Source organism: Cellulomonas wangleii (assembly GCF_018388445.1).
Lineage (GTDB): Bacteria > Actinomycetota > Actinomycetes > Actinomycetales > Cellulomonadaceae > Cellulomonas > Cellulomonas wangleii.
Genome location: NZ_CP074405.1, coordinates 3602717 through 3658340, shown reverse-complemented (window position 1 = coordinate 3658340; position 55624 = coordinate 3602717). Strand labels below are relative to the sequence as shown.

General features: G+C 74.7%; 52 protein-coding genes (2 of these 52 cut by a window edge). 22 read left to right on the top strand and 30 right to left on the bottom strand.

Going from position 1 to position 55624, the window contains the following annotated elements; all coding sequences use genetic code 11:
• Together KG103_RS16765 and KG103_RS16760 are read left to right on the top strand one after the other, a co-directional pair.
• On the top strand, window positions 1-94 hold the 3' portion of the coding sequence (locus tag KG103_RS16765) for an SDR family oxidoreductase (RefSeq protein ID WP_207339611.1). The gene continues 794 nt to the left of window position 1, outside the view; the window shows 94 of its 888 coding nt (coding positions 795-888); its start codon lies beyond the left edge, outside the window; its stop codon occupies window positions 92-94.
• Window positions 94-744 (top strand): NAD(P)H-binding protein, encoded by a 651-nt coding sequence (locus KG103_RS16760; protein WP_207339610.1) that lies wholly within the window; start codon window positions 94-96, stop codon window positions 742-744. Before KG103_RS16765 ends, KG103_RS16760 begins: the two co-directional genes overlap by 1 nt.
• Before the next feature lie 62 nt (window positions 745-806).
• Here KG103_RS16760 and KG103_RS16755 read toward each other — a convergent pair whose 3' ends face one another.
• Genes KG103_RS16755 through KG103_RS19030 form a run of 4 tightly spaced genes read right to left on the bottom strand, consistent with a single transcriptional unit; the run spans window position 807 to window position 2853 of the window.
• The gene (locus tag KG103_RS16755; RefSeq protein WP_207339609.1) at window positions 807-1532 is read right to left on the bottom strand and encodes a uracil-DNA glycosylase; all 726 of its coding nucleotides are present in this window, start codon (window positions 1530-1532) and stop codon (window positions 807-809) included.
• Between the two features lie 54 nt (window positions 1533-1586).
• Complete coding sequence (locus tag KG103_RS16750) at window positions 1587-2054, bottom strand: TIGR00725 family protein (protein WP_207339608.1); 468 nt, start codon at window positions 2052-2054, stop codon at window positions 1587-1589.
• A gap of 3 nt (window positions 2055-2057) precedes the next feature.
• A complete protein-coding gene (locus tag KG103_RS16745) occupies window positions 2058-2675 on the bottom strand; it encodes an L-threonylcarbamoyladenylate synthase (RefSeq protein ID WP_207339607.1) in 618 nt (205 codons plus the stop codon).
• 49 nt (window positions 2676-2724) lie between these two features.
• Window positions 2725-2853 carry a hypothetical protein gene (locus KG103_RS19030; RefSeq protein WP_256439588.1) on the bottom strand — a complete coding sequence of 43 codons (129 nt, stop codon included), beginning with the start codon at window positions 2851-2853 and terminating at the stop codon, window positions 2725-2727.
• A 287-nt stretch (window positions 2854-3140) separates the two neighbouring features.
• On the opposite strand from KG103_RS19030, the gene KG103_RS16740 reads away from it, so the two are divergent.
• From KG103_RS16740 to KG103_RS16725, 3 genes are all read left to right on the top strand, one after another.
• Window positions 3141-3944 (top strand): ABC transporter ATP-binding protein, encoded by an 804-nt coding sequence (locus tag KG103_RS16740; RefSeq protein WP_207339606.1) that lies wholly within the window; start codon window positions 3141-3143, stop codon window positions 3942-3944.
• Complete coding sequence (locus tag KG103_RS16735; RefSeq protein WP_207339605.1) at window positions 3944-6526, top strand: ABC transporter permease; 2583 nt, start codon at window positions 3944-3946, stop codon at window positions 6524-6526. Before KG103_RS16740 ends, KG103_RS16735 begins: the two co-directional genes overlap by 1 nt.
• 194 nt (window positions 6527-6720) lie before the next feature.
• On the top strand, window positions 6721-7758 hold the full coding sequence (locus KG103_RS16725) for a S41 family peptidase (RefSeq protein WP_207339604.1): 1038 nt from the start codon (window positions 6721-6723) through the stop codon (window positions 7756-7758).
• A 7-nt stretch (window positions 7759-7765) separates the two neighbouring features.
• On the opposite strand, the gene KG103_RS16720 is transcribed toward KG103_RS16725, so the two are convergent.
• The 8 genes from KG103_RS16720 to KG103_RS16685 form a co-directional block, all read right to left on the bottom strand.
• Window positions 7766-9823: an elongation factor G gene (locus KG103_RS16720; protein WP_207339603.1), complete on the bottom strand. Its 2058-nt coding sequence runs from the start codon at window positions 9821-9823 to the stop codon at window positions 7766-7768.
• A gap of 208 nt (window positions 9824-10031) precedes the next feature.
• Window positions 10032-11003: an FKBP-type peptidyl-prolyl cis-trans isomerase gene (locus tag KG103_RS16715; protein WP_207339602.1), complete on the bottom strand. Its 972-nt coding sequence runs from the start codon at window positions 11001-11003 to the stop codon at window positions 10032-10034.
• 121 nt (window positions 11004-11124) lie between these two features.
• Window positions 11125-11976 carry an NAD-dependent epimerase/dehydratase family protein gene (locus KG103_RS16710; protein WP_207339601.1) on the bottom strand — a complete coding sequence of 284 codons (852 nt, stop codon included), beginning with the start codon at window positions 11974-11976 and terminating at the stop codon, window positions 11125-11127.
• A gap of 122 nt (window positions 11977-12098) precedes the next feature.
• Window positions 12099-13793 carry an alpha-amylase family protein gene (locus KG103_RS16705; RefSeq protein ID WP_207339600.1) on the bottom strand — a complete coding sequence of 565 codons (1695 nt, stop codon included), beginning with the start codon at window positions 13791-13793 and terminating at the stop codon, window positions 12099-12101.
• Window positions 13790-14821 carry a TIGR03885 family FMN-dependent LLM class oxidoreductase gene (locus KG103_RS16700; protein ID WP_207339599.1) on the bottom strand — a complete coding sequence of 344 codons (1032 nt, stop codon included), beginning with the start codon at window positions 14819-14821 and terminating at the stop codon, window positions 13790-13792. The genes KG103_RS16705 and KG103_RS16700 overlap by 4 nt, the downstream gene beginning before the upstream one ends.
• 123 nt (window positions 14822-14944) lie before the next feature.
• Window positions 14945-17146, bottom strand: coding sequence for a hypothetical protein (locus KG103_RS16695; RefSeq protein ID WP_207339598.1), 2202 nt, complete (start codon window positions 17144-17146; stop codon window positions 14945-14947).
• A 216-nt stretch (window positions 17147-17362) separates the two neighbouring features.
• Window positions 17363-17968, bottom strand: a complete 606-nt coding sequence (locus tag KG103_RS16690; protein WP_242635363.1) for a response regulator — start codon at window positions 17966-17968, stop codon at window positions 17363-17365.
• A gap of 95 nt (window positions 17969-18063) precedes the next feature.
• Window positions 18064-19305: a sensor histidine kinase gene (locus KG103_RS16685; protein ID WP_207339597.1), complete on the bottom strand. Its 1242-nt coding sequence runs from the start codon at window positions 19303-19305 to the stop codon at window positions 18064-18066.
• A gap of 117 nt (window positions 19306-19422) precedes the next feature.
• On the opposite strand from KG103_RS16685, the gene KG103_RS16680 reads away from it, so the two are divergent.
• A complete protein-coding gene (locus KG103_RS16680; protein WP_243656174.1) occupies window positions 19423-20043 on the top strand; it encodes a hypothetical protein in 621 nt (206 codons plus the stop codon).
• 9 nt (window positions 20044-20052) lie between these two features.
• Here the strand turns inward: KG103_RS16680 and KG103_RS16675 are convergent, their stop codons facing one another.
• On the bottom strand, window positions 20053-21174 hold the full coding sequence (locus KG103_RS16675) for a Gfo/Idh/MocA family protein (protein WP_207339596.1): 1122 nt from the start codon (window positions 21172-21174) through the stop codon (window positions 20053-20055).
• Window positions 21175-21284: 110 nt separating this feature from the next.
• Here KG103_RS16675 and KG103_RS16670 point away from each other — a divergent pair, with 110 nt between their 5' ends.
• The gene (locus KG103_RS16670) at window positions 21285-22268 is read left to right on the top strand and encodes a TIGR03557 family F420-dependent LLM class oxidoreductase (protein WP_207339595.1); all 984 of its coding nucleotides are present in this window, start codon (window positions 21285-21287) and stop codon (window positions 22266-22268) included.
• Window positions 22269-22359: 91 nt separating this feature from the next.
• The gene (locus tag KG103_RS16665) at window positions 22360-22725 is read left to right on the top strand and encodes a hypothetical protein (RefSeq protein ID WP_207339594.1); all 366 of its coding nucleotides are present in this window, start codon (window positions 22360-22362) and stop codon (window positions 22723-22725) included.
• An 18-nt stretch (window positions 22726-22743) separates the two neighbouring features.
• Here KG103_RS16665 and KG103_RS16660 read toward each other — a convergent pair whose 3' ends face one another.
• Window positions 22744-25425, bottom strand: a complete 2682-nt coding sequence (locus tag KG103_RS16660; RefSeq protein WP_207339593.1) for a LuxR C-terminal-related transcriptional regulator — start codon at window positions 25423-25425, stop codon at window positions 22744-22746.
• 170 nt (window positions 25426-25595) lie between these two features.
• Here KG103_RS16660 and KG103_RS16655 point away from each other — a divergent pair, with 170 nt between their 5' ends.
• Both KG103_RS16655 and KG103_RS16650 read left to right on the top strand, forming a co-directional pair.
• Window positions 25596-26795, top strand: a complete 1200-nt coding sequence (locus KG103_RS16655) for a VIT1/CCC1 transporter family protein (RefSeq protein WP_207339592.1) — start codon at window positions 25596-25598, stop codon at window positions 26793-26795.
• Between the two features lie 139 nt (window positions 26796-26934).
• Complete coding sequence (locus tag KG103_RS16650; RefSeq protein WP_207339918.1) at window positions 26935-27840, top strand: siderophore-interacting protein; 906 nt, start codon at window positions 26935-26937, stop codon at window positions 27838-27840.
• A 43-nt stretch (window positions 27841-27883) separates the two neighbouring features.
• Here the strand turns inward: KG103_RS16650 and KG103_RS16645 are convergent, their stop codons facing one another.
• The 6 genes from KG103_RS16645 to KG103_RS16620 form a co-directional block, all read right to left on the bottom strand.
• Window positions 27884-29140, bottom strand: a complete 1257-nt coding sequence (locus tag KG103_RS16645; protein ID WP_207339591.1) for an ATP-grasp domain-containing protein — start codon at window positions 29138-29140, stop codon at window positions 27884-27886.
• Between the two features lie 485 nt (window positions 29141-29625).
• Window positions 29626-30324 (bottom strand): TetR/AcrR family transcriptional regulator, encoded by a 699-nt coding sequence (locus tag KG103_RS16640; protein WP_207339590.1) that lies wholly within the window; start codon window positions 30322-30324, stop codon window positions 29626-29628.
• Complete coding sequence (locus tag KG103_RS16635) at window positions 30314-31906, bottom strand: CotH kinase family protein (protein ID WP_207339589.1); 1593 nt, start codon at window positions 31904-31906, stop codon at window positions 30314-30316. Before KG103_RS16635 ends, KG103_RS16640 begins: the two co-directional genes overlap by 11 nt.
• A 12-nt stretch (window positions 31907-31918) precedes the next feature.
• A complete protein-coding gene (locus KG103_RS16630) occupies window positions 31919-32590 on the bottom strand; it encodes a DUF4956 domain-containing protein (protein ID WP_207339588.1) in 672 nt (223 codons plus the stop codon).
• Window positions 32587-33567 carry a polyphosphate polymerase domain-containing protein gene (locus KG103_RS16625; protein WP_213319936.1) on the bottom strand — a complete coding sequence of 327 codons (981 nt, stop codon included), beginning with the start codon at window positions 33565-33567 and terminating at the stop codon, window positions 32587-32589. Before KG103_RS16625 ends, KG103_RS16630 begins: the two co-directional genes overlap by 4 nt.
• Before the next feature lie 240 nt (window positions 33568-33807).
• Window positions 33808-35289: an MDR family MFS transporter gene (locus tag KG103_RS16620; protein WP_207339587.1), complete on the bottom strand. Its 1482-nt coding sequence runs from the start codon at window positions 35287-35289 to the stop codon at window positions 33808-33810.
• Window positions 35290-35406: 117 nt separating this feature from the next.
• On the opposite strand from KG103_RS16620, the gene KG103_RS16615 reads away from it, so the two are divergent.
• The gene (locus KG103_RS16615) at window positions 35407-36075 is read left to right on the top strand and encodes a TetR/AcrR family transcriptional regulator (RefSeq protein WP_207339586.1); all 669 of its coding nucleotides are present in this window, start codon (window positions 35407-35409) and stop codon (window positions 36073-36075) included.
• A gap of 41 nt (window positions 36076-36116) precedes the next feature.
• Here KG103_RS16615 and KG103_RS16610 read toward each other — a convergent pair whose 3' ends face one another.
• The 5 genes from KG103_RS16610 to KG103_RS16590 form a co-directional block, all read right to left on the bottom strand.
• Window positions 36117-36557 (bottom strand): TA system VapC family ribonuclease toxin, encoded by a 441-nt coding sequence (locus KG103_RS16610; RefSeq protein ID WP_207339585.1) that lies wholly within the window; start codon window positions 36555-36557, stop codon window positions 36117-36119.
• Entirely contained in the window at window positions 36547-36765 is a 219-nt protein-coding gene (locus tag KG103_RS16605; protein WP_207339584.1) for an antitoxin, read from the bottom strand. Before KG103_RS16605 ends, KG103_RS16610 begins: the two co-directional genes overlap by 11 nt.
• 104 nt (window positions 36766-36869) lie before the next feature.
• Window positions 36870-37805, bottom strand: coding sequence for an aldo/keto reductase (locus KG103_RS16600; RefSeq protein ID WP_207339583.1), 936 nt, complete (start codon window positions 37803-37805; stop codon window positions 36870-36872).
• 56 nt (window positions 37806-37861) lie between these two features.
• Entirely contained in the window at window positions 37862-38629 is a 768-nt protein-coding gene (locus KG103_RS16595; RefSeq protein WP_249670646.1) for an SDR family NAD(P)-dependent oxidoreductase, read from the bottom strand.
• Between the two features lie 105 nt (window positions 38630-38734).
• Entirely contained in the window at window positions 38735-40324 is a 1590-nt protein-coding gene (locus KG103_RS16590) for a fibronectin type III domain-containing protein (protein ID WP_207339582.1), read from the bottom strand.
• Between the two features lie 211 nt (window positions 40325-40535).
• Here KG103_RS16590 and KG103_RS16585 point away from each other — a divergent pair, with 211 nt between their 5' ends.
• A complete protein-coding gene (locus KG103_RS16585; protein ID WP_207339581.1) occupies window positions 40536-40910 on the top strand; it encodes a glyoxalase superfamily protein in 375 nt (124 codons plus the stop codon).
• A 12-nt stretch (window positions 40911-40922) separates the two neighbouring features.
• Here the strand turns inward: KG103_RS16585 and KG103_RS16580 are convergent, their stop codons facing one another.
• Window positions 40923-41975 carry a 5'-3' exonuclease gene (locus KG103_RS16580; RefSeq protein ID WP_207339580.1) on the bottom strand — a complete coding sequence of 351 codons (1053 nt, stop codon included), beginning with the start codon at window positions 41973-41975 and terminating at the stop codon, window positions 40923-40925.
• A gap of 309 nt (window positions 41976-42284) precedes the next feature.
• Between KG103_RS16580 and KG103_RS16575 the strand changes: the two genes are divergently transcribed.
• The 8 genes from KG103_RS16575 to KG103_RS16540 all read left to right on the top strand — a co-directional run bounded on the left by KG103_RS16575 (window position 42285) and on the right by KG103_RS16540 (window position 51664).
• Window positions 42285-42440, top strand: coding sequence for a hypothetical protein (locus tag KG103_RS16575; RefSeq protein ID WP_207339579.1), 156 nt, complete (start codon window positions 42285-42287; stop codon window positions 42438-42440).
• A 126-nt stretch (window positions 42441-42566) separates the two neighbouring features.
• Complete coding sequence (locus KG103_RS16570) at window positions 42567-43544, top strand: bile acid:sodium symporter family protein (RefSeq protein WP_207339578.1); 978 nt, start codon at window positions 42567-42569, stop codon at window positions 43542-43544.
• A gap of 256 nt (window positions 43545-43800) precedes the next feature.
• Entirely contained in the window at window positions 43801-43890 is a 90-nt protein-coding gene (locus KG103_RS18940; protein ID WP_207369955.1) for a potassium-transporting ATPase subunit F, read from the top strand.
• Window positions 43890-45563 (top strand): potassium-transporting ATPase subunit KdpA, encoded by a 1674-nt coding sequence (gene kdpA / locus KG103_RS16560; RefSeq protein WP_207339576.1) that lies wholly within the window; start codon window positions 43890-43892, stop codon window positions 45561-45563. The genes KG103_RS18940 and kdpA overlap by 1 nt, the downstream gene beginning before the upstream one ends.
• Entirely contained in the window at window positions 45563-47719 is a 2157-nt protein-coding gene (gene kdpB, locus KG103_RS16555; RefSeq protein ID WP_207339575.1) for a potassium-transporting ATPase subunit KdpB, read from the top strand. The genes kdpA and kdpB overlap by 1 nt, the downstream gene beginning before the upstream one ends.
• A 53-nt stretch (window positions 47720-47772) precedes the next feature.
• Complete coding sequence (gene kdpC / locus KG103_RS16550) at window positions 47773-48387, top strand: potassium-transporting ATPase subunit KdpC (RefSeq protein WP_207339574.1); 615 nt, start codon at window positions 47773-47775, stop codon at window positions 48385-48387.
• 2 nt (window positions 48388-48389) lie between these two features.
• On the top strand, window positions 48390-50945 hold the full coding sequence (locus tag KG103_RS16545; RefSeq protein WP_207339573.1) for an ATP-binding protein: 2556 nt from the start codon (window positions 48390-48392) through the stop codon (window positions 50943-50945).
• Entirely contained in the window at window positions 50942-51664 is a 723-nt protein-coding gene (locus KG103_RS16540) for a response regulator (protein WP_207339572.1), read from the top strand. Before KG103_RS16545 ends, KG103_RS16540 begins: the two co-directional genes overlap by 4 nt.
• Here KG103_RS16540 and nicT read toward each other — a convergent pair.
• Window positions 51610-52779 carry a Nickel transporter NicT gene (gene nicT / locus KG103_RS16535; RefSeq protein ID WP_243656173.1) on the bottom strand — a complete coding sequence of 390 codons (1170 nt, stop codon included), beginning with the start codon at window positions 52777-52779 and terminating at the stop codon, window positions 51610-51612. The two genes, KG103_RS16540 and nicT, sit on opposite strands and share 55 nt — an antisense overlap.
• Window positions 52780-52966: 187 nt before the next feature.
• Between nicT and KG103_RS16530 the strand changes: the two genes are divergently transcribed.
• Window positions 52967-53419: a Fur family transcriptional regulator gene (locus tag KG103_RS16530; RefSeq protein WP_207339571.1), complete on the top strand. Its 453-nt coding sequence runs from the start codon at window positions 52967-52969 to the stop codon at window positions 53417-53419.
• Window positions 53420-53422: 3 nt separating this feature from the next.
• Here KG103_RS16530 and KG103_RS16525 read toward each other — a convergent pair whose 3' ends face one another.
• Entirely contained in the window at window positions 53423-53845 is a 423-nt protein-coding gene (locus KG103_RS16525) for an organic hydroperoxide resistance protein (protein ID WP_207339570.1), read from the bottom strand.
• A 102-nt stretch (window positions 53846-53947) separates the two neighbouring features.
• On the opposite strand from KG103_RS16525, the gene KG103_RS16520 reads away from it, so the two are divergent.
• On the top strand, window positions 53948-54529 hold the full coding sequence (locus tag KG103_RS16520) for a TetR/AcrR family transcriptional regulator (protein ID WP_207339569.1): 582 nt from the start codon (window positions 53948-53950) through the stop codon (window positions 54527-54529).
• 49 nt (window positions 54530-54578) lie between these two features.
• On the opposite strand, the gene KG103_RS16515 is transcribed toward KG103_RS16520, so the two are convergent.
• Together KG103_RS16515 and KG103_RS16510 are read right to left on the bottom strand one after the other, a co-directional pair.
• On the bottom strand, window positions 54579-55508 hold the full coding sequence (locus KG103_RS16515; RefSeq protein ID WP_207339568.1) for a VOC family protein: 930 nt from the start codon (window positions 55506-55508) through the stop codon (window positions 54579-54581).
• A gap of 52 nt (window positions 55509-55560) precedes the next feature.
• Window positions 55561-55624, bottom strand: the 3' portion of a protein-coding gene (locus KG103_RS16510; protein WP_207339567.1) for a SpoIIE family protein phosphatase. The gene runs 2066 nt beyond the window's last position; 64 of the gene's 2130 nt are visible here — the last part of the coding sequence; the start codon falls outside the window, past its right edge — the gene reads right to left on this strand; it ends in the stop codon at window positions 55561-55563.

Here is a 55624-nt window from a genome sequence, read left to right as displayed (position 1 = left end):
GGCCGAGCTGGCGCCCGCCTACGTGTTCCTCGCGTCGCAGGAGTCGTCGTACGTCACCGGCGACCGCATCCTGGTGACCGGCGGGCGGTCCTGATGCGCGTCGTCGTCGTGGGCGGCCACGGCAAGGTGGCACGCCTGCTGGCACCGCTGCTGATCGCCCGCGGCGACGACGTCGTCCCCCTGGTGCGCCGTCCGGAGCACGCGGACGAGCTGGCCGCGCTGGGCGCGCAGCCCGCGCTGCTGGACATCGAGTCGGCCGACGCGGACGACTTCGCGGGCGTGCTGAGCGGCGCCGACGCCGTGGTGTTCGCGGCCGGTGCCGGCCCGGACGGGCGCGCGGACCGCAAGCGGACCGTCGACCTCGAGGGGTCCCTGAAGTCGCAGGACGGTGCCCGCCGTGCGGGCGTGCGACGCTTCGTGCAGGTGTCCGCGATCGGTGTCGACGAGCCGATCACCGACGAGATGCAGGCCGTGTGGGCGGCGTACGTGGTGGCCAAGCGCGACGCCGACGAGGCGCTGCGCGACTCCGGCCTGGACTGGACGATCCTGCGGCCCGGCGGTCTGACCGACGAGCCCGGCACCGGACGCGTACGGCTCGGTGACAGCGTGCCGCGTGGCGAGGTCCCGCGCGCGGACGTCGCGGCCGTCGTCGCGGCCGTGCTGGCGGACGACGCGAGCATCGGCCGGCAGTGGGAGCTCGTGTCCGGTGACACGCCGGTCGCGGAGGCCGTCGCCACCGCGTGAGCGGGTGCCGGCCGCCGGGCGTCGTCCGGCGGCTGCCCCGCGCCGCGTCGCCCTGGCGGCGGTCAGCCGGCCAGGTCCTTGGCGCGCTCCAGCACCGCGTCGAGCATCGCCGGGGTCAGGCGGCCGGTGAACGTGTTGTGCGGGCTCACGTGGAAGCAGCCGAGCAGGACGAGCCGCGCGTCACCCCGGCGCAGCGTGAGCTCGGTGCCGTGGCCGAAGCCGGGGCGGGGGCGCGGGACGTCCCAGCCCTGCTCGGCCAGCGTGGTGAGCAGCGCCTTCCAGCCGAACCCGCCCAGCACCACCGCGACGCGCGGCGCGACGAGCTCGATCTCGCGGGCGAGCCACGGCCCGCAGGTGCGCCGCTCGTCCGGGGTCGGGGCGTTGGCCGGCGGCGCGCACCGCACGGGGGCGGTCATCCGCAGGCCGGTGAGCACGAGCCCGTCGTCACGGGAGACCGAGGTCGGCTGCGACGCCAGCCCGACGCGGTGCAGCGACGCGACGAGGAAGTCGCCCGAGCGGTCCCCGGTGAACATCCGGCCGGTGCGGTTGCCGCCGTCCGCGGCGGGGGCCAGGCCGACCAGCGCGATCCCGGCGTGCTCGTCGCCGAAGCCCGGGACCGGCCGGGCCCAGTACGTCTGACCCCGGAACCGGGCGGGCGGGTCCGCCGCGGCGGCCTCCCGCCACGCGACGAGCCGCGGGCACGCCCGGCAGGTCGTGACGACGCGGTCCAGCTCGCCGACCGTGGTGGCCGCGGCCGCGGCGCGCACGACGTCGGCGTGGTCGTCCATGCCCGCCACGGTACGACGGACGCCCGCCTCCGGCCCGCGCAGGACCGCCGGCGGTCAGCCCGGCCGGCCCGGCCCCAGCAGCTCGTCGACCGCGGTGAGCGCCTCGTCCGCCGATCCGACGCGCCGCGGCCCGTCGTCCGGGAGCGCCCAGCCCCCGATCCCCACGACCGGCACCCGGGCGGAGACCGCGAGCGCGACCTCGCTGAGCGTCCCCCAGGACGACCCGACGGCGACCAGGACGTCGGACGCGCGCACGACGAGCGCGTTGCGCATCTCGCCCATCCCGGTCGGCACCGCGACCGTCACGTGCTCGTTCGCCTCCGCGCGGTCGTGGCCCGGCAGGATGCCGAGCACCGTGCCGCCGGCCCCGGCGGCGCCGCGCGAGACCGCGGCCATGACCCCGCCCCGCCCGCCGCACACCACGACGTGCCCCCGCCGCGCCAGCCCGGCTCCGACGCGCTCGGCGGCGGCCTCCTGCGCGGCCGTGGCCGCCGACGGCCCGACCACACCCACGTACGCCACGGGTCAGAACCGGTCCGGGTCGCCCGCACCCACCCGGACGACCTCCGGTGCCCCGGACGTCCAGTCGACGACCGTGGTGGGCTCGGTGCCGCGGTCACCCCCGTCGACGACGGCGTCGAGCACGTCGTCGAGCTCCTCCTTGATCTGCCAGCCCTCGGTCATCGGCCAGTCGTGGCCGGGCATCAGCAGGGACGACGAGAGCAGGGGCTCACCCAGCTCGCGCAGCAGGGCGTGCGTCACCGGGTCGTCGGGGATGCGGACGCCGACCGAGCGCTTCTTGTCGTGCGCGAGGCGCCGCGGCACCTCCGGCGTCGCGGGCAGGATGAACGTGTACGGGCCGGGCGTGGCGGCCTTGATGGCGCGGAACGCGCTGTTGTCCAGGTGCACCAGCTGCCCGAGCTGTGCGAAGTCGCAGCACACCAGCGTGAAGTGGTGGCGGTCGTCGAGGTGCCGGATGCGGCGGATGCGATCGGCGCCGTCGTGGTTGTCCATGCGGGTGCCCAGGGCGTACATGACGTCCGTCGGGTACGCGATCACAGCGTCGTCCCGCAGCATGGCCACCACCTGGGCGACCGACCGCGGCTGCGGGTCCGTGGGGTGGACGTCGAAGTACCGGGCCATGCGCCTCAGCGTAGGAGGCGCGCGCCCGGTCCGCGCGCGTGGGTGCGGCTCACGGCAGGCGGTCGGCCACGTGGGCCACGAGCTGGGAGAGCAGGGCCGGCTGGGCGGCGGCGGCCAGCAGTGCCCCGGCCGTGACGGCACCCACGACCGACCCGACCCGACGCAGCGTCGCCACCATGGTCCGCACCTCCGTCCTCGCGCCACCCCCGTGGCGGCGTGGTGCCAGCCTGTCGCCCGGCGTGCGCCCCGCACATCCGGGCGGACCCCCCTCCGTGCCCGGGGGACAGCCCCCGGTCGGCTCGGGGTCCGGTGCCGCGCGGCGCGTCGCGCCCACCCGGTCCACAGGCCGGTGACCAGGACCGACGTCCCGACGTCGACCCTGAGTGCCGGGGCGCGCGCGCTCAGGGTCGCGTCCGGGGCCAGCCCTGGTGCCGAGCGGTGGCCCGGGGGTGGACGATCGTCGGTGTGACCACCACCGACAGCACCCGGGCCGAGACGCCCATCGCCACCGCGCGCGGCCTCGTGCGCACCTACGGCTCCGGCCCCACCGCCGTGCACGCGCTCGCGGGCGTCGACCTCGACGTCCAGCGCGGCCGGCTCACCGCGACGATGGGGCCCTCGGGGTCCGGCAAGTCCACCCTCATGCACTGCCTCGCGGGCCTCGACCGGCCCACGTCGGGGACCGTCGTCGTCGACGGCGAGGAGGTGTCGGCCATGTCGGAGCGCCGCCTGACCCGGCTGCGGCGCGACCGGATCGGCTTCGTCTTCCAGGCGTTCAACCTGGTGCCCACGCTCACGGCGCTGGAGAACATCACGCTGCCGTTCGACATCGCCCGCCGGCCGGTCGACCGGGAGCACCTCGACGCCGTCGTGCAGGCCGTGGGGCTGTCCGACCGGTTGAGCCACAAGCCGGGCGAGCTGTCCGGCGGGCAGCAGCAGCGCGTCGCGTGCGCCCGGGCCCTGGTCACGCGCCCGGCGGTGGTGTTCGCCGACGAGCCCACCGGCAACCTCGACTCCGCGTCGGCGCACGAGGTGCTGTCGTTCCTGCGGCGCAGCGTCGACGAGCTCGGCCAGTCGGTGGTCATGGTGACGCACGACCCGACGGCCGCGTCGTACGCCGACCGCGTCCTGTTCCTCGCCGACGGGCGCATCGTCGACGAGATCTCCCAGCCGACCCCCGACACCGTGCTCGAGCGGCTCGGCGCCCTGTCGCGCCGCCCGTCCGGCGCCGGCGCGACCGGCGGCACCGCCCCCGCCGAGGTGCGCTGATGCTGCGCGTCACCCTGCGGGGCGTGCGCGCCCACGCCGTCCGGTTCGCGCTGTCGGTGCTGGCCGTGGCCCTCGGGGTCGCCTTCGTCGCCGGCACGTTCGCGCTGCGCACCATGCTGTCCGACACGTTCCACGGCATCGTCGACGCGCAGGCGCCGGCCGACGCGTACGTGCGGGGCGACGCACCCCTGGCCGGTGGCGGGGCCGCCGGGGCCGGGTTCTCGCTCGGTGAGCAGCGCGTGCCGGTGCCCGCCGCGCTGGCCGACGAGATCGCGGACGTCGACGGTGTGCGCGCCGCGCTGCCCGACCTGGCCGGACCGATCGTCCTGGTCGGTGCCGACGGGACGGCCGTGCAGTCGACGCAGGCGCCGTCGTTCGGGCTGGCCTTCCACGGCGACGACCCCGAGCTGCGGCTCGTCGAGGGGCGGGCCCCGACCGCGCCGGACGAGGTCGCGGTCGAGTCCGCGTCCCTCGAGTCGGCAGGCCTGGCCGTGGGGGACACCACCCGCGTGGTCCTGGCGGGCGAGGTCCGGGACGTCGCGGTCGTCGGCGAGGTCGACGCCGGCGGGCCGCTGGCCGGCGCCACGCTGGTCTACCTGCCCGTCGACGTCGCCACCGCCGTCTACGCCGCCGACGGGACCGTGGCGACGGTGTCGGTGTACGCCGAGGACGGCGTGGACGAGCGGACGCTCGTCGACCGCGTCACCGCCGCGCTCGACGACGCGGACGTCACCGGCGCCGAGGTCCTCACCGGGCAGTCGCAGCGCGATGACCTGCAGGCCGGCGTCGACCAGACCCTCGGGTTCGTCACGTCGTTCCTGCTGATCTTCGCGGTCATGTCGCTGTTCGTCGGCGGGTTCCTCATCGCCAACACGTTCGCGATGTCGGTGCGGCAGCGGGTGCGCGAGTTCGCGCTGCTGCGGGCCGTGGGCGCGTCGCCGGCGCAGGTGTTCGGTGTGGTCGTCGGCCAGGCGGCGGTCGTGGGCCTGGTCGGGTCCGCGCTGGGCGTCGTCGGCGGGCTGGGCCTGGTGAGCCTGCTGCGCGTCGTGTTCGAGGGGCTGGGCATGGACCTGGTGGGGGAGATCCCCCTGGACGCCACGACGGTCGTGACGTGCCTGGCGCTCGGCACCGTCGTGTCGGCCGTCGCCGCGGCGGTGCCCGGGCGGCGGGCCGCGCTCGTCGCACCCGTCGAGGCGATGCGGGGCGAGGTCACGGTGCCGGAGCGCTCGCTGCGCCGGCGCGGTCTGGCCGGTGCGCTGCTCGTCGCCGCGGGGGTCGCAGCCGTCACGTACGCGGCGCTGCGCCCCGAGGCGGACGCCGCCGAGCTCCTGCTCGGCGCCGGGGCGGTCGTCGTGCTCGTCGGAGTGCTCGTGGCGTCCCCGGCGATGGCACGCGCCGTGCTGCGCGTCCTGGCCGTCCCGTTCGTGCGCCTGCTGCCCCCGATGGGCCGCCTGGCCCGCGGCAACGTCGTGCGCAACCCGCGACGCACCGCGTCCACGGCGGGTGCGCTGGTCATCGGCATGGCGCTGGTCGGCGCGGTGTCGGTCATCGCGGCCACCGGGCAGGCGTCGCTCGTGCGCGTCGTGGAGAGCGCGACGAACGCCGACCTGGTGCTGCGGTCCGCGACGTCCGTGATCCCCACGGGTGCGATCACGGACGTGGCGGCGCTGCCGGAGGTCGGGCGGGCCGACGTGCTCGCGTTCACGCTCGGCGGCGTGTCGCCGGAGCCCGGCGCGACGCCGGGCGAGGGTGACGGCGCCGGCGTCATCGGCGTCGGGGACGGGGTCCTGGGCTCGTCCGTGGTCGTCGACGTGCTCCAGGGCGACGTCGACGACCTGGACACGACCCACGCGATCGTCAACGAGCGCATGGCCGCCGGCGAGGGCTGGTCGGTCGGCGACGAGGTCACGGTCGTGACCGAGGCCGGCGAGCGGACGCTCGACGTCGCCGCGGTCATCGACTCCCCGGTGCTCGGGGGTGCCGTGATCGTCCCGCAGGCGGTGCTCGACGAGCTCGCCCCCGGGCCGGCGCAGGTGACGGACACGGTGTTCGTCGACGCGGCCGCCGGGGTCGCGCCCGACGCGCTGCGGGCCGCCGTGACGGACGCGGTCGCACCGTACGTCGTGGTGTCCGTGCAGAACCGCGAGGAGTTCGTCGACCAGACCGCCGCGCAGGTCGACCAGCTGCTGGTGATCCTCTACGCCCTGCTGGGGCTGTCCCTGGTCATCGCGGTGCTCGGCATCGTCAACACGCTCGCCCTGTCGGTGATCGAGCGGACCCGGGAGATCGGGCTGCTGCGGGCCGTGGGCCTGGGGCGGCTGCAGCTCGCGGGCGTCGTCACGGTGGAGTCGGTCCTGACGGCCGTGTTCGGCACGGTCGTGGGCCTGGCGGTCGGGGTCGGCCTGGCCTCCGTCCTGCCGCGCGTGTACGCCGAGGAAGGGCTGGACCGGCTCGCCGTGCCGTGGGACGGGCTCGCCCTGATGGTCGTGCTCGCGCTGGTCGTGGGCGTGCTGGCCGCCGTCTGGCCCGGTGCGCGGGCGGCCCGGCTGCGGGTGCTGGACGCGATCGCGACCCCGGACTGACGGCCGCGCGGCAGGAAGGAGCGGACGTGGCGCAGGGGGAAGGAACGGACGTGGCGCAGGGGGAAGGAGCGGACGTGGCGCAGGGGGAAGGAGCGGACGTGGCGCAGGGGGAAGGAGCGGACGTGGCGCAGGGGGAAGGAGCGGACGTGGCGCAGGGGGAAGGAGCGGACGTGGCGCAGGGGGAAGGAGCGGACGTGGCGCAGGGGAACGCCCCGGCGGCGGCGGGACCCCGCCGCCGGGGTAGGGGCCGGGTGGTCCTCGTGATCGGCTGCGTCGTCGCGGTGGTCATCGCCGCCGGCGTGTGGGCGGTGGGCACCTACGGCCCCGCGTTCAACGTCTACCTCACCCCGCCCTCGCCGCGGACGTACGCGGACGTGGCGCTGCGGCACCTGGACGCCGGGCTCCGGGCGAGGGGGCCGCAGTGGGACGACGCGCGCGCCGAGGTGACCCGTGCGGCGCGGGACGCCGACTCGCTCGCCGACGTCCACGACGCGCTGCGCGCGGCGACGCGTGTCGCCGGTGGCCCGCACTCCGTCTTCCTCACGCCGCAGGAGGCGCGCGACCTCGACGGGCAGGCGACGCAGGAGTTCCGGGAGCCGACCGTCACGACGGCGGACGGCGTCACCACGGTCACGGTGCCGGCGTTCGGGAGCGCGTCGAGCGACCTGCGGGACCGGTACGCGCGCGCCGCGGCCGACGGGATCGCGGCGGCCGCGCCCGGCACCTGCGGGTGGGTCGTCGACCTGCGGGGCAACACCGGCGGCGACATGCACCCGATGCTCGCGGGGGTGTCGGCCCTGCTGCCGGACGGCACCGCGTTCGAGCTGGTCGAGCGCGACGGCCGGGCCATGGCCGTGACCATCCGGTCCGACGGTGTCGAGCTGGCCGGTCACGTGACGAGCGTGGGGTCGCGCGCCAAGGTCACGGGGGCGCCGGTGGCGGTCCTGCAGGACGGGCTCACGGGGTCCAGCGGCGAGGCCGTCCTGACCGCGTTCCGCGGGCTCGACGGCGTGGAGTCGTTCGGGGAGCCGAGCTACGGCTACACCTCGGGCAACGCGTCGTACTCGTTGTACGACGGGGCGCTCATGCTCGTCACCGTCCACACGTACGTCGACCGTGACGGCACCGACCTCGGCGAGCGGCCCGTCGAGGCGGACCACGCCGTGCCGGCGGTCGACGCCGACGAGGCCGCGCGGTCGTGGCTGGCGCAGCAGGGCTGCGGGCCGGGGTAGGCCTCTCCTACGCCGGCACCAGGTGGTCCGGGCAGGGCGCGTAGTGGTCCGGTGCGACGGTCAGCTCGCCGCGCCCGCCGGTCAGCGAACGCAGGTCCAGCACGTAGCGGCTCAGCTCGGCCTCCGGGACGGTCGCCTCGACGACGACCTCGCCGCCGTCGAGCGACACGGTGTCCGTGATCCGCCCGCGCCGCGCGGCCAGGTCGCTCATGACGTCGCCCTGCGCGGACTGCGGGACGGTGACGTGCACCCGGCAGACCGGTTCCAGCACCATCGTCCCCGCCGTCGTCAGCGCCTCGCGCAGCCCGGCGGCCGCCGCGGTGCGGAACGCCATGTCGGACGAGTCCACGGAGTGCGCCTTGCCGTCGACCGCCTCGACGCGGAGGTCGACCACGGGGAACCCGTGCGGACCGCCGGCGGCCATCGCCTCGCGCACCCCGCGCTCGACGGCCGGCAGGTAGGTCCGGGGGATCGCGCCGCCCACGATGGAGTCGACGAACTCGAAGCCGGACCCCGCCGGCAGCGGCGAGACGCGCAGCTGCACCACGGCGTACTGCCCGTGCCCGCCGGACTGCTTCTTGACCTTGCCCTCGGCCTCCACCGGCCGGGCGATGGTCTCGCGGTACCCGACCGGCACCGGGGACGTGGTGACGTGCACGCCGAACACCCGCGCCAGGCGCTCCAGCGCCACGGCCAGGTGGGTGTCGCCCAGCCCGCGCAGCACCGTCCGGTCGCCGGTGCGGTCCACGGTGAGCGTCGGGTCCTCGGCCGCCAGCCGTGCCAGCGCGGCCGAGAGACGGTCGTCGTCGGACTGCGTGACCGGGTCCAGCGCGAGCGCGTACACGCCGGGGCGTTCCCGCGTCGGCGGCGCCGTCAGCTGCACGCCGGGGGAGCCCTTGGCCGCGAGCAGCGACCCCGTGGGCGTCCCCGTGAGCTTGGCGACCGCGCCGACCTGCCCGGCGACGACCTCGTCGACCGGCAGGTGCTCCTTGCCGCGCAGGCGGAACAGGCCGGGCAGGCGCTCCTCGGTGCGGGTGGTGGTGTTGAGCAGGCGGTCACCCGCGCGCACCGTGCCGGACAGCACGCGGAACACGGTGACCTGCCCGACGAACGGGTCGGCGACGGTCCGGAAGGCGTGCAGCAGCGTGGGGCCGGCGGGGTCGGGCGCCACCTGCACCTCGACGTCGCCCGCGAGCACCGTCCGCGACCTCGCCTCCCCGCCGGGGCACAGCAGGCAGACCAGGTCCGCGAGCCGGTCGACGCCGACGCCCGTGGTGCCGGAGACCACCATGACCGGCACCGCCTCGCCGGCGCACACCTCCTGGGCGAGGGTCCGCCCCAGGTCCGCGGCCGACGGCTCGTCCCCCGCGAGGTAGCGCTCGAGCTGGTCGTCGTCGTGCGCGACGATCTCCTCGGTCACCTGCTCGTGCAGGCGGTGCTCCTCCTCGGCCACGCCGGACGGCAGCGGCTCGTCGTGGTGGCGCCCGTCGGCGTCGTACCCGTAGCCCTCCTCGGAGAGCACGTCGGCGATGCCCGTGAACGCCGTCTCGTCACCGAACGGCAGCTCCAGCGGCACGACGATGCTGCCGAACGCGTCGCGCAGCTCGCTGAGCACGCGGTGGAAGTCGGCGCGGGCCTTGTCCTCCTTGGTGACGACGACGACGCGCGGGACGCCCGCCTCCGCCGCGGCACGCCACGCCAGGTGGGTGCCGGCCTGCACGCCGTCGACGGCGGACACGACGACCACGGCGAGGTCGGCCACGGCCAGGGCTGTGTCGACGGCGCCGGCGAAGTCGAGGAACCCGGGGGTGTCCAGCAGCGTGACGTCGTACGGCGTGCCGTCGTCGGTCTGCCATCGGAACGGCGCGATGCCCAGGGCCAGGGAGATGCCGCGGGCGATCTCCTCCGGCTCGTGGTCGCTGACCGTGCTGCCGTCCTCGACGCGGCCGGCCCGCGGGACGGTGCCGGCGCGGTGCAGCAGCGCCTCGGTCAGGGTGGTCTTGCCGGAACCCGAGGCGCCGATCAGCGCGACGGTGCGGACGGCGGCCGACGGTGCCTGGTCCATCTGGACCCTCCCACGCTGGAGGTGAACTTGCGGCCAGCGTAGGGCGCGCGGGCACCGGACGGCAGGACGAGGGTCCCTGGTCCCCGCCGGCCCGACGGTGCTGCCGGGGGACGGTGCTGCCGGGCGACGGGCAGGGGACGACGACGGGCCGGACCCCTCTCGTGCGGAGAGGTGGTCCGGCCCGTCGTGGTGCGTCAGGCGGCAGTCGTCAGCTCGCGGCGAGGATGTCGACCACGAAGACGAGCGTCGCGTCACCGGGGATCGTCTCGCCCTGGCCCTCGGCGCCGTAGCCCTTGTCCGGCGGCACGACCAGCATGACCTGGCTGCCGACCTTCTGGCCGACGAGACCCTCGTTCCAGCCGGCGATGACCGTGGCCTGGCCGATGTTCTCGACCGGGAAGGGCACGCTGCGCTCCCACGAGGAGTCGAACTGCGTGCCGTCCCACAGCCAGCCCGTGTAGTGCACGAGCACGGTCTGACCGGCGGCGACCTCCGGGCCGGAGCCCTCGAGGAGCGGCTGGGCGACGAGCTCGGTCGGGGCGTCGCCGGACGCGGGCTCGAGCGACGGCGCGCCGTTGTCGGCCAGGGTGACGGTGGGCAGGCCGTCCACCGGTGCGACGGCCGTGCCGTCGGCGCGGCCCGGGCGCTTCGAGACGACCTCGGCGACGGCGACGGCCGCGGCGTCCTCGCCCTGCGGGAGGGCGAAGGCGAACCGGGTGCCGACCTTGGCGCCGATGAGGATGTCGGTGAGCACGGGCGCCAGCGACGCCTCGCTGACGACGATCTGCTCGGGGGCACCGCTGGCCCACGACGACGAGAGCGGCGAGGCGTCGGCGCCGTTGAGCCACACCGAGTGCAGGTCGATGAGGTCGCCGTCGGTGATCTCCTCGCCGGTGCCCTCGTCGAGGACGCGGGCCACGGCGGCGGAGACGGTGAACGGGGTGCTGGGCAGGGTCACCTTCGGCTCGGCACCGGCGTCGCCCTCGACCGTCACGGCCTCGAGCGCGGCGACGTCCTCGGCGCTGGCCGTGGGGGCCTCGGTCGACGCGTCGGTCTGCTGCGGGGCGGGCGTGGTCGGGTCGTCGCTCCCGCCGTCGCCGGCGCAGGCGGCGAGGGTCAGGCTGAGCGCCAGGGCTGCGGCTGCGGCGCGCAGCGCGGTGCGGGGGGTGGGACGTCGCACGAAGGTCCTCCGGATGTCGGGAGACCGCCCCGGATCGGTGGACGGCCTCCGGCACCGTACGCGACGTTCCTGGGGGTTGCCTGGGCGGGCCGACTGCCGAAACGCTTCAGACGGGGCGCTGTCAGGCCGACGGGCGCTCCGCCGCGAGGATCTGCCGGATCTTCGTGGGGTCGCCCCAGACGCCCGGGGAGTCGTACGCGCGGTCGGGGTACACGCCGTACTCGAGCCGGATGTCCAGGCCGTTGTCCGCGATGAACCGCTCGACGCGCTCACCCAGCGAGACCGGCTCGCCCGAGCAGCAGTTGATGACACCGGTCACCTCGGACTGCAGCGCGGCCGCCGCGATCTGGTGGCCGAGCTCGGCGACGTCGATGAAGTCGTACCGGTTGCGGCCGGAGGTGAACGGGAAGGTCGTGCGACCCTCGGCCGCGGCCGCGAGGATCTTGCCGAACACCGAGGCGCTGCGCGCGTCGTCACCCATCACGTAGAAGCAGCGCAGCCACTGCAGCGTGGTGGGGCCCGACGCGTGACGCAGCGTCAGGGAGCGGCGCAGGGCGTCCTTGGCGATGCCGTACTGCGACCGCGGGTTGGTCGGGGTGTCCTCGGTGATGGCGCCCTCGTGGTACCCGACCTCGTGCATCGAGCCCAGCACCGTGAGCCGCTCGGTGCCGCGGGCCGCGACCGCGTCGAGGAACCGCACGTGGTCCGACAGCCGGAGCATGTGCACGGGGGAGTCGTGCACGAACCCCGCCTCCCACGCCAGGTGCAGGCAGACGTCGACCGGCCCGACCTCGTCGAGCAGCTCGTCGGTCTCGGAGAAGATGTCGCGCTGCGTCGTCGTCACCCCGGCGGGCAGCTCCGACGACCCGCCCGCGCGGTCCACCGCCACGACCTCGGCGCCGGCCGCGCTCAACGCGCGCACGACGTGCCGGCCGATGTAACCGCCCGCACCGGTGACGAGGACCCGCGTCATGCCGGTGCCCCCGTCGCTGCGGGGACGGGCAGGTCACGGGCACGCACGGCCCGGCAGGGGGTGGTCATCGACGGCCTTTCGGGGGGATCGGCGGCCCACGATACTGCGCCGCGCCGGTCGTCTCACAGCAGGCGCCGCGAGCCGGGCTGCGCGACCCGCAGCCACCGGTACCCGTAGCCCTCGAGCTCGACCTCCACGTGGCCCTTCTCGTCCGGCACCAGCTCGTCGTCGCGCAGCAGGTCGATGAGGCGGGAGTCCTCGTCGGTCTCGGGCAGGTGCAGCGGCACCCGCACCGCCTCGGAGCCGAGGTTGTGCAGCGCGACCATCGACGCGTCCTGCCACGTGGAGCGGTGAGCGAGCACGGCGGGGTGCGGCTGGTCGAGGATCTCCGCGTGCTCCGTCCACCCGAGCTCGGGGCACTCGCGGTACCGCCGGGCCAGCTGCTGGACGAAGTTGAGCAGCGAGTCGGGGTCCCGGCGCTGGTCGGACACGTTGACGTGCTCCGGCGCGTAGGCACCCTCGGGAACCGGGCCCGCCAGCCGCGACGGCGGCGCGTCGGAGAACCCGCCGTTGCGGCCCGACGTCCACTGCATCGGCGTGCGCACCGCGAGCCGGCCCTCGGCGGCGAGGTTCTCACCCATGCCGATCTCCTCGCCGTAGAACAGCACCGGGGTGCCCGGCAGGCTGAACAGCAGGGAGTAGACCATCCGCACGCGGCGCGGGTCGCCGTCGAGCATCGGGGGCAGGCGGCGGCGCAGGCCACGGTCGTAGAGCTGGTGCTCCGGCTCGGGGCCGAAGGCGTCGAACACCTCCTGGCGCTCGTCGTCCGAGAGCTTGTCGAGCGTCAGCTCGTCGTGGTTGCGCACGAACGTCGCCCACTGGGCGTCCGACGGGATGGTCGGGCGCGAGCGCAGGGTGTCGGCGATCGGCGTCGCGTCCTGGCGGGCCAGCGCCAGGTACATCTGCTGCATGAGGACGAAGTCGAACTGCAGGTTCAGCTCCGCGCCCTCGTGGTCGCCGTCGGAGTCGTGGTCGCCGAAGAACAGGCGCTGCTGGTCGTACGGCAGGTTGACCTCGCCCATGAGGATCGAGTCGCCCGTGCGCCGCGACAGGAACGCGCGCAGCTGCTGCAGGAACTCGTGCGGGTGGTCGACGTCGTCGCCCTTGCCGTCGGCGGCGTCGGCGAGGAAGAACGGCACCGCGTCGACGCGGAACCCGTCCAGGCCCATCTGCGCCCAGTACCCCACGAGCTTGGCGATCGCGTCGCGGACCTTCGGGTTCGCGGTGTTGAGGTCCGGCTGGTGCCGGTAGAACCGGTGCCGGTACCAGGCCTCCGCCTGCTCGTCGTACGTCCAGATGCCGTCCTCCTTGTCCGGGAAGACGACCTCCTTCGACGTGTCCGGCGGGGCGTCCTCGCGCCACACGTACCAGTCGCGGTACGGGCTGTCCTTCGAGCGCCGCGCGGAGCGGAACCACGGGTGGCGGTCCGAGGTGTGGTTGACGACGAGGTCGGCGATCACCCGGATGCCGCGGTCGTTCGCGGTCCGGACCAGCTCGACGAGGTCGCCGGCGTCGCCCAGGCGCGGGTCGACCCCGTAGTAGTCGGTGATGTCGTAGCCGTCGTCGCGGTCGGCCGTCGGGTAGAACGGCATGAGCCACAGGCAGGTCACTCCCAGCTCGGCCAGGTGGTCGATGCGCTGGAGGAGTCCGGGCAGGTCGCCGATGCCGTCGTCGTTCCAGTCCATGTAGGTCTCGACGTCGAGGCAGTAGATGACGGCGGACTTCCACCACAGGTCACCGGTGTCGCGGATCCTCACGCGCCGACCTCCTTCAGGGCGGGCAGCAGGTGCTGGGCGGCCATGTCGACGAACGCCTCGAGGGTCGACGACGGGCGCGTCGCGGTGCCCTCGGCGTCGGGGTGCTTCTCGTCCGACGGGACGGGGTCGGTCGCGATCTGGTGCAGGTAGACGGCGTCGAAGCCGATCTCGGCCAGCGCGACGAGCCGGTCGGCGAGGCGCTGCGGGTCGTGCTCGACGAGCACGGACCCGCGCAGCACGTCGTCACCGACCTTGTCCGCGATCTGGTCGAACGCCTCCGGGGTGTCCAGGTCCCACGCGACGGGCGGGCCGATCGCGTTGCCCGCCCACTGCTCGCGCGCCAGGCGCAGCGCCTCGGCGTCCGTGGGGGCGAAGGACACGTGGACCTGCAGGGAGATCTCGCCGCGGCCGCCGGCGTCCCGGTACTCGGCGACGATCCGGCGCAGCTTCTCCTCCGGCTGGTTCACCGTGACCAGCCCGTCCGCCCAGCGGGCGTGGTTGCGGGCCGTGGCGACCGACACCGCCGGGCCGATGAGCAGCGGCTTGACGTCCGGGAGCGTCCACAGCTTGGCGCGGTCGACCTTCACGAGGCCGTCGTGCGTGACCTCCTCGCCGTCGAGCAGCGCGCGGATGATCTGGACGCACTCGACCAGGCGCGCGTCGCGCACCGGCTTGGGCAGCCACCCGTCGCCGGTGATGTGCTCGTTCATGTTCTCGCCCGAGCCGAGCGCCACCCAGAAGCGGCCCGGGTACATCGCGGCCAGCGTCGCGGCGGCCTGGGCGATGATCGCCGGGTGGTACCGCTGGCCCGGCGCGTTGACGACGCCGAACGGCAGGCGGGTCGTCGCCAGGGCCGAGCCCAGCCACGTCCAGGCGAACCCGGAGTGCCCCTGCGTGGACTGCCACGGTGCCCAGTGGTCCGAGCACATCGCGGCGTCGAAGCCGCGCTGCTCCGCCAGCTGCGTGGCCGCCAGCAGGGCGGACGGGTGGACCTGCTCGTGTGAGTTGTGAAAGCCGACGCGCACCATGCCGCACTTTCCTACCGTCTGGACGCTCGTCCCGCTCGGTGAACGGGCGTACCCGCTCCCGCCGGACGCTCGTGGCAGGCACGCCCGGTCCGGTCCGGCCCGGTCCGGCTCAGCGGTGCCCGATCAGTAGTAGTAGCCGAGGTGGTCGACGACGACGTGCGCGTACGAGGTCATCGTCGTCACCCCGAGCTGCCGCGAGAGCGGGCTGGTGACGACGGCCAGGTTGGGCGCGTCCTCGCCGGGCGCGTAGTTGAGGACCGACGTGCTCGGCCGGGGGTCGCCGCCGCCCCAGGCGATGACGTGGCCGGGCCCGACGCCCTGCGTCGCGGTGATGTTGACGACGTGGGCGACCGCGTCGGGCCGGGCGGTCACCGGGATCTCCCAGTCCACGGGCGGTCGGCCCACGCCGTCACGGCTGTCGTGGATCCGCGTGGTCGTGACGGGCCGGAAGCGCAGACCGTCGGCGCGGCTGCCGTCGTCGTACCAGCCCTGGACGTCGACGATGACGTGGGTGGTGCCGCGGGCCACGTTGCGCACCGCGATCCCGGGGCGTCCCGCGCGGTAGGAGACCGGGACCGTGGAGTGGTTGGCGATGGTCTGCCCGGCGACGAAGTTCGCGTTGGAGACCCCCGGGGCGTCACCCGCGCCCGACCAGGCGATGAGGTGCCCCTCGGTGCCGGGCTCGGTGACGGTGAGGTTGACGTCGACGGCGCTGACGGTGCCGGTGCCGTCCGGCAGGGTCAACGGGACCCAGACGACCTCGTCGGCGCGCAGGGCCGCAGCCGGGCCGGTGCCCCGGGCGGTGCGTGTGTCCAGCGCCCGCACGGGGTCGATCGGGTGGTACCCGCCGCCGTCGGTGCTCGTGCTGCTCGACGAGACGAAGTAGCCCTGGACGTCCGCGAGGAGGTGGGTGGTCCCGCTGTCGTTGAACAGGGAGACCCGGTCGTTCTCGCCCAGCGGGAGGATGACCTGGTTGGGGCGGCTGCGGCCGGGCACCAGGTTGAGCGACGAGGTCGTCGGCAGCTCCGTGCCCGAGGGCCAGGCACGCACGTGCGTCGGGGTGCTCGCCTCCGTGCCGGTCACGTTGAGGAGCACCGCGAGCACGGCGTCGCGGGGGACCTGGGTACCGGCGAGCGGGTCGAACCTCACCGAGGTGCTCGGTCCGACCGCCCCGGCCCGGGCGCCGGTCCCGGTGCGCGTGTCGAGCACGCGCGTGGGCGGCAGCGCCACGAACTCGCCCTCGGCCCCCCGGGGCACCGGGAGCGCCCCCCTGGTCACCGTCCGCGCGGACCAGAGCGTCTGGCTGTCCCAGTTGGCGCCGATGCGGTACTCGTGGTCCGCACCCGCGACGGCCGAGGGATCCGTCCAGGGCAGCGTCACGTCGTCGGCGACCAGCGTGCTGTCGCGCATCACGTCGAAGGTCGCGGCCTCCGACGTCGTGGTCAGCCGTACCCCGCCACGCACGGGGGTCGCCGTGAAGGTCGGCTGGGGCAGCTCCCACCAGTCGAGCTGGACCCAGGTGTAGGCCGTGCCGCCGGGTGAGCCGTCGGGCGTCTCGAGGTGGGCGAGGAACCCCCCGCGCAGGGGCTCCGGGTCGAACGCGAGGTCGATGCGGCAGGTCCCGCCGGGTGCGAGGGTCACGCCGTCGCAGCCGTCCTGCGTGATGCTGTGGGGCGCGTCGAGCTCCTCGACGCGCGGGAACGACGACGGGCCGTAGGTCTGCGACGCCGTCCCCGCGTTCGTGAGCACGACCGAGGCCTGCACCGTCCGGCCGGGGGGCAGCGGGGTGGGGGCGACCTTGCCGGGGGTCGTCGTGACCGCGTAAGGCACCGCGCTGTTCCACCGCACCGAGCCCGAGCGCTGTCTGCCGTCCGTGCACCCGACGACGTAGTCCGCGGCCAGGGAGGTCAGCCGGCCCGCGTCGTCGTGCTCGACGGCCAGGACGTCCAGCTCGCCGCTCGTCGCCGTGCAGCCGTCGTCGGCGGTGAGCGACAGCTGCACGGTGGACGCGGTGGCTCCGACCGCGTGGCTGCCCACGGCGAGCCGGGGTGCGGCCTCGGGCGCCCGGACGTCGAGGCTCCTCACCGTGCTGCCGGTCGCCGTGGTCGTCAGGCGCAGGGCGTCCGCCGACCCGGGCAGCAGCGTCGCGGCGATCGGTGCGGTCGGCGGCGTGTGGGACGCCGGGCGCCCGTAGGACCGGTACGTGGAGGTGAGGGCGGACACGCGGTCGGCCGGCTGCGGCGCCGCTGCCGCTCCCGCGGCGGGGACCACGACGGCAGCGGTCAGCGCGATGACGGTGCTGAGCACGAGAGGGCGACGGTTCATGGAGGTCCTCGCTGGTGGCGGTGCCGCGGCTCGGGTGGATCGCCGGTGGAGCACGGCACCCCAGGGTCGGCAGCCGTGGAGTGCTGACAGCCTGCCAGCCGGGCGGTGCGCTCCGCAGGCGTTCGACGGACGAGATCGCGGTCTGTCGTGGGCCCGATCAGGAGAGGTGCGGGCGCCGTCGTCGTACCAGCCCTGGACGTCGACGATGAGGGGGCCTCAGGGCCGGTCCGACCCCCGCAGGTCCCGCGCCAGCACCCCCGCCTGCAGCCGTGTCCGCACGCCCAGCTTGGCGAGCACGTGGCTGACGTGGGACTTCACGGTCGTCTCCGAGACCACGAGCCGTGCGGCGATGTCCGCGTTGGACAGCCCGTCGCCCAGGGCGTCGAGGACGTCGCGCTCGCGGGCGGTGAGGCCCGCGAGGCGGTCGTCGGCCGGGGCCGTGGCGGGCGCGTCGGCGGGGACGTGGGACGCGACCGCGTCGAGCAGCCGGCGCGTGACCTCGGGCGCGAGGACGCCCTCACCGGCGGCCACCCGGCACACCGCGTCGACGAGGTCGCCGGCGCCGACGGTCTTCAGCAGGAACCCGGCGGCCCCCGCCCGGACCATCCCCAGCACGTACTCGTCGAGGTCGAACGTCGTCAGCGCCACGACCTCGGACAGCCCTTCGCCGACGATCGCGGCCGTCGCGGCGATGCCGTCGGTCCCCGGCATGCGCACGTCCATCAGCACGACGTCGGGCCGCAGCGCGCGCGTCTGACGCACCGCGACGTCCCCGTCGGCGGCCTCGCCCACGACCTGCACCCGCCCCGACTGCTCGAGCATGAGCCGCAGCCCGGCGCGGATCGCCGCGTGGTCGTCGGCCAGCAGCACCCGGACCGCGCCGCGCGGTCCCGTGGTCGTGGTCGTCGTCGGGTCGCTCACCGTTCGTCTCCCGGTCGCAGGGGGAGGCGGACGTGCACACGCCACACCGTCCCGGTCGGTGCCGCCGTCAGGGTCCCGCCCAGGGCGGTCGCGCGTTCGCGCATCGTCTGCAGGCCCGTGGACGACGTCAGCGCCGGGTCGACGGGCAGGGCGTCGGTCCGCAGGGCGTTCTCGACGACCATCTCCAGGTCGTCGCCGTCGGCCGCGAACCGCACCGCCGCGGGCCCCGTCCCGTGCTTGCGGGCGTTGGTCGCGGCCTCCTGCAGGATGCGGAACGCCGCGTGGTCGACGGCCGTGGGCAGGTCCGCCGGCACGTCGCCGACGACGTCCACGTCGAGGTCCGCGACGCGCGACAGCCCGGCCGGTGCGGTGGCCGCGTCGGCGTCCGCACCCGCACGGAGCACGAGGATCATCGAGCGCATCTCCGCGAGCGCGGCGAGCGAGCCGGCCCGGGCGGCGGCCAGCGCCGCACGGTCGCGCGGCTCGTCCGGCGGGCCGGCCAGTGCCGCCTCGGCGTGGATCGCCACGGCCGACAGGTGCCCGGCGACCACGTCGTGCAGGTCCCGTGCCATGCGCGCGCGCTCGTCCTGCACGGCGCGGTCGCGGTCGAGGGCGGCGATGCGGGCGACGTCGTCCGCGTGCGCCCGGGCGAGGTCGGCGCGGGCACGCTCGGCGTCCGCACGGCGGGACTGCTCCGCGGCGAGGAGCTCCGAGCGGCGCACGTCCGAGCCCCACCACCACGGCGGCAGCAGAAGCGAGCCGGCCACCAGCGTCAGCTGCACCACGTCGCGCGGCGACGCCCCGAGCGCGACGGTGGTGACCAGCACCGCGAGGACCAGGGACACCAGCACGCCCAGCACGACCGCCCGCGCCCGTCGCCCGGCGGCCCGCGCCACCGTGAACAGCGCGTCGAACAGCACGAGGTACATGCCCAGGCTGCCGCCGAGCAGCACGTCCGCCACCACGAGCAGGGTGACCGCGACCAGGACCAGCACCGGCCGACGGCGCTTGGCCAGCAGCACCGACGTCCCCAGCAGCAGGATCGCGACCTGCCACGGGGTCGCCCCGCCCGGGGCCGCGACGACCGGCTGGTCGGTCCCGAGCATCTTCACGTCGAGCGCCAGCAACGCCAGTCCGGCCAGCAGGATCGTCAGCGAGTACGCCCGGTCCGCCGCCGGCCCGCGCGGCGGCGTGCGGAGCCACCGCGTGAGCGCGGCGAGGCGCCGGGGCGTGACCATGTGCCCATCCCAGCACGTCCGCGACCTGCGGCTCTCCTCCGGACGGAGGAGGTCGCGGGCACAGGTCCGTCCGTCCGCACGAGGTGCGTGCCCGGGGTGCGGCGGCACGGTCGAGGCATGGAGATCGTCGAGTGGGTCCGCGACTACCCCGTCGCCGCGCTGGTCATCGCGTGCGAGGTCGCGTTCTGGGTGTTCCTCGCCGCGGCGGTCGTCGCGCGCTACGTGTTCCGCCGCCGGCGGCTGTCGACCGTGCTGCTGCTGTGCGAGCCGCTCATCGAGGTCGTCCTGCTGGTGGCCACGGTCGCCGACCTGCTGCGTGGCGCGGAGGCGACGTGGACGCACGGGCTCGCGGCGCTCTACCTCGGGTTCACCGTGGCGTTCGGCCGGTACACGGTGCACAAGGTCGACGGCTGGGTCGCCTGGCGGTTCTTCGACGGGCCCCGCCCGCCGCGCGTGCCGTCGGGCGGGCGGGCCAAGGTCGTGCACGAGTGGAGGCTGTGGCTGCGGGTGCTGCTGGCGTGGTTCGTCTCCGTCGCGATCCTCGGCGTCCTGCTGCTCATCGCCGGCGAGGGGCCGCAGCGCGAGACGCTGCTCGGGTGGGCCGGGCGCGCGACGATCGTCATGGCCATCTGGTTCGTCGCCGGGCCGGTGTGGCAGCTCTTCACCGACGCCGCCGAGGGCGACGACGAGGAGCCTGCGGTCTCGGGCGTGGAGGAGCAGGACGTCCGCGGGGCGTGACGCTGCCGGTCAGACCGCGTCCGCCCAGGCCTCCGCGGCCGTCACGACCGCCTCGCCCGTGCGCGCGGCCTCCTCGATCGCCAGACCCAGCAGGTGGTCCTGGCAGCCGTCGGCCAGCGGGTACGGCGCGGGGCCGTCGCCCCGCACCCACGCGCCGGTCGCGTCCACCAGGTGCGCGACCGCGAGGTCGTCGTCGGCGAGGCGGGCGCCCGTGAACGGGTTGCGGTAGAGCACCCGGCCGTCCATCGACAGGTGCTGCAGGTCGAAGCCCTCGAGGTTCTGCTCGATGCCGGACTGCCGGCGCTCGATGCGCGACGTGACGACGGTCCGGCCCTCCACCCACCGGGTCACGGTGTCGTCGACGATCTCGCCGTGCGACCCGCGCACGACGACCCGGTTGCTGCGCAGCGGGTTGTACCACTGGTTGTCGGTGAAGTCGTAGAGCACGGTGCGACCGTCGCCCAGGTCGAGCGTCGCGAGGATCGCGCGGGTCGGTCCGGGCTCGGTGGCGTCGGACCAGCCGTACCGCCCGACGGGGTCCAGCAGCGGTGCCGTGGCCGTCTGCGCGCGGACGGTGACCGGACCCCGCCCGGCGCCCAGCAGGTGCCGGGCCAGGCCGACCGCGTGGTACAGGTGCGTCGAGGAGACCTGCACGCTCGTCGGCGTGCCGATGGCCCCGGACGCCACGACGGCGCGTCGTGCCTGGTGCGCCGGCATGAACGGCGAGTGCTCGGCGACCTGCACGAGCCCGGTCGGGCCGACGTCCGCCCACAGCGCGCGCAGCCCGGCGGCGTCGGGGGCGGGCGGGGTCTCCGCGAGCACGGGCACGGACGCGTCGACGATCTCGCGCACCGCGCCGGGCGTGACGGGCCAGGGTGTCGCGGTGACGATCAGCTCGGGACGGTCGGGCGCGGCGCCGGCACCCGGCACGGCGCCGGTGACGAGCTCCTCGATGGTGCGGACCGTCGGGACACCCCAGGCGGCCTCGACCTGCGCACCGCGCTCGGCGGTGCGCGTCACCACGCCGACGCACCGGAACCGGTCCGGCATCAGGCGCGCCACGCGCACGAAGAACTCGGCCCGCCACCCGGACCCCACGACCCCGAGCCGGATCGGCTGCTGCTGCGTCACGCGGACCTCCTCGTCCTCGCTCCCGACCCTAGCCCGGCGCGGTCCGGTCCCTCCCGGCGGGGTCGTGCGCTCCGGATGCCGACCGGCCGCGTCCGGGTCATCCTCGTGCGGTGACACGCTTCGGGTACACCCTCATGACCGAGCAGTCCGGCCCGCGCGAGCTCGTGCGGTACGCGCAGGACGCCGACCGGCTGGGCTTCGACTTCGCCGTGTCGTCCGACCACTACTTCCCCTGGCTCGACTCCCAGGGGCACGCGCCCTACGCGTGGACCGTGCTGGGCGCGGTCGCGCAGGCCACCGAGCACCTCGAGCTCATGACGTACGTGACCTGCCCGATCGTCCGGTACCACCCGGCGGTCGTCGCGCAGAAGGCGGCGACGCTCGCGGTGCTGTCCGACGGGCGGTTCACGCTGAACGTCGGCGCGGGGGAGAACCTCAACGAGCACGTCGTCGGCCAGCGGTGGCCGGCCGTGGGCGAGCGGCACGACATGCTCGAGGAGGCGCTCGTCATCATCGGCGACCTGCTGGACGGGGAGCGCGTCACGTACGAGGGCGCGCACTTCCGCGTCGACTCCGCCCGGCTGTGGGACCTGCCCGAGCAGCGGGTGCCGATCGGCGTCGCGGTGTCCGGCGCCCAGTCGGTGTCGCGGTTCTCCGCGCTCGCGGACCACCTGGTGGCCGTCGAGCCGGACGCCGACCTCGTGACCCGCTGGGACGAGGCCCGCGCCGGGCTGGGTCCGTCGCGCAAGATCGGGCAGATCCCGATCTCGTGGGGGCCGGACCGCGACGAGGCCGTCGCCCGCGCGCACGACCAGTTCCGCTGGTTCGGGGGCGGGTGGAAGGTCAACGCCGACCTGCCGACCACGGAGGCGTTCGAGGCCGCGAGCCAGTTCGTCCGCCCCGAGGACGTCGCTGAGTCGATCCCGTGCGGACCCGACCTCGACGCGATCGTCGAGGCCGTGAGCGCCTACTGGGAGGCCGGCTTCACCGACGTCGCCCTGGTGCAGGTGGGGGACGCGCTGCAGCAGCGGTTCCTCGACGAGGCGGCCGGTCCGCTGCTCGAGCGGCTGCGCGCCGCCGCACCGGCGCACTGACGTCCCCGCGCCGGGGCGGCCGCACGTGCCGTCGGGACGCGAGGCACGACCCGGACCGACACGAACGACGCACGAGGACGGAGGACCACCGATGGCCGTGACCGCCTTCCAGGACCTGCCCCTGGCCGACCGGGACCGTGAGTGGGACGGCGGCGCCGCCGAGCGCCGGGTCCGCGAGTGGGCCGGGGCGCAGGACGCGCCCAACGAGCGGTACCGCGACGCGCACGTCTGGTACGACGCGCAGAAGAAGGGCAACTTCACCGCGTACAAGCTGCTGGTGGCCGACGTCGTGGACGGCCGGCTGGTGGCGGTGCCGCGCGCCGTGATCGCCGCCGCCGCCGTCATGCAGGGGTCCCGCGGCGGTGTCGACCTGCCCGAGAAGGACCGCGACCGGGTGCGGTCCCACCTGGCCAAGTACTACGCGAAGCTGGACGAGACGCCGCCCTGGGAGGACTGAGCCGGCGCGCGGGTGCCCTCAGCGCCCGGGCCGCTCCGGTCCCAGCACGCCCAGCTCGTGCGCGCGGCGCAGCGCCGCCTCCCGGTCGTGCACGCCGAGCTTGGCGTAGATGCTCAGCACCTGCTTGCGCACCGTGTTGACCGACACCGTCAGGGCGTCGGCGACCTCGCGCGTGGTGCCGTGCTCGTCGAGCAGCGTGAGGACGGTGCGCTCCCGCGGTGTCAGGGGCACCAGGCGGCCCACGGCGGGGACCACCTGGCCCGTGGTGGCCAGGCGCGCCAGCTCGTGGTCGTCGAACGGCATGCCGGACTCCAGCACCAGGGCGTCGCGCACGGACCCGGGCAGGTGCGCGAAGCTGCGCAGGGCACCTTGCTCGCCGGCGACGCGGCGGGCCGCGCGGAACGCCCGCACGGCCAGCGCCGGCTGCCCCGACTCGAGCGCAGCCCACGCCTCCAGGACCAGCAGGTCGGTGCGGTCGGCGAGGTTCACGCGCCGCCGCCGCCCTCCCAGCACCGCGGTCCGCAGCGCGGCGTGCGGGTCGCCGGTCAGCAGGTGCCACCGGGCGCGCGGCACGTCGCTCCACAGCCCCGTGGGATCCTGCCCCACCAGCAGGTCCGCGACGCGGTGGTACTCCCCGAGGGCCAGCAGCAGCTCGGCACGCAACCGCGCCACGACCCGTTGCACCAGGCCCGCCTGCGCCAGCCACACGTGCTGGGTGCGCTCGATCTGCTCCAGCTCCGCCAGACCGGTCTCCGGATCACCGAAGAGCACCGCGCGGCGCACCCGGGCGCGCATGACGAACGGCCAGGTCACGTCAGGTGAGTGCACCGCGAGCGTCAGCCGGGACAGGGCGGCGTCGGCCGCGGGCAGGTCGAGGTGGTCGGTGGCGACCATCGCCTCGGCGACGTCGCCGGCGCTGTCCCGCAGCCGGTTCTCCCAGTCGGGGTCCAGCGCCTCGGCGTGCCGCACGAGCCAGCGTTCGGCGTCGCTCAGCACCCCGTCGAGCGCGTGGACCAGGGCCACGTGCCCGGCGGCGGCCGCGCGCACGTCGGGCGCCCGCGACGGGTCCGCCAGCTCGTACGCCCGCATCGGCAGCTCCAGCGCGGTGCCCAGGTCGCCGTCGAGCAGCGCCGTGCGACCGCCCTGCAGCAGGAACCACCAGTACGCCCGGGTGGACGTGCCGCCCGCGACGCCGGCACGGGCCGCAGCGACCTCCGTGTCCCGCACCACGACCATGGCGCGAGGGATGTCACCTCGCGCCCGTGCCGCGACCAGGGCGGCCGCGGCGCCCGTCCAGCGGCCGGCGGGTGTGCGGCTGCGCCACGCGCCGTCGAGCGCCAGCGTCCCGAGCTCGATCATCAGCCGCAGGACCAGGGCCCGCGGGTCGTCGCGCTCGTCCTCACCGCGGCGGGCGACCGCCCGCGCCAGGGCGAGAACCGTCGAGGTCTCCGTCACCGCGTCCGGCAGCGGGGCGTACGCGGCGTCGACGGCCGCACCCGCCGTGGCCACCAGGTAGGTGCCGAAGTCGACCCAGCAGGTCTCGAGCAGCGTCCAGTCGTGCGCCCGGGCGGCGTGCTCGACGGCCGCGGCGGGGTCCGGCGGGTGCGCGGTCAGCGCCGCGCGGGCCAGGGCACGGTGCACCCGGGCCGACATCTCGGGGTCGCGACGCTCCAGCTCCCGCGTCAGCACCTCCCGCAGCAGCCCGGGCACGTGCCACCGGCTGGGACCGCCGTCCGAGCGGTGCCGCACGAGCATCCCCACGGCCTCCAGCCGCAGGAGCACGTCCAGCTCGTCGGCGGCAGACCGTGCCTGCCCCGCGGTGTCGAGCACGAGACGCACGGTCGCGGGTGTCTGGTCCGCCGCGGTGGCTACGAGCATGGCGGTGTGCAGCAGCGCCGTGTCCCCGATCTCCGGCAGCATGACGTCCCGGGCGTACGCGAACGCCGCCGAGGTCGCCGGCTGCGTGTCGCCCGGCCGGGTGTCGTCCAGCACGGCGCGCGCGAGTGCGGGCCACCCGTCCACCAGGTCGACCAGCCGACGCAGCCGGGTGTCGTCGACGAGGTGACCCCAGGTGGCCGCGGCGGCGCGCAGCTCGTCCGGGGTGAACGCCAGGTCACGCGCGGTGAGCGTGACGACCGACAGCGGCCGACGTGCCGCCTCGAGGACCGGGTGCCACGCGCCGCTCGGGCGCAGCGGGTACCGCGCACCGGTCACCAGCAGCAGACGCAGCCCGTGGGACGCGGTGAGCAGGTCCGCGACCGCCTGCAGGTCGGCGGGGGCGTCGAGGTGGTCGGCCTCGTCGACCACGAGCACGACGGGCGACGCGGTCGCGTCCACCGCCGCGGCGAGCTCCGCAGGCCCCGGCGCGTCGGGGACGTCGCCGCCCGCCGCGCGCAGCGCAGCCGTCAGCGCGTCGCGCACCGCCACCCACGCGCCGCCGTCCGCGGGCCACGGTCCTGCCGTCCAGGCGACCGGCCGGCCGGTCGACCGCTGCCGGGCGGCCCACTGCTCCGCCAGCACGGTGCGTCCGAACCCGTGCACCGCACGCACCACGGCGACGGGGTCGAGGCGGTCCAGGCGATCGAGCAGGCGCGAGCGGGCCACTGCGCTCACGGGCAGCTGCCGCGACGCCCACGCCGGCGTCCCGACCGTCCCCCTGCCGCGCCCGGTCTCGCCGGACGGACCCTCTTCGGTCGTCATCCTCCTCAGTATCCGGCCCGCGTCCGACGTGCGCCTGCAGGACACGCGTCGTTCGGTCCGCCGAAACCCGCTGCGAGGGGCGTCGGCACTCCGGCGCCGCCCGTTATCGCAACCCCGCGGCGCGGCCTACGGTGCAGCCGGCACCTTGCTGCGACGACGCCCGGAGACCGATGAGCACCCCTGCCCCGCCGGGCGAGACCCGGCCCACGCCCGCCCAGCTGCGCCGGTGGCGGCGCAACCTCGCCGACGAGCGCGCCGAGGCGGCCGTCTACCGCGACCTCGCCTCACGGCGCACGGGCGAGGAGCGCGAGATCCTGCTCGCGCTCGCCGAGGCGGAGCGCCGCCACGAGGCGCACTGGCTCGACCTGCTCGGTGACGACGTCGGGCGTCCGGTCCGGGGGGACTGGCGCACCCGCGTCCTCAGCGTGCTGGCCCGGCGGTTCGGGTCGGTGTGGGTGTACGCGCTGGCGCAGCGTGCCGAGGCCCGCTCGACGTACGGGCAGGACTCCGAGGCGACCGCCCGCATGGCGGCCGACGAGCAGATCCACGAGGAGGTCGTGCGCGGCCTGGCGATGCGCGGGCGGCAGCAGATCTCCGGCACCTTCCGCGCCGCGGTGTTCGGGGCCAACGACGGGCTGGTGTCCAACCTCGCGCTCGTCCTGGGCATCGGCGCCAGCGGCGTCGCCACGGGCACCGTGCTGCTGACGGGCCTGGCGGGCCTGCTGGCCGGGGCCCTGTCGATGGCCGCGGGGGAGTACGTGTCGGTGCGCTCGCAGCGCGAGCTGCTCGAGGCGTCCCGGCCCGCCGCGGGCGCCGCGAGCGCCCTCGCCCACCTCGACGTCGACGCCAACGAGCTCGCGCTGGTCTACCGGGCGCGCGGCATGAGCGCCGCGGACGCGCAGGCCCGTGCGGACGTCGTGCTGGCGTCGCTGGCGCAGTACGACGCGCAGCAGGCCGTCGACGCGTCGCTGCTGCGGACCACGACGTCGCTGCCGTCGGGCGACCGGGCGGCGGAGGCCGGCGACGCCCTCGCCGCGGCACCGGCCGCCGCACCGCGCCCCGCCGCCCCGGAGCGGGACGAGCACGAGTCCGTCGGCACCGCGTGGGGTGCCGCCATGGCGAGCTTCTGCTTCTTCGCGTCCGGCGCGCTCATCCCGGTCGTGCCGTACCTGCTGGGGGCGTCGGGGACGACGGCCGTGCTGTGGTCGGCCGGGCTGGTGGGCGTCGCGCTGCTGGGGACCGGCTCGGTGGTCGGGCTGCTGTCCGGGGCGTCGCCCGTGCGGCGCGCGCTGCGCCAGCTGGCCATCGGGTACGGGGCCGCCGCCGTCACGTACGCGCTGGGTCTGCTGTTCGGGACGTCCGCGGTGTGACGCCCGCCACACCCGGCCCCGCACGATCTGATGGCGGCACCCTTGCTTTTTCAGGTAAGCCTCACCTTATGCTGCACGTGTGACCGAGGCCGCAGTGACGACCGTCGAGACGACCGCACCCCCGGCGTCCCCTTTCCGGATGTTCCACGTGCGCGTCGCCGCGATGCAGCGGCTGTGCCCCAGCCTGCTGCGCGTGACGTTCACGGGCGACGACCTCGACCGCTTCGCGGACAACGGGTTCGACCAGCGCATCAAGTTCTTCCTGCCGGTCGACGGCTCCCCGTACGCGGACCTCATGGACCTCGGTCGCACGGGTGACTGGTACGGCACGTGGCGCGCCCTGCCGGAGGACCGCCGCCACCCGATGCGCACGTACACGGCCCGCGGTGTGCGTCCGCACCCGCGTGAGCTGGACGTCGACATCGTGCTGCACGGCGACACCGGCCCTGCGTCGCGCTGGGCGTCGACCGCCCGCGTCGGCGACGAGCTGGTCGTCATGGGCCCCAACGCCGACCACGTCGGCCCGCACGGCGGCGTCGACTTCGTCCCGCCCGCGCGCACGGACCGCCTGCTGATCGCCGGTGACGAGACCGCGCTGCCCGCCATCGCCGGCATCGTCGAGCGACTGCCGCGCGACGCCCGCGGCGAGGTGCTCGTCGAGATGCCGTGGTCCGACGACCGCCTCGCGCTCGACGCCCCCGACGGTGTGCGCATCCACTGGCTCGGCCGCGACGGTCGCGCCCACGGCGACCTGCTCGTCCCGGCCGTCCAGGCCGCGTGCGCGCGTCTGCTGCCGGGTCGGGCGCCCGTCCCCGACGCCGTCCTCGAGGACGTCGACGTCGACCACGACATGCTGTGGGAGGTGCCGATCGACTACGCGACCGGCGCCCCGCTCGCTGCGGAGGCCCACCTGTACGCGTGGCTCGCCGGTGAGGCCGGTGTCATCAAGATCCTGCGCCGCCACCTGGTGCGCGAGTGCGGCGTCGACCGCAAGGCCGTGGCGTTCATGGGGTACTGGCGGCAGGGGAAGTCCGAGGGGAGCTGACCCCGAGGCAGCCGGCATCCTGACGGCGGCGGACGACGTGGGGTCATCGGGTGACCGCTGAGGCTCCACCCAGTGAGTCCGCCGTGCGGAACCACGGCGAGCGGTGCAGGACGTCGACGTCGTGCGCGACCGCGCCGGGATCGGTGCTCGTGAGCAGGAGCGCGGCGCCGAGCCGGACGTCCGTGCCGGAGTTGCCGTCGCGTCCCACCCGGGACACGTGCACCTCGACCTCGCTCCCGAGGGCCCGAGCGATCTCGGGGACGCCGCCCCAGCGCTGACCCGGCATCACCGGCAGCCACAGCCAGGCGGCCTGGCGCCCGCCCGTGTGGTCCGGCTCCGGGACGGGCAGCCCTGCCTGGAGCCGCAGGTGCGCCACCTCGAGCTGGACGCCGGCGTGCACGCGTGCGAGCTCCGAGACGGCGGCGCCGGGAGCGCGCGCGGCGGTCTCCAGCACGACGAGCCGACCGTCGGGCGTCGTCGCGAACTCCGTGTGGACGACGAAGTCGCCGTCCGACCCGAGGGCGTGGACGACGCGCTCGTTCAGCTCGTGCGCGGCCACGGCCTGCGGGCTGTCGGCCGGCAGCGTCCACCCGCCGAGCACCCGGCCGCGCTCGAACCCGAGCAGCGGCCCCAGGTAGCGCCCCGCCTGGACGGGGCGGACGTCGCCGTGGTGTACGAGCGCGTTGACGTGGCCGAGGTCCCCGTCCACGAACTCGTCGACCTGCCACCCCGTCTCGCCGTCGTGCCGGGCCAGCCACCCGACGACCGCCTCGGCGTCGGGCAGCACCTCGACGCCTCGCGAGTTCGCCTCGCGCCGCGGCTTCACGACGGCGGGCAGGCCGACGGTCCCGACGACGCGGTCCGCGACGGCGCGGGAGGACGTGACGGTCGGCTCGAAGGTCAGGTGCCGGGGAACCGGGACGCCCGCGGCCTCGAGCCGACGCTTCATGAGGACCTTGTCGCGGTACCCGTCGAGGCGTGCGGGGTGCCGTGCGGGCAGGCCCGTCGCCGCCCGCAGCCGTGCGCACTCGACGAGGCAGTACTCGTCGTTGCTGACGACCTCCGCGCCCGGCACCGACCGCACGACGGACTCCCACTCCCCCCGCCCGGCGCGCACGACCTCGACCGACGCCTCGACGTCCTCGCGGAGCACGGTCGCGGGGTCGGCGTCGGTCAGGACGACGACCTCGAACCGGTCGCGGGGGAACGCCTGCGCCGGGTCCGTCGTGAGGGGCTGGCGCGAGTGGAGCACGACGACGCGCGGGCGGGCGTCCGACGACCCGGCCGAGGAGTCAGCCACCGCTGCCTCCCGACGACGGCATCGGCAACCGGCCGGCGGCGAGCGCGCGGGCAGGGTCCGGTCGTCCTGGGAGGACCCCCGGCGCCGGCTCGCGTTGCGCGGGGGTGTCAGCCCGCAGCGCCGGCAGGCCGGCGACGGCGGCACCCCGGCCGCGCGTCGCGGTCGTGTCACGACCGAGCGTGGTGGTGGTCACCGTCATGGCAGTTGCCTGGGCCTCATGGTCGGGGTCGAGATGTGACAGGACTCTAGGTGCAGGAAGCGACGAACCGGGTCGATCGGTCACCCCCGTCGCCCGGTCGGAGGTGAGGGTGGCACGCGTTCCCACCCTCGTCCCGGACTCGTCGACGATCCGGGAGGGCCGGTGGACGGGTGGGCACGCTGCCGTGCGACCGGGTGCGGGGCCGGGGAGCGATGGGACGGTACGACGCGGACGCACCGGGGTCCCTGGGGTTCCTCGGCCGACGGCACGTGCGGGTCGTCGAGTCTCACCGCCTCCGAGGGCGGGCGCCTCCACCGGCGCCGGCGCGCGAGACCCCGGACGCCGCTCCGCCACGTGGTGCCGTCTGCGGGGACCCCTGGAGGAGAGCGCGCGCGAGGGCGTGGCTGCGCCGGAGGCGGTCGTTCCACTCGGTCCCCGGTGCGGTCTGGACCGACCAGAACGTGTGCCGCAGGATGCTGAGGGCCAGGGCCGCCGCCATCTGAGCCTGCTCCGCGATCTCTGCCGCGGTCAGGTCGCCGCGCCGCCGCAGCCGCCGGGCGACCACGTCCGCCTGCCACGCGGCCACCTCGGTGCGTCGGGCCTCGCGGGTCCTGAGCCGTGCGTCGCTGTCGACCAGCTCGAACCTGCGGCGGAACAGGGCAAGGTCCCCGACGGCGTCGCGGGCGCCCACGGTCAAGAGCGTCAGCAGGTCGCCGAGCAGGGGCCCGTCAGCCTCGACGAACGCCTCGACCGCCTCGGGCGACGGCAGCGGCGGTCGCCCGAGGATCGCGGCGTCCTTGCTGCCGAAGTAGGTGAAGAAGGTGCTCTGCGCTATCCCGGCGGCTGCGCAGATCTGCGCGACGGTGACGGAGCCGTAGCCGTGCTCCAGGCACAGGTCGACGGCGACCTGCTCGACGCGCGCCCGGGCCGTGGCGCGCTTGCGCTCCCGCAGCCCGAGCGGTCGGTCGTCCCGGTCAGGGAGCATCGTCGCCGGCCAGCCGGGACATGACCGCCTGGGCGTCGGCGTCGATCGTCGCCTGGTCCACCGCGTCGGTGGCCGGCACCCGCGAGGCGACCTCCTCGACGACCCGGCCTGCCTGGCCGCTGTCGAGCCACTCGGCCCGCAGCTCCGCGATCGCCGCGTCGACGAGAGCCGAGAGGTCGGCGCTCGCCTCGAACCGGGTCACGAGCGCGTTTCCGCCCATGGCTTCTGGTCCCCGTCCGCCGCCCGGTGCGCCGGGCCGTGCGCCCTCGGGCAGCTCGACACCCTCCGGCAGAGCCGGCAAGGCGGCGCCACCGGGCGCGCCCGGTCGGGCCGAGCCGTCGCCGTCACCGGGCCCTCCGCCCGTGCCCGGCAGCGACATGCCGCCCAGAGCCAGGTTGAGGTCCCACGAGACGACACTGATCAGCCCGGTGCCCAGGTCGTGGTACAGGTACGCGTTCCGGCCGGGACCCGAGATCGTGTCCATGTTCCCGAGCACGTCCTGGGTGGCCAGGTAGGTCGCGAACGACCCGACGTCGACCCACTGGTCCAGCTCCTGGGCGAACTCCTCGTCGGACGCACCGTCGAGCCACTCCAGGAACGACACGATCGGCTGCAGGTCGTGGCTTCCCCGGAGGTTGACCTGGGTGAAGTCGTCGGCGTACGCGGTCTGGTCATCGCCCTGGTAGGTGAAGGAGCTCGTGGACTCGACCTTGTAGAGCACGCCGTCGCCCTCGAGCGCGGCGGCGTACTGCGGGTCGGGGTTCTGCACGACCAGGCGTGTCGTCGCGGGGCGGTCGTTCACGGCGTAGGTCGTGTACGCGTAGTCCTGCGTCGGTTGCCCGGACCGCTTCGTCAGCTCCAGCGCGACCGCCTCGTTGAGCGACGACTCGGCTGCGGCGCTCGCCGGGCGGATCGCCAGCTCGGTCATGCCCTGGTAGGCGCGCCCGGGCCGGTTCTCGTCGAAGCTGACGAGCAGCGGCAGGTTCTCCGGCTCCTGCGTGCTGAGCGCGAGTCCCGTGCCGGCGAATCCGCCGCCCGGGCCTCGTCCGCCGCCGCCGCCCGGCATCTGTGGCATCTCTCCGCCGCCGCCCGGCACCTGTGGCATCTCTCCGCCACCGCCCGGCATCTGACCGCCGCTCATGCCTCCGAGCCCTCCGGGGGCGCGCTCGCCCTGGGTCGCGGACCCCTCCCGGTCGTCGACCAGGGACGAGAGGGTGGAGTTGCCCTTCAGGCGGATTGCTGCGGACTCGATCGTGGTGCCGTCGATCGTGATGTCGGCGGTCATCCACTCCTTCTCGCCCTCGGTGAAGTAGGCGTCGAGCATCCGGTCGTAGTCGTCCTGGGAGTAGGACAGGACGAGCTCGTGGTCGACGGTGGTGTCGAAGAGGTCGACCGTGCCCTCGACGTCCTCGGTGATGCGTTCCTCGTCGGTCACGGCGGCCGTGCTCGTGGAGTAGGGCCGGATCGTCACGTCACCGAGGACCGTGAGGGCGACGGCGACTCCTGCCAACCCTGCTGTCAGCGGCTTCCAGTGCTGACGCAGCGGCACCGGGAGGCGCCTGCGGAGGTCTGCGCGACTCATGCTGCCGCCTCCTCACATGTCCGACTGGTCGTACCCGGTCAGGACGGTGACCTTCTGCCCGGAGTTGATCTCGCTCAGCGCGCCGATGATCTCCGTCGTCGTGACTCCCGGCTTGAGGCGCACCGAGTAGAAGAGCTCGGTCAGCGCACCTCCCCGCACGGTCTCGACGCTCACCAGCTCGAACTCCAGGGTCGTGCGGACGAGCACGTCGGCGACGTCCTGCTGGTAGCGCGCCTCGGGGGGAACCTGGACCTTGACCACCTGGCGCTGGATGTCGAGCTTGAACCAGTCGAAGCGCTGCATGAGGAAGACGACCAGCAGGATGAAGGCCGTCGCGGCCGCCGCCAGCAGGTAGAAGCGTGTGCCCACCGCCATCCCGATCGCCATCACGAGGAAGATGAACCCGACGTCGCGGGTCTCCTTGATCGCGTTGCGGAAGCGGATCACCGAGAGCGCGCCGACCAGCGCGAACGCGCGCGCGATGTTCGACCCGACGACGAGCATGATGACGGCCACGACCATGCCGATGACGACGAGGGTCTGGACGTACGACTGGCTGTAGGAGATGTTGCGGTGCGTCCGCTGGTAGACCCAGCCGATGGCGGCGGACAGGACGAACGAGAGCGTCAGCGTCGCCGCGACGTCGAAGACGGAGAAGGTACCGCTCAGGTCGGTGAGGTTCATCGGGTGGGTGCGCCTTGTCGGGTCGGGGCGTCGTCGACGCCGGTCGGGGTGGTCGGGCGTGCGGACGTGACGCGGTGACGGCCGGATACCTCGTCCGGCCGCAGGATCTCGGCGGCCTCGTCGGGGGCGTGGATGAGGGAGCGGGGCGCGAGACCGAAGGCCTGCACGCTCTGGCAGTACTTGGAGATCCGGACCAGGTCGAGGTCCATCCGGGCTGCCGCGTCCGTGACCCACGCCGGGACGCGCTCGTCGGCCTTCACCTCCAGGATCGACAGCCCGGGGGGCAGCGTGAGGCGGTTCAGGCTCTCCGAGGACAGGTGGAAGTCGCGGTCCCGCCCGCGCAGCCGGCTGTCGAGCGTGATGCGCAGGCCCAGATCGGCTTCCCGTCCCACCCACGCCTCGCGGTGGTAGGCCGTCGTCACGGTCGGTCGCAGGTCGAGCTCACCGACGAGGGTGGCCACCTCGTCGAGGAAGGCGCGTTCACGGCTGCTGATCTCGCCGACCGGCGCGTACCCCTGCGGTGAGCACAGCCGCAGGGCGTCGCGGTAGGGCAGGCGCACCCGCCGCTTCTGGGTGACGCGGTTGACGCGCTGCTTGATCTCGACGAACACCGGCGAGTCCGCGGTCAGGTCGTCCGCCGCGCCGTAGTGCCGGACACGCAGCTTGCGCCGGAACCTCAGCCCCTCGATCTTCTCCCAGTAGAACCTCAGGTGCGCGGTGTCGTAGTAGAGGCTCGTGACCGGGTAGCCGGTCGCGCCGGAGTAGGCGTCCTCGTCCATGTGCCGACCCAGTTCGGCCCGGAGCTGGTCGGCCTGGGTCTGCGGCACGAGGTACTTGATCTCGAACCGGTTGAACGCGTGCAGGCGGCTGGCGGTATCGGTGCGGGCGGCGCTGGCGACGGTCGCGACCGGATCGTCGTCCGTGACGTCCGGCCCGGCACCGGGGGTCTCGGCTGCGCGTCGGTACAGGCGTCGCACGGGCGCGGTCCTCTCGGTCCGGCCGGCGGTGAACGGTGACGCGCCGGCGGATGAACATCGGGAGTCCGCAGCATGTGGGTCGACCCTTTGAGGCTCCTGAGAACGCGGAGACGGACCGGCATCCACTCCAGCAAGGGGTCGATGCCGGTCCGTCGTGTCGCCTGCGGCGACGGCCGGAGCCGCGGCTGCGTCAGCAGGCCGGCCGCGACGAGCGGTCCCAGAGGGTCGGGCCCTGTGGCTCTAGTGCCCGACGAGCACCGGGCCCTCCGCCTCGACCTCCGCAGGCTTGCGCACGAACAGCGTGAGCACGACGGCGACGCTGGCGATGACCGCGCCGACCACGAACGCGCGGTGCACGCCCACCGCCATCGCCTCGGCCGGGTCGGCGCCCGTGGCTGCCGCACCGGCAGCCCCGACGGACATCAGCGTGACGAACAGCGCGGTGCCGGCGGCGCCGGCGACCTGCTGCAGGGTGCTGGTGATCGCGCTGCCGTGGGAGTACAGGGCGCGTGGCAGCGACCCGAGCGCCGAGGTCAGCAGCGGCGTGAAGACGAAGCCGAGCCCCAGGTTGAGGGTCATGTGCACGGCCACGATCCACCCGATCGCGGTGTCCATGCCGAACGTCGTCATGCCCCACAGCGCGGCAGCGGCGACGACCATGCCGGGCAGGACCAGCGGCCGCGGCCCGTAGCGGTCGAACAGCGCCCCGACCACGGGCGCGATGACGCCCATGAGGACGCCGCCGGGCAGCATCATCAGGCCGACGGTCAGGGTGTCGAGCGCGAGCGCCTGCTGCAGGTACAGGGGCAGGAGGATGAGCGAGCCGAACAGCGCGGACATCACCACGACGACGAGCACGACGGCGAGGCTGAAGGAGCGCGACGCGAAGGTGCGCAGGTCGAGGAAGGCGGCGTCCGTGCGCTGCAGGGTCAGCTGACGCCGCACGAACACGATGAGCGCGACTGCGCCGACCGCGACCGGGATCCCGGGCGCCACGGGCGCGTGCCCCGACGCCGACTCGCCGACGAGGCTGAGGCCGTAGATGAGGCCGCCGAACCCGACGGCCGCGAGCAGCGCCGACAGCGGGTCGAACGTCGCCGGCGACGTCTCGGTGACGTTGCGGACCCACACGGCGCCGAGCCCGATGGCGAGCAGCGCGATGGGCAGCACCAGCCAGAACATCCAGCGCCAGTCCAGCGCGGACAGGATGGCCCCGGAGACCGTCGGGCCGATCGCGGGAGCGACGGCGATGACGATGGAGATGACGCCCATCATCCGGCCGCGGTGGCTGGCCGGGACGACGTTGAGCACCGTGGTGAACAGCAGGGGCAGCATGATCGCCGTGCCCGACGCCTGGACGACGCGCCCGGCGAGCAGCACCTCGAAGCCGGGCGCGAGCGCCGCGACGAGGGTGCCGGTGGCGAACAGCGACATCGCCGTGAAGAACAGTCCCCGCAGCGGGAACCGGGCCAGCAGGTAGCCGGTGCACGGGATGACGATCGACATGGTCAGCAGGAACCCGGTGGTCAGCCACTGCGCGGTCGCGGCGGTGATGTCGAGGTCGACCATCAGCCGGGGCAGGGCGACGCCCATGATCGTCTCGTTGAGGATGACGACGAACGCGGAGGCCACGAGCAGCGCGATCACGGGCCCGGTGCGGATCGCGGGGGCCCCGTCCGGGGTGGAGGGCCGGCCGGGCCGGAGGTCGTTCTCGAGCGTCATGAGGTCTCTCTGTCAGCGGGTGGGGGCGGCGGACGGCGTTCCTGGGAACCGCGGACGTCCGGCCGACGAGTGTATGGCAGTGACTGCCACAATCGTCGCGGGTGGGAGGATGAGCGGATGCTCGACCCGGAGGGCCAGCAGCGCGGCGTCGTCACCGACGGCCCGGACGCCGACTGCGGGCTGCGCGAGCACCGCCGCCGCGAGACCCGTCGTGCCATCACCGACGCCGCGCTCGACCTGTTCGAGCGCCAGGGCGTCCCGGCCACGAGCGTCGAGGCGATCGCCGACGCCGCCGGCATCGCCCCGCGCACCTTCTACCGCCACGCGGGGACGAAGGAGAACGCGCTGTTCGTCGACGACGACTCGATGGAACGGCTCATCGCGAGCGTGCGCGGCGTCGACCAGCAGGGTCCCGCCGTGGTCCGCGCGATCGAGCAGGCGTTCCTCGCGCAGGTCGACGCCTTCGACGCCCAGCCGGCGGCGAGCCACGCGCGCGTCCTGCGGGTCCGCCGGCTCGTCCTGGCCGACCCGGACCTGCTCGCTCGGGCCCTCGCCCGTGACGCCGAGCAGGTGCAGGAGCTCACCACGATCGTGCTGCATGCCGGCGACCATCCAGACGAGCTGCGCGCCCGCACCGTCGTCACCGCGATCGGCACCGCCGTGCGCCTGGCGTACGACGAGTGGGCGCGCCGCGCCGAGCGGGGCGAGACCGTGCCGGTCCGGTCGCTCTACCGGCAGGTGCGGTCCGGGCTGGTCGACTACTTCACGGGTGCCGCCGACGGATAGCAGGCGCCGATCCGGTCGGTCGAGCGAGGCGCTCGGGGCTCTCAGGCCGCCGGGACGACGCTCACCAGGTGAGCGTCCGCCGGGTGGAGCGATCGACGGAGCCTGGCATCGAGCGTCGCGAGCGTGCTGCCGGTCCGCCTCGCCAGCTCGACGAGGTGGAAGTCGGTGACCTGACGCGGTCCGACCATGCGCGTCAGGTCGATCGTGGTGCTAGCGAACGACGCGTCGTCCGGGAGGAAGCGGTGACCCGGGACCGTCCGCATCTGCCGCAGCGCCGCGACCGCCTCGACGGGAAGGACCGTCCGACCGAGAACGGCCGGGGTGGACAGCAGGCGCACGAACGCCGACTCGGTGACCGGGGTCGTGGCCCACGCCGTGACGTCGGCGAACCACCGGTGCGCGGCGCGATGGTGCACGTGCGCGTCGGCGGCGAGCGCGAGCAGGACGTTCACGTCGAGCAGGTAGCAGGGCTCAGCCGTCACGGTGCTCGGCGACCATCTCGTCCGTGATCACGTGGCCCGCCGGGCCGTGGAAGACCGGGAACCCCCGGACGGTCGACGCAGGCGCGGTGCCTTCGAGGGCTCGCTCGGCGAGGTCGGAGATCGCGCGTCCGATCGACACGTTCTGCTGCTCGGCGATCGCACGCGCGGCGGCCAGCACCCGGTCGTCGATCTCCAGCGTCGTCCTCATGCGCATCACGGTATCACCGCATCACCGGGACCTGTCCGCGCGCGGCTGAGCACGACGGAGCCCGGCCCGCACGCACGCGGACCGGGCTCCGAGATGCCTGTGGGTCAGGGGACGATGTGCCCCGCGGCCCGGAACAGCTCGTACCACTCGGCCCGGGTGAGCGGCAGGTCCGACCCGAGCGCCGCACCGGCGACGCGCTCCGGCGTCGTCGTGCCGAGGACCACCTGCATCTGCGCGGGGTGCCGCGTGATCCACGCCGTGGCGATGGCGATCGGCGGCACGTCGTACTGCGCGGCGAGCCGGTCGATCACGGCGTTGAGCTCGGGGTACTCGGGGGAGCCGAGGAACGTGCCGGTGAAGAACCCGGCCTGGAACGGCGACCACGCCTGGACGGTGATGTCGTTCAGGCGGCAGTAGTCGAGCAGGCCGCCGCCGTCACGGGTGACGGACTGGTCCTCGGCCACCATGTTCCCGGCGACGCCCTGGGCGACCAGCGCGGCGTGCGTGATCGACAGCTGCACCTGGTTGGCCACGAGCGGCTGGCGCACGGACCGCTTGAGCAGGTCGATCTGCCGGGGCGTGTGGTTGGAGACGCCGAACGCCCGCACCTTGCCCGCGGCCTCGAGCTCGTCGAAGGCCCGCGCGACCTCGTCCGGCTCGACGAGCGCGTCCGGGCGGTGCAGCAGCAGGACGTCGACGTGGTCGGTCCGCAGGGCCTGCAGCGAGCCCTCGACCGACGTCATGATGTGCTCGTACGAGAAGTCGAAGTACGGCCCCTCGGGCACGATCCCGCACTTGGTCTGGATCGTGATCTCGTCGCGCTGCGACGGCGTGAGCGCCATGGCGTCGGCGAACCGGCGCTCGCACTCGTGCTTCTCGCGGCCGTACACGTCGGCGTGGTCGACGAAGTCGATGTCCGCGTCGCGCGCGGTGCGCACGAGCTCACGGATCTCGTCGTCGGACTTCTCGGCGATCCGCATGAGCCCGAGCACGACGTTGGGGGCGACGACGTCGGTCCCCGGCAGGGTGAGAGTCTTCATGCTGCATCCTGCACCGTCCGCAGCCGCGACCTGTGGAGGCAGCAGCCCGTGCGGCGTCAGCGTCCCAGGACAGCCCCGCCGTTGACGCTCAGCACCTGGCTCGTGACCCATCCGGCGTCCGCGGACGCCAGGTAGTGCACCGCACCCGCGACGTCCGACGGCGTCCCGGCACGACCGAGCAGCGTCTGGGCGACCAGTGCGTCGTGGCGCCGCGACCGGCCCTCGGTGCTGAAGAACTCGGTGTCCTGGACGTAGCCGGGGGAGACGGTGTTGACGGTGATGCCGTCCGGTCCGCCGCGGGCCGCGAGCTCCGCGCCCCAGGCGACGAGACCGGCCTTGGCCGCGCCGTACGCGCCGCCACCGCCGCGCTGCGCGGCGATCGAGCTGATCGTGACCACGCGGCCGCCGGGGCGCGCGAGGGACGGCCACAACGCCTCGGTGAGCAGCATCGCCGAGAGCAGGTTCTGGTCGACGGTCCGGCGGTAGCTCTCCAGCAGGCCGTGCAGGCCGGGGGCCGGGGCGCCGCCGACGCCGCCGGCGTTGTTGACGAGCACGTCCACCGGCCGGCCGTCGAGCGCCTCGACGACGCGCAGCACCGCGTCGGGGTCGGTGAGGTCCGCCGGCACGACCTGGACGTCGGACGTCGGGTGGTCGTCGCGCAGCCGGTGCAGCGGCTCGGAGCGACGCCCGAGGGCGACGACCGTCGCCCCGTCGGCGAGGAAGCGTTCGGCGACGGCGCGGCCCATGCCCGTCCCGGCGCCGGAGACGACGACGGTGCGGGGGGTCCCGGTGGCCGCGGTGGGGGCGTGGTCGGGCAGGGTCACGGGGCACGTCCGATCGGCTGGGGGAGGTGGGGACACGTGGCCGCGCCGGTGAGGGCGGAGTCCGAGCGCGCCATGATGCCGCGTCGCGCGCGGGGGCGCATGTGCCTACGGGGCGGCCGTGCCGGTGGTCGGGGCCGCCGCTGACCGCAGGCGGTGCGACCGGCCACGGTGGGCGAGGAGCACGAGGCCCGCACCCAGCGCGATCGCCGCCGCCGCGGCGGTGGCGGCAGCACCCGGCGCCGCGCCGGTCGCGGCGAGCACGACGTGCGTGTCCCGGGTCCGCACGGGCGGGACGTGCGTGTCACCGCCCTGCGGGGGCGCGGCGTGCGTGTCCCCGCCCTGCACGAGGCTGCCGTTCCCCGGGGCCGCGGAGGTGGTCTCGTCGTCCACCGCGGGCGGGACGCCCACCTGGACGGTCGCGGACGCCGTGGCCGGGTCGGTGTCGCGGTCGCCGGCGGTCGCGGCAGTGACCGTGCAGTCGCCGGCACCGGTGCCGGTGAGGCTCCCGTCGGTCACGGTGCACGCCCCGGTGGCCGTGAGCGTCACCGGCAGGCCGGACGACGACTCCGCGACCGGGCGCACGGTCGCGCCGAGGGTGAGCGGGGGCACGACGAGCCTCACGGCGTCCGCCCGCCGGGCGACCTGCACGTCCAGCGAGGCCGACGACGGCGCCGCACCGGGCGCGCCGGTGTAGGACGCGGTCACCGGCATCGTGCCGCCGGTCGCCGTGAGGTCCTCGAGCACGACCGACCCGTCGACGAGCGGCAGCCCTCGGTGGGCCGTGCCGGCGACGACCACGTCGACCGTCCCGGTGGCGGGGCGCGTGACCGGCGGCTCGGAGGGATCGTCGTGCGCGTGCTCCTCGGACACCTGGACGGTGACGTCGAGGCGGTCGCCGGCCACGGGAGTGCCGGGGGACACGGTGACGGTCGTGCGGGTGTCCGCCCGCGGTGTCGCGGTCACCGGCGTGCTCGGACCGGACCGCCCGAGCGGGTTCCGCGCGAGGACGGCGACGTCGTAGGCCGTCCCGTTCGTCAGCCCGTCGAGCGCGCGCGTCACCCGGGCTGAGCCGGACGCGAGCTGGTCGCACCACTGCAGGGCCTCCCCGGACGGCGCGCACCACACCTCGTACCCGATCGCCGTGCCGTCGGCCGGGGCGTCCCAGGCGAGCGTGACCGTGCGGTTGCCGACGGACTGCACGACGAGCCCGGTGGGCGTCGACGGCGCATGCGTGCTCACGTGGATCGTCGCCTCGCCGCGCGACGTCGTGTACGCGCCGCCGAGACCGATGAGGTACTCCGTCCCGGCGGTGAGGTCGACCTGGAGCCCGGCGGCGAGCCAGAGCCAGTCGTCGTTGACGGCCTGCACCGTGCCGTCGGCCCACACCTCCAGCGCGGTGTCCCAGTCGCCGGTGGCAGCGACGCCCAGCCGCACGTCCTCGGCGGGGGTGAAGGAGTACCAGGCGGTGTTGTGGAACACCTGCTGCCCCTCCTGGGCGATCGAGCTGACGTGCGCGTTGCCGGCGGTGAACGGGCCGTCGAGCGTGTTCACCGGCAGGGGCACGGGGTCGGTCCGGGTGCCGCCGGGTGTGCCGTCCGCGTGGGCGGCGGAGGCCGGGATGAGCGTCGCGGCGACGGCGAGGGCCAGGGCGAGGGCCGTGCGGGACGGGCGGCGGCGGGGGAGACGGAGCGCCATGATGAGCTCCCGGGTGCTGCGGACAAACGGTGCTTCCACGGTGGGACGGCTCCTGGGCCTCGGTCCAGTCGGGTGGCGGGAGGTCCGGATCGCCCGGTACGCCGGTGCGGTCTGCACAACGGCGGGGGTGCTGCCGGTGTCGGTGGTCGGCGGGACGATGGCGTGACCGCCGCGGGCGTCGGGCCGGCGGCACGCAGGCAGGGGGTCGGCGATGGAGTGCAGGCTGGAGCTGGTGATCCTCCCGGTGAGCGACGTGGACCGCGCCAAGGCGTTCTACGCGGAGCAGGTCGGCTTCGTCGTCGACCACGACCGGCGGGTGAGCGACGACCTGAGGTTCGTCCAGCTCACCCCGCGGGGGTCGGCGTGCTCGATCGCGTTCGGCGAGGGCCTCACGGACGCGGTGCCGGGGTCGGTCCAGGGGCTGCAGGTCGTCGTCGACGACGCGGACGTGGCGCACGCGTTCCTCGTCGCGCACGGGGTCGACGCGCCGCCCGTGCAGGACCTCGCGTGGGGGCGGTTCACGGGGTTCGCCGACCCCGACGGCAACCGGTGGGCGGTGCAGCAGCTCCCGCCGCGGGCCTCCTGACCGGCCGAGACGTCAGAAGAGCGTCAGGTCGTCCTCGGCGTCGTCCTCGACGTCCACGGCGGCGGCGGTGACCGCGACCGGCACGCGCGCCGGTTCCGGGGCGCGTGCCACGACCGCGCCGGGGGCGTCGGCGTCGTCGGTGCGCGCGGCCAGCACGCGGGCCGCCAGCCACTGCAGCGAGTGGAACTCGACCCGGGCCAGCGCGTCGTGCAGTCCCTGCGGGTCCACGGGCAGCAGGCCGGGGCCGGACCCCGCGGCGAGGTCCATCTCCAGGTCCAGGTCGGTGCGCATCGTCATCAGCTCGACGTTCTCCCAGAACGCCGCCCGCCCGTCGGGGTCCGCGAGCTTCTTGACGCACGCCTTGCCCAGCACCTCCGCGACGCGCGCGCCGCCGTTCGTGTCGACGTCCCAGAACGCGGCCTCGACCGACCCGAAGGCGTTGAGCAGGGCGACGCCGGTCTTCTCCCCGATGCCGCGGATGCCGGTGAGGTTGTCCGACGCGTCACCGCGCATCGCCGCGTACTGGCGGTACTGCCCGGCGTCGATGCCGAGCAGGATGCGCAGCCGCTCGGGGGTCAGCACGGGGGAGGCCTCGACGCCGCCGTTGATGATGCGCAGCACCGACGTCGTCTCGTCGACCAGCGCGAACGCGTCGCGGTCGGACGTGCAGACCACGGTGTGCCAGCCGGACGCCGTCGCGGTGGCGGCTGCGGACGCCAGGACGTCGTCCGCCTCCAGCCCGTCCGGGATGACCACGTGCAGCCCGGCCGACCAGAACACGTCGACCGCGAGCGAGAGCTGGGTGACCAGGTCGGCGGGCTTCTCGGTGCGGTGCGCCTTGTAGTGCGGGTGCGCGACCTTGCGGACGTTCCCGGCGGCGTCGTCGAACCCGATGACGACCGCGTCGGCCGCGACCCGGTCGACCGCCCCGAGGATCTGCGAGAGCGCGCCCTTCACCGCCCACGTGGCCTGGCCGTCGCGGGTGCGCAGCTGCGAGCCGGCCAACGCGTGGAACGAGCGGTGCAGGAGGGAGTTGCCGTCGACGGCCAGGAGGGTCTTCGTCATGGGGGTCGGGCGGCCGGTGCCGCCCGGGTCCTTTCTCGCGTGCGCGCTCCCAGGGTAGGCGGTCGGGAGAGGGCAGTTCCCGACCCCGCGGGGCCCGGTCGGCACGGCCCGTCGCGCACCTGCGCGGCACTCCCTCGCCCGTCCGCGCCGCCTGCCGTCACACGAAGGGACGGTGTGTGCGGCCTCACCCTTCCTTTTGCAGGTCAGCGCGTCGATGCTGGTGACGACGCCGGGACCCGGCGTCGACACCGCGAGGAACGTCGGAGACCCCGACACCCCCCGCAACGCCAAGAAAGTGGAGAACCCACGATGCACCCCGAGCTCTGCCTCATCGACTACCGCAACCGCGAACGCGCCATCGAGGTCGCCGCGGAGCGCCGCCGGGCCCACGCGGCCCGCTCCTCCAGCTCCCGCCCGACGGGTGGCCTCCGCCGCCGCCTCGGCCGGGCACTGCACCGCCGCTGAGGTCCCTTGCGCGACGGCCGGCCCCGCAGCGGGACCGGCCGTCGCACAGCCCGGGCGCGTCGACCGGACGGCCCCCGCCATGGGCCAGGATGTCTCCGTGATCCCCGACGCCCCCACCCGCACGGCATGACGCGACCCGCCTGGCTGCGGTGGCTCGACCCGCTGACCGCGATGATCCTGGCCGTCCTCGTGCTGGGGCTGCTGGTCCCGGTGCCCGAGGCCGTCGGTGCGGTCCTCGACACGGTCCGCACGGCCGCGATCGTGCTGCTGTTCTTCCTGTACGGCGCGCGGATGCCCACGCGGGAGGTCCTCGACGGCCTCAAGCGGTTCCGCCTGCAGGGGTCGATGCTGGCGGCGACCTACCTGCTGTTCCCGCTGGTGGGCCTGGCGGTCCAGCTGCTGCCCGACTCCGTCCTGGACCCGGACCTGCGCCGTGGCCTGCTGTACCTGTCGGTGCTGCCGTCGACCGTGCAGTCGTCGGTGGTGATGACGTCGATCGCCCGCGGCAACGTCGCGGGGGCCATCACCGGCGCGACGATCTCGAACGTCCTGGGCGTCCTGCTGACCCCGCTGCTCGTGGCGGTGCTGCTGGGGGCGACGGGTGCGGGGCTCGACGGCGGCGCGGTGAGCGGGATCCTGCTGCAGCTGCTGCTGCCGTTCGTCGTCGGGCAGCTGGTGCAGCCGTGGATCGGGGCGTGGCTGCGGCGGCACGGCGGTCTGCTGAAGGTGACCGACCGCTCGACGATCCTGCTGGTGGTGTTCACGTCCGTCAGCGCGGCGCAGACGGCCGGTGCGTGGGACGACCTGACGCTCACCGCCCTGCTGGTGCTGCTGGTGGTGTGCGCGGTGGTGCTGGCCGTCATGCTCTCGGCGACGTGGTGGGGCGGGCGCGCGCTGGGGCTGGACCGCGGCGACCGCATCGCGCTGCTGATGTGCGGCTCGAAGAAGTCGGCGGCGACCGGGCTGCCGATGGCGGCGGTGCTGTTCGCGCCCGCCGTCGCGGCGAGCGTCGCGCTGCCCGTGATCGCGTTCCACCAGCTGCAGATCGTGGTGTGCGCGATCCTCGCGCGGCGCCTGGCGGCGGCGGAGCCCGACCCCGCCTGACGGTCCCCGACGGCCCTGAGCGTCAGGGACCCGTCAGGGTGCGACCGCCGGCCGTATGGGTTCCGTGAGGACCGGCGCCGGGCGCCCGGCGCGGGTGTTGCATCGTCGCCGGCGCCCCCGACGGGTGCCCGGCGCCCGCCACGACGGGAGCCGTCCCCCGGACCGTGGAGACCCACGTGCTCGACATCGTCTACCTGCTCACCGCGGCCGCCGTGCTCGCGCTGACCGCCTGCCTCGGCAAGGCGGTGGAGCGGCTGTGATCGTCCTCGAGCTGCTCGCCGCGGGGCTCGGCGTCGCCGCGGTCGTCTACCTGCTCGTCGCGCTCGTCCGACCGGAGCGCTTCTGATGACCGGGCTGCTGGCCGTCCTCACCCTCGGCGCGGTCCTGCTGCTCCTCGCGGCCGCGTACCGGCCGCTCGGCGACTACATGGCGCACGTCTACACGACCGGCACGGACTGGCGCGTCGAGCGTGCCGTGTACCGCGTGCTGGGCGTCGACCCGCGCTCGCAGCAGACGTGGCCCGTCTACCTGCGCAGCGTGCTGGCCTTCTCGTTCGTCGGCGTGGTCCTCGTCTACGCGCTGCAGCGCACGCAGCAGTGGCTCCCGCTGTCGCTGGGGCTGGGGGCGCCGTCGGAGCACCTGGCGTTCAACACCGCCGCGTCCTTCGTCGGCAACACCAACTGGCAGTCGTACTCCCCGGAGCTCACGCTCGGGCACACCGTGCAGGCCACCGGTCTGGTGGTGCAGAACTTCGTGTCCGCGGCCGTCGGCATGGCGGTCGCCGTCGCGCTCGTGCGCGGGTTCGCGGCGCGCCGCTCGGTGACGATCGGCAACTTCTGGGTCGACCTGCTGCGCGGCTGCCTGCGCATCCTGCTGCCCGGCGCGCTGCTCGCGGCCGTGCTGCTGGTGGTCGGCGGGGTCGTGCAGAACCTCGCAGGGTTCACCGACGTGACCACGCTGGCCGGCGCGACGCAGTCGGTCCCCGGCGGGCCCGTCGCCTCGCAGGAGGCGATCAAGCTGCTCGGCACCAACGGCGGCGGGTTCTACAACGCCAACTCGGCGCACCCCTTCGAGAACCCCACGCAGTGGACGAACCTGCTCGAGATCGTCCTCATGCTCGTCATCCCGTTCAGCCTGCCGCGCACCTTCGGCCGCATGGTCGGCGACCACCGGCAGGGGTACGCGATCGCCGGGGTCATGGCGGCGCTGTTCTCGGCGTCGTTCCTCGCGCTCGTCGCGCTGGAGTCCGCCGCCGGCGGCACCGCGCCGGCGCTCGCGGGCGCCGCGACCGAGGGCAAGGAGGCCCGCTTCGGGATCGTCTGGTCGGCGCTGTTCGCGACGACGAGCACGGGCACGTCGACGGGTGCGGTGAGCTCGATGCACGACTCGTACACCGCGCTCGGCGGCATGCTGCCGATGCTCAACATGATGCTCGGCGAGGTCGCGCCCGGCGGCGTCGGGTCCGGCCTGTACGGGATGCTCGTGCTCGCGGTCGTCGCGGTGTTCGTCGCCGGCCTGCTGGTGGGCCGCACCCCGGAGTACCTGGGCAAGAAGATCGGCCCGCGCGAGATCAAGCTCGCGAGCCTGTACATCCTCGTGACGCCGACCCTCGTGCTCGCGGGCACCGCCCTGAGCTTCGGGGTGCCGGCGCTGCGCGACAGCGTCGAGGGGACGTCGATCTGGAACCCCGGCGTGCACGGCATGTCCGAGGTGCTGTACGCGTTCACGTCGGCCGCGAACAACAACGGCTCGGCGTTCGCCGGCCTCACCGCGAACACGCCGTGGCTGAACACGGCCCTGGGCGTCGCGATCCTGCTCGGCCGGTTCGTGCCGATGGTCCTGGTCCTGGCGCTGGCCGGGTCCCTGGCCGCGCAGGGCGCGGTCCCCGCGACGGCCGGCACCCTGCCCACCCACCGCCCGCAGTTCGTCGGGCTGCTCGCCGGTGTGGTCGTCGTCCTCACCGCACTCACGTACTTCCCCGTTCTCGCGCTGGGTCCCCTGGCGGAAGGGCTGATCTGATGTCCACCACGCTCGAACGCACCGACACCCGTCCCGCGCCCGCCCCGGCGCCCACCCCCGCCGGCGCGTTCACGTGGGCGCAGGTCCGCGACGCGCTGCCCGGTGCGGTCCGCAAGCTCGACCCGCGGCACATGTGGCGCAACCCCGTGATGTTCGTGGTCTGGGTCGGTGCGGCGCTCACCACCGTGCTGGCCGTCGCGGAGCCCTTCCTCGGCGGGCCCCCCGAGTCGGGCGGCACCACCGTGCCCGCGTCGTTCACCGGCGTCATCGCGGCGGTCCTGTGGGTCACGGCCCTGTTCGCGAACCTCGCGGAGTCCGTCGCCGAGGGCCGCGGCAAGGCGCAGGCGGACTCCCTGCGACGCACCCGCACGGCGACGGCGGCCCACAAGGTCGCGGCCTACGACGAAGCCGGCGACCCGGGCGCGACCCGTGCTCCGCTGGTCGAGGTGTCGTCGGCGGACCTGCGGCTCGGTGACGTCGTCGTCATCAGCGCGGGGGAGCTCGTGCCCGGGGACGGCGAGATCGTCCACGGCATCGCGTCGGTCGACGAGTCGGCGATCACCGGGGAGTCCGCGCCGGTCGTCCGCGAGTCCGGGGGCGACCGCTCGGCCGTCACGGGCGGGACGCGCGTGCTGTCCGACCGGGTCGTCGTGCGGATCACCTCGAAGCCGGGGGAGACGTTCGTCGACCGGATGATCGCGCTGGTCGAGGGCGCGAGCCGGCAGAAGACCCCCAACGAGATCGCGCTGTCGATCCTGCTGGCGTCGCTGTCGGTCGTGTTCGTCGTCGTCGCGCTCACGCTGAACCCGATCGCGTCGTACGCGGCGGAACCGGTGAGCGTCGCCGTCCTCGTCGCGCTGCTGGTCTGCCTCATCCCCACGACGATCGGCGCGCTGCTGTCCGCCATCGGCATCGCCGGTATGGACCGCCTGGTGCAGCACAACGTGCTCGCCATGTCGGGACGGGCCGTCGAGGCCGCGGGCGACGTGACGACGCTGCTGCTCGACAAGACCGGCACGATCACCTACGGCAACCGGCAGGCGGTCGCCTTCGTCCCGCTCGGTGACGTCCAGCAGGCCGAGCTGGTGCGAGCCGCGGCCCTCGCGTCGCTCGCGGACCCGACACCGGAGGGCACGTCGGTCGTCGACCTGGCCCGCCGCAGCGGTGCCGACGTGGGCACGGTCGTGCCCGGGGAGGTCGTGCCGTTCACCGCGCAGACCCGCATGTCCGGGCTCGACGAGCCCGACGGCGCGCGGATCCGCAAGGGGGCCGGTTCGGCGGTCGTCGCGTGGCTCGAGGCGGAGGGGACGCCCATGGCGCCCGACGTCCGGGCCGAGCTGGACGCCGCCGTCGAGCACGTCGCACGGTCCGGCGGCACGCCGCTGGTCGTCGCGGTCGCGGCACCCGGTCGCGCCGGTCGCGTGCTCGGCGTCGTGCACCTCAAGGACGTCGTCAAGGAGGGGCTCGCCCAGCGGTTCGCCGAGCTGCGCGCCATGGGCATCCGCACCGTCATGGTCACGGGCGACAACCCCGTGACCGCCCGCGCCATCGCGGCCGAGGCGGGTGTCGACGACGTTCTCGCCGAGGCGACCCCCGAGGACAAGCTCGCGCTGATCCGCGCCGAGCAGGCCGGCGGCCACCTCGTCGCGATGACGGGCGACGGCACCAACGACGCCCCGGCGCTCGCGCAGGCCGACGTCGGCATGGCGATGAACACGGGCACGTCGGCCGCGAAGGAGGCGGGCAACATGGTCGACCTCGACTCGGACCCGACCAAGCTCATCGACGTCGTGCGCATCGGCAAGCAGCTGCTCATCACCCGCGGCGCGCTGACGACGTTCTCCATCGCCAACGACGTCGCCAAGTACTTCGCGATCATCCCCGCGATGTTCATGGGCGTGTTCCCGGGGCTCGCCGCACTGAACGTCATGGGCCTGCACTCGCCGGCCTCGGCGGTCCTCTCCGCGGTCGTGTTCAACGCGCTGGTCATCGTCGCGCTCATCCCGCTCGCGCTGCGCGGCGTGCGGTACCGGCCCCTCGACGCCTCCGCCGTCCTCGGCCGCAACCTCCTGGTCTACGGGCTCGGCGGCGTCGTCGTGCCGTTCGTGGGCATCTGGCTCATCGACCTGGTCGTCCGCCTCCTGCCCGGCTACTGACGCACCCGCACGTCCCGGCCCGTCCCGTCCCGTCCCGCACGAGGAGAACCCGCATGCCCCTCGCCACCCGCACCGCCGCCCGCACCCTGGGCGTCGCCGTCCGCGCCATGGTCGTCCTCACCCTCCTGCTCGGCGTCGGCTACACCGCCGTCGTCACGGGCGTCGCGCAGCTGGTCGCCCCCGCGCAGGCGGGCGGCTCGCTCCTCACGGGTCCCGACGGCACCGTGGTCGGGTCCGCGCTGATCGGCCAGTCGTTCACCGACGTCGACGGCGAGCCGCTGGCCCGGTACTTCCAGCCCCGGCCGTCGGCCGCGGGCGACGGGTACGACGCGGGGGCGTCGTCGGGCTCCAACCTGGGGCCGGAGAACCCGGACCTGGTCGCCGCGATCGCGGACCGGCGCGCACAGGTCGCGGCGCTCGAGGGGGTCGAGCCGTCCGACGTGCCGCCCGACGCCGTCACTGCGTCCGCGTCCGGCCTGGACCCGCACGTCAGCCCCGCGTACGCGGCGCTGCAGGTGCCGCGCGTCGCCGCGGCGCGCGGGATGTCGGAGCAGGACGTCGCCGACCTCGTGGCGCGGCACACTGGGGGACGCGGCCTGGGGTTCGTGGGCGAGCCGACCGTGAACGTGCTGCGGCTCAACCTCGCCCTCGACGACCAGGAGGGCTGAGCATGGCGCGTGGGCGGCTCCGCGTCCTCCTCGGGGCGGCACCGGGCGTGGGCAAGACCTACGCGATGCTCGAGGAGGGCCGCCGCCTGCGTGACGAGGGGCGTGACGTCGTGGTCGCGGTCGTGGAGACCCACGGCCGCGCCCACACGGCCGCGATGGTCGAGGGCCTGGAGGTGGTGCCGCGCCGCGCGGTCCGGCACCGGGAGGTCGAGCTCACCGAGCTCGACGTCGACGCCGTGCTGGCCCGCCGCCCGGACGTCGCGCTGGTCGACGAGCTCGCGCACACCAACGCGCCCGGCCTGGCGCGCACCAAGCGGTGGCAGGACGTGGACGCCCTGCTCGACGCCGGGATCGACGTGCTCTCGACCGTGAACATCCAGCACATCGAGTCCCTCAACGACGTGGTGGAGAAGATCACCGGCGTCGTCCAGCGCGAGACGATCCCCGACGCCGTGCTGCGCGCCGCCGACCAGGTCGAGGTGGTCGACCTCGCACCGCAGGCGCTGCGCGACCGGCTCGCCGGCGGCTACGTGTACCCGGCCGAGCGCGTGGACGCCGCGCTGTCGAACTACTTCCGCCTCGGCAACCTCACGGCGCTGCGCGAGCTCGCGCTGCTGTGGCTGGCCGACGAGGTCGACGCGGCGCTGCGCCTGTACCGCACCGAGCACGGCATCGACAGCCCGTGGGAGGCGCGCGAGCGGGTCGTCGTCACGCTCACCGGTGGGCCCGAGGGGGAGACGCTGATCCGCCGCGGCGCGCGCATCGCCGCACGCTCGGCCGGCGGGCAGCTGCTGGCCGTGCACGTCACACGCCAGGACGGCCTGCGCGGTGCCGCCCCCGGCGCGCTCGCGCACCAGCGGGCGCTCGTCGAGCAGCTCGGCGGCACCTACCACCAGGTCGTCGGCGACGACGTCCCGCGCGCGCTCGTCGACTTCGCCACCGCGGTCGACGCGACCCAGCTCGTCATCGGGGTGTCGCGGCGCGGGTGGCTCGCCACGGCGCTCAGCGGCCCCGGCATCGGCGCGACCGTGACCCGCGAGGCGGGGAAGATCGACGTGCACGTCGTCAACCACGCCGCCGCGGGCGGGCGGCCGCGGCTGCCGCGCGTCGGCGGCGCGCTCACGCGGCGGCGGCGCGTCGCCGGGTTCGCGCTCGCGCTCGTCGGCGGGCCGCTGCTGACGTGGCTGCTGGTCGCGACGCGCAGCACCGACGCGTTCGTCGCCGACGTCCTGGCGTACCAGCTGCTGGTGGTGGTGACCGCGCTCGTCGGCGGCCTGTGGCCCGCGGTCTACGCGGCGGTGCTGTCCGGGCTGACGATCGACTTCCTGTTCGTCGACCCCCTGCACACCGTCACCGTCTCGGAGCCGTCGCACGCCCTCGCGCTCGTGCTGTACGTCGTCATCGCCGTGCTGGTCAGCGTGGTGGTCGACCGTGCCGCCCGCACCACGCGCGCCGCCCACCGCGCCGCGGCGGAGAGCGAGCTGCTGGCGACCGTCGCCGGCAGCGTGCTGCGGGGGCAGGACGCCGTCGCCGCGCTCGTCGGCCGGGCACGTGAGGCGTTCGGCATGACGGCGGCACGGCTCGTGGTGGGTGGGCCCCCGGGCGGGCCCCCGCACGGTGGCGGCGACCCGGGCGGCACGGTGCTCGCGTCGGACGGCGAGGTGCCGCCCGGCGAGCCCGGCACGACCGTGCCGGTCGACGAGCGCGCCGTGCTCCAGCTCTACGGGCCCGACGTCGCGGCGTCCGAGCGGCGGCTGCTCAACGTCATCGCCGTCCAGCTGCGCGCCGCCCTCGAGCGCAGCGACCTGGCGTCGGTGGCCAGCGAGGTCGACCACCTCACCGCGTCGGACCGCGTGCGCAGCGCGCTGCTCTCGGCCCTCAGCCACGACCTGCGCCGCCCGCTGAGCGCCGCGACCGCCGCCGTCGGCGGCCTGCGGACGGCCGGTTCGCGGCTGAGCCCGTCCGACCGCGCCGAGCTGCTCGACACCGCCGACGAGAGCCTGCGCGCCCTGGCGACGCTCATGACCGACCTGCTGGACGTCAGCCGGCTCGACGCGGGGGTGCTCGCGTTCGCCCGCACCCACGTCGACACCGCCGACGTCGTGCTGCCCGCGCTGGACGAGCTGGGCCTGGGCCCCGACGAGGTCGAGCTCGACCTCGACCTGGCGGTGCCGCCGGTCCTGGCCGACCCCGTGCTGCTGCAGCGCGTGGTGGTGAACCTGCTGGCCAACGCGACGCGGCACGCCCCGCCCGGCACGCGGGTGCGCGTCGCGACCAGCACCTTCGCGGGGGCCGTGCAGATCCGCGTCGTCGACCACGGCCCCGGCATCCCGCGCGAGAGGCGCGACGACGTCTTCGTACCGTTCCAGCGGCTGGGGGACACCGACAACGCCACCGGCCTGGGTCTGGGCCTGGCGCTGTCCAAGGGGTTCGTCACCGGCATGGGCGGCACGCTCATGCCCGAGGACACCCCGGGCGGCGGGCTGACGATGGTGGTGGCGCTGCCGTCGGCCGGCACGGACGACCCTGCCGACGCGACGAGGGGGACGGCGGCATGAGGATCCTCATCGCGGACGACGACCCGCAGATCCTGCGGGCGCTGCGCATCACGCTCACCGCGCAGGGCTACGACATCGTCACCGCGACGTCGGGGCCGCAGGCGATCACGCAGGCGATCGACCACCGGCCGGACGTCCTCATGCTCGACCTCGGCATGCCCGGCCTGGACGGCGTCGACGTCATCCACGCGGTGCGCGGCTGGTCGCAGTCGCCGATCCTCGTCGTCTCCGGGCGCACCGGCGCCGCCGACAAGGTCGACGCGCTCGACGCGGGCGCCGACGACTACGTCACCAAGCCGTTCTCGATCGAGGAGCTGCTGGCGCGGATCCGGGCGCTGACGCGGCGCGTCGTGCTGGGCGTCGATGCCGCCCCGGTGGTGCGGTTCGGCGACGTCACGGTCGACCTGTCGGCCCGCACCGTGCTGCGCGGCCCGGACGGCGCCGGGGCGCCCGTGCGGCTGACGCCCACCGAGTGGCAGGTGCTGGAGCGGCTCGTGCGCAACCCTGGCCGGCTCGTGACGCGCCAGACCCTGCTCACCGAGATCTGGGGCTCGCAGCACGTCACCGACACCGGCTACCTGCGGCTGTACGTCGCCCAGCTGCGCAAGAAGCTCGAGCCGGAGCCCGCGCGTCCCCGGCACCTGCTCACCGAGGCGGGCATGGGCTACCGGTTCGACCCCGACGGCGGCGCCGTGCCGTCGTCCACCTCCGGCGCCTGAGCCCGGCTCAGGTCGGCGGTCCAGCGCTCCTCGACGCGGCCGAACCGCCACACCGCGAGCGCTACGACCCACGTGACCACGAAGAGCCCGACGATGACGAACCCGACGTGCCCGAGGTCGAGCCCACCGACCCACGCGATCGGTCCCGACTCCAGGCCCAGCCGCTCGGACACGATCGACATCACCTCGATGCCGCCGATGAGCAGCGCGACCGCCACCGACAGCCCGGTGATGGTGATGTTGTAGTAGACCTTGCGCACCGGCTTGGAGAACGCCCAGCCGTAGGCGAAGTTCATGAAGCAGCCGTCGATGGAGTCGAGCAGCGTCATCCCGGCGGCGAAGAGCACGGGCAGCGTGAGGATCGCGTACCAGGGCAGCTGGAACGCCGCGGCGCCGCCCGCGAGGACGAGCAGCGACACCTCGGTCGCGGTGTCGAAGCCCAGGCCGAAGAGCAGCCCCACGGGGTACATGTGCCACGGCTTGCGCACCGCCCGCGTCGCCGGGCCGAGCACGCGGTTGAGCAGCCCGCGGTTGTTCAGGTGCTGCTCGAGCGTCTCCTCGTCGTACCGCCCGCCGCGCATGTCCTTGAAGACGCGCAGGATCTGGCGCAGCACGACGAGGTTGAGGATGCCGATGACCAGCAGGAACACCGCCGACACGGAGATGCCGATCATCCCGGTGGTCCGCTGCAGCGTCGACGACTCGTCCTCGACCTGCCCGGCCAGCGCGCGGACCCCGAACGCGAGCAGCACGCACAGCACGAGCACGACCGTGGAGTGGCCGAGCGAGAACCAGAACCCGACGGACACCGGCCGCTGCCCGTCGGTCATGAGCTTGCGGGTGGTGTTGTCGATGGCGGCGATGTGGTCGGCGTCGAAGGCGTGCCGCATGCCGAGGGTGTACGCGGTGAGCCCCAGTCCGACGCCGAACACGGTCGTGGAGTCCACCTGGAAGCGTGCCGGGGCCACGACGAGGACCAGGACGCCCCAGCCCACCACGGTCAGCGCGAGCACGACCGACGCCATGCCGGCGATGGACACCCGCTCGCCGCGGCTCAGGCGGCCGCGACCCCGACCCCGGACGGTCCCTGCACGCGTGCTGGACGTGGTGGCCATGGCGCTCCCCCCGGATACGTGGCACCCGAGGGCATCGGGTGCTCGCGCCGTCGACCACGCTACTGCGACCTGGTCGTGACTGCACCAGAAGGGGTGACACCGGGCAGACCGGTCGTCCTACAGTGGAACCACCGCGAACCCGGCGTGGGCGCGCCGGTCGTCCGGGCGGCCGTGAGGGGGCTGGGCGATGACGAGCGAGGCCACCATCGAGCACGTCGGCACGCTGCTGCGGGCGCGGGGCGAGCGCATGACGCGCGCCCGGCGCGCCGTCCTGACCGTGCTCGCACGCGACGGCGGGCACCTCGGCGCGGAGGAGATCCTCGGCCGCGTCGCCGACCTCGACCCGGGGGTGCACCGGGCCACGGTCTACCGGACGCTCGACGCGCTCGCGGACCTCGGCGTGGTGCAGCACGTGCACGTGCGACGCACCGGGACCGCCTACCACCTGGCCCACGGGGAGCGGGAGCACCTGCACGCCGAGTGCCGCGGCTGCGGTGCCGTGCAGGACCTGCCGGCCGACCTGCTCGACGACGTCGTCGGAGCCGTCGCGCGCCGCGACGGGTTCTGGATCGAGCCGACGCACGTCGCGCTGTCCGGGCTGTGCGCGGCGTGCACCGCGCCGGGTGCGCCCGCGCGCTGACCGTCAGGCGGTGACGACCTCCAGCGTGACGGGGACGTTGCCGCGGGTCGCGTTCGAGTACGGGCAGACCTGGTGCGCGGCCTCGACGAGCTGCTCCGCGGTCGCCTGGTCGACGCCGCCGAGCTCGACGTGCAGCGTGATCTCGAGCCCGAACCCGCCGGCGTCGGTGGGGCCGATGCCGACCTCGGCCGTGACCGCGGAGTCGGTGAACGTCACCTGGTCGCGGCGGGCCACGCTCTTCAGCGCGCTGTGGAAGCAGGCGGCGTACCCGGCGGCGAACAGCTGCTCGGGGTTGGTGGCCCCGCCCGGGCCGCCCATCTCGCGGGGGACGGCGAGGTCGACGTCGACGAGCCCGTCGGAGCTGCGGGTGTGGCCCTCGCGGCCCTCGCCGGTGGCCGTGGCGACCGCGGTGTAGATGACAGCCATGGGGTAGCCTCCTAGAAAGAACGTTCGTTCTACTAACGTGGTCCACCTCACCCCCTGGAGGTGCGGATGTCAACCGCAGACGTCGCCCCGTACGGTGCGGGCATGGTCGAGAACCCGACGGGTCCGCGCGGGCCGTCCCCGGCCCGCGCCCGGCTGCTGCGCACCGCCGCCGACCTCTTCTACGCCGAGGGCGTCCACGCGGTCGGCGTCGACCGCGTCATCACCGAGGCGGGCGTCACGCGGGCCACGTTCTACCGGCACTTCCCGGGCAAGGAGGCGCTCGTCGTCGCGTACCTCGAGGCGGCCGACCGGGCCGTGCGCGCGGCGGTCGGCGAGGTCCCGCAGGAGCCCGGTGCGGCGGCGGGCTGGCTCACCGGCATGACGCTGCACGTGGCCGACGAGCTGTGCCGACCCGGCTTCCGCGGCTGCCCGTTCATCAACGCCGCGGCGGAGTTCCCCGACCCGACCAGCCCGGTGCGGCGCGTCGTGCGCGAGCACCGGGACTGGCTGCAGGGGGTGGCGACCGAGGCGCTGCGTCGCGCCGGGCACCCCGACCCGCCGGAGGGCGGTCGGCGCTGGACCGCGCTGCGCGACGGTGCCATGGTCAGCGGCTACCTCGACGACGCGCAGGCCGCCCGTGCGACGCTGCGCGACGCGGTCGAGGAGCTCGTGCGGGCGCGCTGACGCGCAGCCCTGTCGTCCGGGGCGCGACCGCCCGGCCGCCCCCGTCCCGTCAGCGCGTGAGCAGGTCCTCCGTCGTCGTGCCGGGCACGCTCACGGTCACCCGGGTCTCCCACGGGTCGCGCACGGTGACGGACCGGCCGTCGTCGGCGAACGGCAGGCCCCGCGCCCGCAGCCGGGCCGTCAGCGCGTCGAGGTCCTCGCGCCCCGGCACCGTGACGGCGACGTCGCCCAGCCCGAGCGTCGAGGCGCGCGGACCGGCGCCCCGGCTGTTCCAGGTGTTCATCGCGACGTGGTGGTGGTACCCGCCGGCGGACGCGAACAGCGCGCCGGGGTAGCCGCGGACCGTGGCCTCGAACCCGAGCGCGTCGAGGTAGAACGCCTCCGCGACCGCGATGTCCCCGACCTGCAGGTGCACGTGCCCGACCCGCCCGGCGAGCGCCGGACCGGCGTCGAGCGCCTCCTGCGTGAGGTGCGCGCGCAGGTAGGCGTTCGGGTCGAGGTGCTCGACGCCCATGACGAGGTTGCCGTCGCGGTGGAGCCACAGGTCGCGGTCGCGGTCGGTGTACAGCTCGATGCCGTTGCCCTCGGGGTCCGTGAAGTAGAACGCCTCGGACACCAGGTGGTCGCTCGACCCGACGAACCGGCTGCGGGGGTCCTGCGCCGCGCGGTAGACGGTCGCGGACAGGCTCGTCGCGTCGTCGAAGAGGAAGGCGGTGTGGAACAGGCCGGCCTGCCGCGGGTCGACCGCGGGCAGTCCGGGGGTGTGGACGAGGCGCAGCATCGGCGTGGTGCCGCGTCCGAGCACGCGGTGCACCTGGTGGCCGCGGGCGCGCTCCTCCAGGGGCTCGAGCGCGATGGCGCCCGCGTAGTAGGACGTCATGCCCTCGAGGTCGCCGACGTGCAGCGTCACCGCGTCCATCGACGTGGCGGGCGCGAGCACGCGCTCGTCGGTGGGGCCCTGCGGGATCGTGGTCGACATCGTCAGCTCCGAGCATTAGTTGTGATGACAACTGATGCTAGAGCGAACTAGTTCAACCGTCAACCTCTAGCGGGTCCGTCCGCCCGCGCGCCGCCGCCTCGTCCGGCTGCACCCGC

What these genes read in the sequence shown, in the direction of transcription:
- KG103_RS16650 (WP_207339918.1), top strand. Translation starts at nt 26,935, where the DNA reads ATGTTCCACGTGCGCGTCGCCGCGATGCAGCGGCTGTGCCCCAGCCTG.
- KG103_RS16630 (WP_207339588.1), bottom strand. Translation starts at nt 32,590, where the DNA reads ATGAACCTCACCGACCTGAGCGGTACCTTCTCCGTCTTCGACGTCGCG.
- KG103_RS16575 (WP_207339579.1), top strand. Translation starts at nt 42,285, where the DNA reads ATGCACCCCGAGCTCTGCCTCATCGACTACCGCAACCGCGAACGCGCC.
- KG103_RS16755 (WP_207339609.1), bottom strand. Translation starts at nt 1,532, where the DNA reads ATGGACGACCACGCCGACGTCGTGCGCGCCGCGGCCGCGGCCACCACG.
- KG103_RS16635 (WP_207339589.1), bottom strand. Translation starts at nt 31,906, where the DNA reads ATGAGTCGCGCAGACCTCCGCAGGCGCCTCCCGGTGCCGCTGCGTCAG.
- KG103_RS16615 (WP_207339586.1), top strand. Translation starts at nt 35,407, where the DNA reads ATGCTCGACCCGGAGGGCCAGCAGCGCGGCGTCGTCACCGACGGCCCG.
- KG103_RS16710 (WP_207339601.1), bottom strand. Translation starts at nt 11,976, where the DNA reads ATGACGCGGGTCCTCGTCACCGGTGCGGGCGGTTACATCGGCCGGCAC.
- KG103_RS16695 (WP_207339598.1), bottom strand. Translation starts at nt 17,146, where the DNA reads ATGAACCGTCGCCCTCTCGTGCTCAGCACCGTCATCGCGCTGACCGCT.
- kdpA (WP_207339576.1), top strand. Translation starts at nt 43,890, where the DNA reads ATGACCGGGCTGCTGGCCGTCCTCACCCTCGGCGCGGTCCTGCTGCTC.
- KG103_RS16545 (WP_207339573.1), top strand. Translation starts at nt 48,390, where the DNA reads ATGGCGCGTGGGCGGCTCCGCGTCCTCCTCGGGGCGGCACCGGGCGTG.
- kdpC (WP_207339574.1), top strand. Translation starts at nt 47,773, where the DNA reads ATGCCCCTCGCCACCCGCACCGCCGCCCGCACCCTGGGCGTCGCCGTC.
- KG103_RS19030 (WP_256439588.1), bottom strand. Translation starts at nt 2,853, where the DNA reads ATGGTGGCGACGCTGCGTCGGGTCGGGTCGGTCGTGGGTGCCGTCACG.
- KG103_RS16720 (WP_207339603.1), bottom strand. Translation starts at nt 9,823, where the DNA reads ATGGACCAGGCACCGTCGGCCGCCGTCCGCACCGTCGCGCTGATCGGC.
- nicT (WP_243656173.1), bottom strand. Translation starts at nt 52,779, where the DNA reads ATGGCCACCACGTCCAGCACGCGTGCAGGGACCGTCCGGGGTCGGGGT.
- KG103_RS16745 (WP_207339607.1), bottom strand. Translation starts at nt 2,675, where the DNA reads ATGGCCCGGTACTTCGACGTCCACCCCACGGACCCGCAGCCGCGGTCG.
- KG103_RS16520 (WP_207339569.1), top strand. Translation starts at nt 53,948, where the DNA reads ATGGTCGAGAACCCGACGGGTCCGCGCGGGCCGTCCCCGGCCCGCGCC.
- KG103_RS16655 (WP_207339592.1), top strand. Translation starts at nt 25,596, where the DNA reads ATGAGCACCCCTGCCCCGCCGGGCGAGACCCGGCCCACGCCCGCCCAG.
- KG103_RS16620 (WP_207339587.1), bottom strand. Translation starts at nt 35,289, where the DNA reads ATGACGCTCGAGAACGACCTCCGGCCCGGCCGGCCCTCCACCCCGGAC.
- KG103_RS16690 (WP_242635363.1), bottom strand. Translation starts at nt 17,968, where the DNA reads ATGCTCGAGCAGTCGGGGCGGGTGCAGGTCGTGGGCGAGGCCGCCGAC.
- KG103_RS16590 (WP_207339582.1), bottom strand. Translation starts at nt 40,324, where the DNA reads ATGGCGCTCCGTCTCCCCCGCCGCCGCCCGTCCCGCACGGCCCTCGCC.
- KG103_RS16540 (WP_207339572.1), top strand. Translation starts at nt 50,942, where the DNA reads ATGAGGATCCTCATCGCGGACGACGACCCGCAGATCCTGCGGGCGCTG.
- KG103_RS16580 (WP_207339580.1), bottom strand. Translation starts at nt 41,975, where the DNA reads ATGACGAAGACCCTCCTGGCCGTCGACGGCAACTCCCTCCTGCACCGC.
- KG103_RS16735 (WP_207339605.1), top strand. Translation starts at nt 3,944, where the DNA reads ATGCTGCGCGTCACCCTGCGGGGCGTGCGCGCCCACGCCGTCCGGTTC.
- KG103_RS16605 (WP_207339584.1), bottom strand. Translation starts at nt 36,765, where the DNA reads ATGAGGACGACGCTGGAGATCGACGACCGGGTGCTGGCCGCCGCGCGT.
- KG103_RS16515 (WP_207339568.1), bottom strand. Translation starts at nt 55,508, where the DNA reads ATGTCGACCACGATCCCGCAGGGCCCCACCGACGAGCGCGTGCTCGCG.
- KG103_RS16700 (WP_207339599.1), bottom strand. Translation starts at nt 14,821, where the DNA reads ATGGTGCGCGTCGGCTTTCACAACTCACACGAGCAGGTCCACCCGTCC.
- KG103_RS16680 (WP_243656174.1), top strand. Translation starts at nt 19,423, where the DNA reads ATGGAGATCGTCGAGTGGGTCCGCGACTACCCCGTCGCCGCGCTGGTC.
- KG103_RS16570 (WP_207339578.1), top strand. Translation starts at nt 42,567, where the DNA reads ATGACGCGACCCGCCTGGCTGCGGTGGCTCGACCCGCTGACCGCGATG.
- KG103_RS16525 (WP_207339570.1), bottom strand. Translation starts at nt 53,845, where the DNA reads ATGGCTGTCATCTACACCGCGGTCGCCACGGCCACCGGCGAGGGCCGC.
- KG103_RS16640 (WP_207339590.1), bottom strand. Translation starts at nt 30,324, where the DNA reads ATGCTCCCTGACCGGGACGACCGACCGCTCGGGCTGCGGGAGCGCAAG.
- KG103_RS16685 (WP_207339597.1), bottom strand. Translation starts at nt 19,305, where the DNA reads ATGGTCACGCCCCGGCGCCTCGCCGCGCTCACGCGGTGGCTCCGCACG.
- kdpB (WP_207339575.1), top strand. Translation starts at nt 45,563, where the DNA reads ATGTCCACCACGCTCGAACGCACCGACACCCGTCCCGCGCCCGCCCCG.
- KG103_RS16585 (WP_207339581.1), top strand. Translation starts at nt 40,536, where the DNA reads ATGGAGTGCAGGCTGGAGCTGGTGATCCTCCCGGTGAGCGACGTGGAC.
- KG103_RS16530 (WP_207339571.1), top strand. Translation starts at nt 52,967, where the DNA reads ATGACGAGCGAGGCCACCATCGAGCACGTCGGCACGCTGCTGCGGGCG.
- KG103_RS16600 (WP_207339583.1), bottom strand. Translation starts at nt 37,805, where the DNA reads ATGAAGACTCTCACCCTGCCGGGGACCGACGTCGTCGCCCCCAACGTC.
- KG103_RS16760 (WP_207339610.1), top strand. Translation starts at nt 94, where the DNA reads ATGCGCGTCGTCGTCGTGGGCGGCCACGGCAAGGTGGCACGCCTGCTG.
- KG103_RS16660 (WP_207339593.1), bottom strand. Translation starts at nt 25,425, where the DNA reads ATGACGACCGAAGAGGGTCCGTCCGGCGAGACCGGGCGCGGCAGGGGG.
- KG103_RS16665 (WP_207339594.1), top strand. Translation starts at nt 22,360, where the DNA reads ATGGCCGTGACCGCCTTCCAGGACCTGCCCCTGGCCGACCGGGACCGT.